Origin of the sequence: Anaerotruncus sp. 80 (assembly GCF_009936115.1) — a bacterium.
Lineage (GTDB): Bacteria > Bacillota > Clostridia > Peptostreptococcales > Anaerovoracaceae > Senimuribacter > Senimuribacter intestinalis.
On sequence record NZ_QWES01000021.1, the window covers coordinates 1 to 57,139 of the forward strand.

Here is a 57,139-nt window from a genome sequence, read left to right on the forward strand (position 1 = left end):
ATACCAGTCGGAAAACACTTCCGACTGGTCAGAAAATTTTATTTTTTTAATTGTCTACTTGACGGGTAGCAGTTCACTGCTGAGACAGCTCCTTATTTTTGCATCTGCATTCTATTGATTTTCACGCTTCGCAGGACTATAATGGTTCGGGAAGAATATTTTTGCAGGTGAGGGAGGAACCCATGGATAAGAAAAAAGGATATATTTGCATTTTTATAGCGACGATTCTATTCAGCTCTATGGAAATTGTGCTGAAAATGTCAGCGGGAGAGTTTCATCCCATTCAGATTACGATGGGAAGATTTTTTGTCGGCGGCATTGTGCTGCTGCCTTTTGCCATATCAGGACTTCGCAAGAGAAATCAGCGCATTACGGGAGCTGATATCAAATGGTTTGCAGTGCTGGGACTCATCGGTGTGCTAATCAGTATGACATGCTATCAGTTGTCGATTTTACATATTGAAGCCTCAAAGGTAGCGGTGCTGTTTAGCAGCAATCCACTTTTTGTTACTATTTTTGCAGTGATTATTTTAAAAGAAGCATTGCCAGGGCATAAGCTGATTTCAGTCATCGGGGACTTGCTGGGCGTCATCTGTATCGTGCAGCCGTGGCACCCGGGACTCAATGTGACAGGAGTAATATTTGTTCTGCTTTCTGGGATGACCTTTGCACTTTACGGTGTGCTGGGAAAGAGTGAAAGCAGAAAGCTGGGCGGTATCGCTCTGACCTGCGGCAGTTTTTTCTTTGGAAGCATTGAGATGATGACATTTGCGGCGCTCAGTCATATTGGAGGTGTCGGCGCATTTTTGGAAGGTCACGGACTTGGCAGCTTTGTCAATATTCCGTTTCTGGAAGGATATAACATGGGAAACCTGCCGTATTTTCTGTACGTGGCGCTCTTTGTTACCGGCATGGGTTACGCCTCCTATTTCATGGCAATGGAATACGTGTCTGCCCAGGAAGCATCTATGGTATTTTTCTTTAAACCGGTGCTGGCTGCTGCGGCTGCGGCTGTAGTGCTGGGAGATGAAATCCCTCCTACTATGATGGCTGGTATTGGACTAATTCTGGCAAGTTCACTGGTTTCCATGTACGGGGATCACAAAATGCAGCAGAGACAGGAACGTGAAAAATTGGAGGACGAAGGTCATGAGTATATTTCATAAAAAAGCGGCGCTGATTGTCATCGACATGCAGAAGGCATTTGTAGAGCCGGGTGCGGCGCATTGTATTGCCGGCGCAAAAGCAACAGTGCCAGCGTGCGCAAAAGTTATCGCAGAAGCAAGAGCGGCGGGCTCGCCGGTATTTTGGGTGAGACGGCAGTATCGCCCTGACGGAAGCGATGTGGAATTTACCAGAAAAGCAGCGTGGAAAGCCGGCGGCGGTACCATGGCACCAGGCTCAACGGGCATAAATAGTGAAGAACTGGCGGAAGGGCTTATGGCAGAGCCTTCGGATTATCAGATTATTAAACCACGATGGAGCGGATTTTTTCAGACAGAGCTGGATTTAATTCTGCGTCGTCTGCAGATAGAAACAGTGGTGCTCATTGGAACCACCACGCCAAACTGCGTCAGAACCACCTGCTACGACGCTATCGCGCTAGACTACGAAACTATCATTATAGAACAATGCTGTTCTTCCCAGACGGAAGAAATTCAGAGAGCAAATATGGAAGATATGGAGCACATTGGCGCAAAGATTATTTGGTAGTATGGATAATCACATTGACCGGTTTGCTAAAATTGACAAAATCCTGAGAATTTGTCAATTCTGACAATGTTTTAGGCAGATTTTATTGACAAAATTGACAGAAAACCGATTTTTTGTCAATTTTGTCAAAAAATCGGAGAAAAACCTGCGATTTACGCAAAAATAATGGGCGAACATTGACAAAATCCAAAAAAATATATGGATTTGTCAATGTCCGCCGTGGATTGACTTAGTTATTTGCGAAACACTATACTAGCAAAGAAAGGAACAGATTATGAAACTGACCCGTGAGAACCTGCTGCTGTATGCAGTGACAGACAGATCCTGGCTAGGGGAAGAAAGCCTGTATGAGCAGGTGGAGAAGGCCCTGAGGGGTGGAGCTACTTTTATTCAGCTGCGAGAGAAAAATATGGAGCGCGATGCCCTTCTCGCAGAAGCGAAAGAGATTCAGGCGCTTTGCAAGAAGTATGGCGTACCTTTTGTTATCAACGACTATGCAGACTTTGCGGCTGAGATTGACGCTGACGGTGTTCACGTAGGTCAGAAGGATTTGGAAGGGCAGAATGTGAGAGAAATCATCGGACCTGACAAAATCCTCGGCGTTTCTGCAAAGACAGTGGAACAGGCGAAAGCGGCAGAGGCGATGGGCGCAGATTATTTGGGTGTCGGGGCGGTCTTTCAGACTGGATCAAAAGAAGACGCTGCGGAAATCAGCCACGAAACGGTGGCAGAAATCTGCAAGGCGGTGAATATTCCGGTCATTGGAATCGGCGGCATTACCCGGGAAAATGTAGGAAAGCTTTCCGGCAGGGGTCTTTGCGGGGTGGCAGTCATCAGCGCCATTTTTGGGCAGAAAAATATCGAGGAAGCAGCTAGGGACTTGAAAGAAGAAGTGAAAGTGATGGTGGAAGGAAGATGAGTCTAAAAGGTGTCATTTTTGATGTGGACGGCGTACTTCTTGATACTATGCACGTGTGGACCGACGCAGGGGCAAGGTATTTGCAGTCTTTGGGCGTGAAAGCGGAAGCAGGTCTTGGTGACAAACTGTTTACGATGACCGTGGATATGGGTGCAGTCTACGTAAAGGAGCGGTATGCGCTGGCGCAGTCTGCGGAGGAAATTACGAGAGGCATTAACGGCGTAGTAGCAGGATATTATGCAGATGAAGCGGCATTTAAGCCGGGCGCGAGGCAGCTTTTGGAGAGGCTGAAGACAGAGGGAATACCCATGACGATTGCCAGCTCTACTACAGAGGACTATATCCGCATGGCATTTGACAGACTGGGCTATACGGGTTACTTTGCAGAAATTCTCAGCTGCGTCCAGTGGAAAACCAGCAAAGCGGAGCCGAAGATTTTCTTTGAAGCCATGAAAATTATGGGCACAAAGCCATCTGAAACATGGCTTTTCGAAGATGGGCTGTACTCCGTAAAAACCGCTAAAACGGCAGGGTTGAAAACCGTCGGTGTTTATGACCCGGTAAGCGAAAAAGAGCAGGCGGAGCTGTCGCAGAAGGTGGATATTTATGTAAGAACTTTGGAAGAACTTGACTTTGATAGACTTTTGGGAGTGCCTTCCCTAGAGAGGTAGCAGATGAAGAAATTTACAGCATTAACGATTGCAGGAAGCGACTGCAGCGGCGGTGCAGGCATTCAGGCGGACATTAAAACCATGACCATGAACGGGGTTTATGCCATGAGCGCTGTTACCGCGCTGACAGCACAAAATACCACCGGTGTGAGGGATGTCATGGACATAACGCCGGCGTTTTTGGCAGCGCAGCTTGACGCCATTTTCACCGATATTTATCCCGATGGAATAAAAATCGGCATGGTTTCATCAGCCGCGCTGGTGGATGTTATCGCTGAGAAGCTAACCTTATACAAGGCAAAGCATATTGTTTTGGATCCGGTGATGGTTGCGTCCAGTGGTGCAAAACTATTGTCAGACGAGGGGATTAAAGCTCTTTGCGAACAGCTGATGCCCTTGGCGGAACTGGTTACACCCAATATTCCGGAAGCAGAGTTTTTGTGCGGAAGAAAGATCAAGACGCAGAAAGATATGGAAGCAGCAGCTCAGACAATAAAGGAAAAGTTTGGATGCAACGTTTTATTAAAGGGTGGACATCAGACGGGCGAACCCAATGATTTTCTTTTAGATAAAGATGGCAGCAGGTGGTTTTACGGGGAGCGGATAGACAACCCCAACACCCATGGTACAGGCTGCACTCTGTCCAGCGCCATTGCGGCGGGGCTGGCAAAAGGGCTGGAACTTGAAGTCGCAGTTGAACAGGCAAAAAAATACATTTCCGAAGCGCTTTCCGCTATGCTGGATTTAGGGGCAGGAAGCGGACCGATGGATCACGCCTATTGGGTTTGACAAGGAGCATTAGAAAATGAAATTTAGATTGAATTTTAGTTACGGGTGCATACACGGCACTTACTGGATGATTTACGGAATCGTCAGTAGCTTTGCGTCTGTGTTTTTGCTGGGAAGAGGCTATCTGAACACAGAAATCGGCATTATTTTAGCGGTCGCCAATGTGGTGGCGGTGGTGATTCAGCCACTGGTTGCTGATTTGGCGGATCGATCAAAGAAAATTTCAACCATCGGAATCAGCCAGATTATGACCATTATGATGATGGTGATGACGGTAGGCCTCTTTGCGCTGCAGGGAAAATCCGTGGCGCTTTCTGTGGTCTTCGTCTTGCTCATCGCCTGGCATACGGCGGTGCAGCCTTTGATTAATTCGCTTAGCTTTAAGCTTTCAGAAAGCGGTATCCACATCAATTTCGGAATTGCAAGAAGCGTAGGTTCGCTGTCTTATTCGCTATTGTGTGCAGTGCTGGGGGTGCTGGTTGCGCGCTTTGGTATTGAGGTGCTGCCTATCAGTGCGGAAATTGTCATGGCAATGATGGCAATCAGTCTTCTTATGACCAAGAGGCAGTACGACAAAATAAAGAACTGCGGCAAGCGGGAGGCGGCTGAAGAGACAGCGGCAGAGAACCTAACAGAAATGGTAGAAATTGCAGAAGACATCAATCTACTGGAATTTATTAGAAGAAATAAGCTTTTTTTTATTGCCAATATCGGTGTCATCGGGCTGTATTTCAGTAACTCGGTTATGAACAATTATCTCATGCAGATTGTGACGGAAGTTGGGGGAAACAGTGCGGATATGGGAAGAATTTTGTCGTTGATGGCGTTTTTGGAAATCCCGACTCTGGTATTCTTTGATAAGCTTCGGGCAAAATTTACTTGTCAATTCATGTTGAAAGTTGCGGCAATTGGATTTACAATAAAGATACTGATGTGCCACATCGCTGCATCGGTATCCATGATATTAGCGGCGCAAGTTTTCCAGCTTATTGCCTTTGGATTATTCCTGCCTGCCATGGTGCACTTTATCGATGAAATTATGAGCAAGGGAGAGGCAGTCAAAGGACAGTCGGTTTTTACCATGATGGTGACCATTACTACCATGCTTTCCAGCCTTGCCGGCGGTGCGATTTTGGATATCAGTGGTGCGAAAATGCTGACGCTGGTGTCTTTGATTATTACAGCAGCAGGTGCGGTCATTATTTTAGCGACAGTTGATCGAATTAAAAAATAAAGGAGTTATAGAGATGAACCTCGAAATAACAGCAGCTTCATTTAAAGAGAAAGGCTATAAGGCGGTCATATTTTCTACAAAGGAAGAGGCAGCAGATTATCTGAACAGGGAAATTGACGGGACTTCCGTAGGAATTGGCGGTTCTATGACGATCGAAGAGATGGGGCTTTACGAAATTTTATCCTCCCATAACGATGTCTATTGGCATTGGCGGCCGGCAGGAGGGATGTCAGTAGAGGAATTGACCATCCATGCGGCAGGTGCAAAAATCTATCTGACTTCCGCCAATGGCGTCAGTGAAACGGGAGAAATGGTAAATATTGACGGCAAGGGCAATCGCCTTTCAGAAAGTCTTTATGGACATAAAAAAGTATACTTTATTGTCGGCGCCAACAAGATTATGCCAGACCTGCAGCAGGCCATAGACAGAGCCAGAAATATCGCTGCGCCGAAAAATGCCAAACGTCTTTCCTGTAATACGCCATGTGCATTAAAGAGTGACAAGTGCTATGATTGCAGCAGTCCGGAGCGAATCTGCAACGGCATGGTGATTTATTTTGGAAAAATGTTCTCCTGCGAGATGGAGATCATTCTAATAAATGAAGAATTGGGATATTAATAGAAGGGAGAAAGTATGAAAACCAAACAGACGATTGGACTGGTAGTTGCAGTGATTTTGTTCATTGTAACCGGTGTTGCCAGTGTTATGACGAATACGGTTTCAGATAGGATTTTTGACCGTGCAACAGAAAAAATTTTAAACGGTGATGTGGAATTTGTGCCGCCGGCAGGAGAGTATATCGCTATTGTAGATATTGTGGGAACTATTCAGGCGCAAAGCGATGATTTGTACGGCACGGAGGCCTATCGCCACTCTACCAACCTTAATTACATTGACAGTTTAATCGACGATTCCAATAACGAAGGGATTCTGCTCTATGTGGATTCCCCAGGAGGTACTGTCTATGAATCTCAGGAAATGTATGACAAGCTGATGGAGTATAAGAAAGAAACGGGAAGACCAGTCTATGCCTACATGGCGCATACCGGGGCATCCGGTGCCTATATGATTTCCATGGCAGCGGACACTATTTATGCCAACCAGAATACAGTGACCGGCTCTATCGGTGTTATTATGAGCGGCTATGATTTGAGCGGCCTTTACAAAAAGCTGGGTATCAAAAACATCGCCATCACAAGCGGTGCTAATAAGGCGGCAACCTTTAACGATGAGCAGATGAAGATTTATCAGTCCCAGGTGGACGAATATTTCAGCGAATTTGTAAAAATCGTAGCTGATGGAAGAAATATGACAGAAAAAGAAGTGCGCAAGCTGGCTGACGGCAGAACCTATACTGCAAAACAGGCGGCCCAAAATGGTTTGATTGATAAAATCGCCAGCTATGAAGAGGCAAAGGAAATGGTTTCCAATACGCTGGGTGTAGATCAGTACTACCGTCTGGATTCAGCAACAGATTTCTGGACTGCACTCTTTGCAAAGGTTGAAAACCTGCTGCCGAAATCGGACAGTCAGGTACTGAAAGAAACCGCTGAAGAATTTGAAAGCGGGGTGTTTATGTATTATGTGCAGTAATACCAACTGTCAGGTGCAGGTGTACGCAGGATTCTGGGCGCGCCTTGCAGCCTACCTCATTGATATGGTGCTGGTATGGCTGGGTCAGCTGGTGGTGCGTCTGGTACTGTTTCTCAGCTTCGGCATGCTTTTGGAAAACAATCCGCTGGACAGCAGCTTCCTGTTCCAGTACTCCTTTAGAGATGGTATTTTGTACGCAGCAGGCGCTGTCTATTTTGTACTGTGCACCTACTATGCAGGAGCAACCCTTGGGAAAAAAGCGCTGAACTTAAAGGTGGTAAGTGCAGATGCGGAAAAGCTGAGTTTTGTAGATGTACTTTACAGAGAAACTATCGGCAGATTTCTGTCCTCCTTTATTCTCGGTATCGGATATATTCTGGTGGGAATTACTAACGAGAAAAAGGGACTCCACGATATTCTCTGCGACACCAGAGTGGTCTATGAGAAGAGGATACCGACCTATATTAACGGAGATATCAATAAGCGGTATCGGCAGGTTGACTCAGTGGATGTGCCAACGCCGTCTGTGCCTCCGGCATCTTCGATACCGCCGCGCGTGCCGCCAACGCCTCCGACAGGCGATATCTACGAGCGCTACATGCACGTAGATTCGAATCAGGGGCCGAAGGAGCGTAAAGAAGACGAAAAATAAGAAATTTAAAGAGGGCAGCTGTATTGACGGGTAATCACCGTTCATGCAGCGCCCTTTTTTGTTGTGGAAGGATTGGTGTGAGGACCCGCGGCCAATGTCCACTACCCAATAACTAGGGCTGTGCGCCGACAATCCTTGTTTTTTCTGTGTATATGGCGCACTACCTCAGTAAAACGCCATCTTTGGAATATTTTCCTGTATACATGGCGTGCCCCCCCTTTGCGGCACGCCATGTTTTATGGTTATTTAGAGTGGTGATGGCGCGCTACCTCAATAAAACGCCATCTTTGACCTAAATTTAAAAAGAACCGGCGGATTTAGCAGTAGCTGCCCTTAGCTATCGTTCAAATCTTTAGAGTGCGCGCCATTTCGCCCTCTAAAAAGCAAGGAAGATGGCGGATTTCTTCAGGTGTACGCCATGTATACAAAAAAATCCGCCAAAGATGGCACGCAGTCGGACGAACCTGCTGTCCTCTCATTAAAATTATAAAAAAGCCTTGACAAACTGTTATAACTGTATATACTGTATATATACGGTAAATCATACACCGAATCAAAGGAGGCCACCTTGGATATTATTATTAGCAATGCAAGTCAGCAGCCGATTTACGAGCAAATTTATCTGCAGATTAAGAATCAGATTATCGCCGGTATGCTTGCAGAGGGAGACGCACTGCCGTCTATTCGCTCTCTGGCGAAGGATCTTAGAATCAGCGTGATTACTACAAAAAGAGCTTATGATGAGTTGGAGCAGGAGGGGTTTATCTATACCGTAGCGGGTAAGGGTTGTTTTGTAGCAGAGCAGAACACCCAACTGATTCGAGAAAATCATCTAAAGCAGATTGAAGCTAAGATGATGGAGATTTTAAAGCTGGGAAAGGTTTGTGGTCTGACTTGTGGGCAGCTTGCTGAAATGTTGATGTTGCTGGAGGAGGAGTAAAGAGATGAGCTATGAGAATGCCATTGAACTGAAATCTGTGAGCAGAAAGCTGGACGGATTTGCCCTGGAGGATATCACTTTTAATTTGCCAAAGGGCTGTATTCTGGGTCTGATTGGGGAAAATGGCGCAGGAAAAACTACTACCATCAGGCTGATTATGAATACTTTGAAGAGAGACAGCGGAATGGTGCAGGTACTGGGGATGAACAACGAGGATGCCGGCTTTGACAGGCTGAAGGAAGAGATTGGCGTAGTTCTGGATGAGGCGACCTTTCCGGGTGTGCTCAATGCCAGTGATGTAAATAGGATTATGAAAGCCACTTATCGGAAGTGGGATGAGGAAACTTATTTTGGATATCTTACCAGACTGGGTCTGCCAAAAGAGAAAGCCTTCAAGGATTTTTCCAGAGGCATGAAGATGAAGCTTTCTATTGCGGCTGCGCTTTCTCACGACCCGAAGCTTTTGGTTTTGGATGAGGCAACCAGCGGATTAGACCCAATCGTGCGAGATGAAATTCTGGAGATTTTCTATGATTTTACCAGAGAGCCGGATCACTCTATTCTGATTTCTTCGCATATATTAAGCGACCTTGAGAAACTTTGCGACTATATTGGGTTTATCCATCAGGGAAAGCTTTTGTTCTGTAAGGAAAAGGATTTGCTTTTGGAGGAATACGGGATTTTGAAGTGCAGCAAAGAACAGTTTGCCGATGTGCCGGCTGAAGCCGTGGCAGGCATGCGCACCGGTCAGTATGGGATTACGTGTCTGGTGAAAAGAGAACTGGTCAGCGATGTTTTTATGCTGGAGAAGGCTACCATCGAGGATATTATGCTGTATATGACGAAAGGAGTGCGGGGGAAATGTTAAGGGGACTTTTAATTAAGGACAGTATGGTGCTTTTTAGACAGTTAAAGCTGTTTTTCATTTTAATGATTGGATTTGCAATAATTCAAAATGAGGCAACCAATGGGTTTGCGCTAATGTATATGACTATGCTACCGATTACGGCACTGGCTTTTGATGAACAGTCGAGATGGGGCACTTATGCGCAGATGATGCCTTATAAGATTAGGGATATCGTAATTTCCAAGTATCTAATCGGCATGATCGGCGCAGCATTAGTTGCTGTCATCGAAATCGTTTCCTCGGCTGTATTCATGCTGGTAAGGGAAGGCAATCTGGAACTCCTCACGGAAAAACTTTTAGTTTTGCTGCTGGTATTCTGCTGCAGTTTGGTTCTAATGTCAATCAACCTGCCGATTATTTTTAAGATGGGTGCTGAAAGGGGCAGAATTGTCTATATTTTAATTACGGTGGGGCTGGCATTTTTAACTGTGCACAGCATTGACCTGGAATTCTGGAATTTTAACCCGAGAATCTATCTTGTTGCTGGTGTGTGCATCTCAGCTTTAGCAGTGATTGTTTCCATGGGGATTTCCATGAAGGTGTACAAAAGGAAATATCAATAGGTGGTTACTTACAGGGACTTGCGCTTGCGAGTCTCTTTTCCTTTTCTTAAAAATTCTTAAATTCTATGGGTTTTACTATATTTTTTTGTAATATCGGTATAAAATAGGAGGTGCAAAAGGGAAAGAAAGGACAGTTTATGATGCAATATAAGATTTTAGTTGTGGACGATGACCCGAATATCAGAGAGGTTTTAACCGTGCTGCTTGGCAGTGAAGGATACGTTGTCGACCAGGCCGAAAATGGAGAAATTGCACTGGAAAAGATAAAAGAACATAAGCAGGTAGACCTGGTAATATTAGACATCATGATGCCGGGTATGTCCGGTGTGGAAGTATGTGCCAAAATCAGAGAAACCTCATCGGTGCCGGTTCTATTCTTGACGGCAAAGTCTCAGGAGCAGGACAAGGTGGAGGCTTATTCTGAGGGTGGTGACGACTATCTGGTGAAACCGTTCTCACAGACGGAGCTTTTGATGAAAGTAAAATCCCTGCTTCGCAGATATAAGGAGTATTACAGCAGGTTTCCTCTTACAACGGAAGAGACCCTTGTCGGTGGAATTTCCATTGACAGCAAATCGAGAGCGGCGGTTCGAGGCGACAAAAAGATTCCGCTAACAGATAAAGAATATGATATTTTGCGCTATTTCATAGAGCACCGGGGCGAAATCGTAGAGAACAAAGACCTTTACGAAGGTGTATGGGGAGAAAAGTATCTGCCGTCTGCGGGCAATACTATTATGGTGCATGTTTTGAATCTGCGTAAAAAACTGGAAGAGGACGTAAATAAACCGAAAATCATCAAGACAGTGTGGGGAAAGGGGTACAAGGTTGAGTAAACAGAAAAAATTTGTTTCCCTTAACCTGAAAATGGCAATCGTCACTCTGATGGGAATTTTTCTGGCAATATGTATGTATTTGGTCAGCACCTGGTTTTCAAACTATATGATTAGTGTCAACTTTACCAGCGAACCGGCAATTGAGCGTAATGTCAATGCTGCTTTTGAGGACTTAGAGCAGTATATTGAGGAGCATCACGTGAAGGCGACGGATACGGATGTGCTCCGGGAGTGGGTATCTGATCAGGATTACACCTATCTTTACATATGGGACAACGAAAACGTAATGCTAGATGCAGGATGGGCGGTGACGTCTAACGAGAATACGGTAGATGAAGGAATTACAGAGGACAGCGATACACAGCTTGAGAATTATCTGCCGCAGCAGAAGGTGGCGCGAATTGAGCCGGAGTCTTTTCAGGAAGATGTAAGAAATCGAATTATTCAGTACGCAGATAAAAAGTATTATACCTATATCGATATATACAAAGAAGAAGGCTGGAGACAAATTACCGAGACTGTCAGTCTGGTTTTGAGTTTTTTGACTTTATTTCTGGTGCTGCTTTTATACCACGGGTATATAGCAAAGCGTATTATGACTCTGGCAACGGAGGTAAATATTGTCAGTGATGGAAAACTGGATCATGAAATCAAAGGCACGCGTAATGATGAAATCGGCATGCTGGCTGACGGTGTGAATGTCATGAGGGACTCCATTTTACAAAAACATCAGAGTGAAAAAGATGCGTGGGAGGCTAATAATCAGCTGATTACTTCCATGTCTCACGATATCAGAACGCCGCTGACATCCATGATAGGATATCTGGATATCATTGAAGGAAGAAAATACGAAAGCCAGGAGGACTTGGAACGATATATTGCTTCTTGCAGGGATAAGGCTTTCCAGTTAAAGGATTTATCTGACAAGCTGTTTCAGTATTTTCTGGTCTTCGGAAATAAGGGAACTGACAGGGAATTGGAAGTATTCGATGCGAGTATTTTGTTTCAGCAGCTTTTATCTGAGCACAGTGCGGAGATTATCAGCTATGGATATCAGGTAGAATTCTACTTTAATATACCAGAAGTGCAGATTAGAGCGGATATTTCTGGTTTACGCAGACTATTTGATAATATTTTTTCTAACATTATGAAGTATGCAGACAAGAATGAAGTAGTCTGCATTTATGCAGAGACGGAAGCTGAGAATGTCAAGATTTTGGCGATTAACGGCATGCCTGAGGAAGCGAAGAAAGTGGAAAGCACGCGAATCGGGCTGAAGACCTGCGAAAAAATCTGCAGCGACCTTGGCGGCGATTTTTCTTACGATGAACAGGAACGTATCTTTACGGTGAGAATTCTGATTCCGACTTTGCCGGCAGAAGAGCTGGAGCAGGAAGAAAATACGCAGGCAGACATGGAAAAAGAACAGCAACCTTCAAAAGAAGTGCTGATTGGAGAGTAAAACTGTAACGAAAAAGAGACTGAACTCAGGTACATATCAGGGCGCATGCCTTGTGAGTCAGTCTCTTTTATTGTACTTTATATTGCTACACTTGATTTACATAGTTCTTATCAAAGTTGATGACGACAAAATAGTTTTCGTCGATGGCTTTGATCGCATCTGTAAATGCCTGGTGTATTTCTTTGTTGGAAAGCTTGCAGCTTGGATTTACAACGATATCAAAGATGATGTTGGTGTGAGTCGGTCCAGGAACTACACGCAGGTCGTGGACGTTGGATATGCCGTCCAGGCTGTCTGTTACTTTTGTTGTTACTTCGTTCATTAAGGCTACTATCGGATCATCGACTTTGATTGGATCCATGTGAGCAGTAAGTACGATGTGAAGCTTTTTAGATAGCTGCCGCTCGATATTGTCCACCATGTCATGGCTTTCCATCAAATCGCCGTTTGCGTCCACCTCAATATGGATGGAAGCAAAAACTTTACCGGGACCGTAATTGTGAACGACCAAATCGTGAATGCCCAGCACGCCGTCAAAGTCTGAAGCCATTTCGCTGATAGCGGCAACCAAATCCGGGTCAGGGGCTTCCCCTAAGAGTGGGCTGGATGTTTCTTTTATGAGTCCAATACCGGACCAGATGATGAACAACGCCACAAGGACGCCCATGTATCCATCAATTTGGATATTTGCCATCTTGCCGATGATGATGCTGAAAAGCACTGCAGTGGTCGAAATTACATCGTTGCGGCTGTCTGTTCCGGTAGCAGTTAAAGCGACAGAATTGATTTTCTTACCGATTTTGATGTTGAACATTGCCTGCCAGACCTTCAAAAGAATTGCAAGGAGCAGCACGATGACCATAGACCAGCTGAACTCCAGCGGCTCCGGGTGCAGAATTTTGTCTATGGAGGATTTAATCAGTTCCACACCGACTACAACGATGAGAACCGACACAATCATGCCGGTGATGTATTCGATTCGGGCGTGCCCGTAAGGATGTTCATCATCCTCGGGCAAAGCAGAGAGTTTGAACCCCGCCAAAGTGATGACGGAGGAAGAGGCATCTGCCAGATTGTTGATACCGTCTGCGATGATGGCGATACTTCCGGAAATCAGCCCTACCAGAATTTTTGCAATGCAGAGGATGGCATTGGAAATAATGCCGACTACGCTGGCAAGCTTGCCATACCCTTCTCGAACTTGCGGCTCTTTCGTATTTTCGTGATTTTTCACGAAACGTTTGCACATAAAATCGGTCATTTTTAGTTGGCTTCCTCCTGGGCAATAGCGGCTTCCACTGCTTTTACCAGCTGGTCAGGACAGGACGTTGCTTTAAATCCGCAGCGAATGCCAGAAAGTGTTTCTTTCAGTTGGTCGACGGACATGCCGGAAACCAGCTTGCTGATTCCCTGTAGATTACCGTTACAGCCGCCGTGAAAAACAGCCTGTTTCAGAACTCCGTTTTCGACCTCCACATCAATATAACCGGCGCAGGTGCCTTGGGTTTTGTATCTGTAAATCATAGTAAAAAATCTCCTTTCTATATTTTATCGCAAGTATCACCAGTATAACACAATTAGGAAAAAATATGAAGAAAAAATAATTGAACATTGACGCCCTGCTGGTGTATAATTGACGTATCATTCAAGGAGGAGGTTCAGCATGGGAGAAAAAGAAATACCTAGAATTAGTGGAACGCTTAGAGCAAAATATTTACAGATACCGGAAGTCATCTGGCAGGCCAAGGGCATTGTAATCATGGGGAGAAGACTCAAATCGGTTCTGTTTTCTACAGACATAGCTATTATCAGAAACTGTAATGCGGACGCGATTCTTGCCGTTTATCCTTTTACGCCGCAGCAGATTATTTCTGATGCAATTATCAATGCATCATCGGTGCCGGTTCTTGCAGGAATCGGCGGGGGCACAACCCAGGGCTTTCGTGCTGCTATTATGGCAAAGGACGCTGAAGCGCAGGGGGCATATGGCGTAGTTGTCAATGCACCTATGACTAATGATAATGTAGCAATGATAAAAAAAGTAATTGATATTCCAATTGTAGCAACGGTAGTCAGTGATTCAACCGATATTGATGCTAGACTAAGAGCAGGAGTGGATATTCTCAACGTATCTGCTGCAGCGAAGACGCCGCAGCTGGTGCGCCACATTCGCAAGGATTTTCCGAAGGTGCCGATTATCGCAACAGGCGGACCGACGGATGAAACGATTCTGGAAACCATTCAGGCAGGGGCAAATACAATCAGCTATACGCCGCCGACTTCAGCGGAGATTTTTGCTGAAATGATGGTGAAATATCGCAAAATGGCAGAGGAACATCCCGAAGAGCATAAGTGCCCGGAAGGAGATTTAGAATTTTCTGAGCTGCTGGAACTGCTGTAGCTGCTGCAACTGCTGCAGCTTTTGGGGGGCGAACTCGTGGGCTGTCCGGACGGGCGTTGGCTGGACGTGCCGGGGCTTGCTGTGCATAGAATCTGTGTTTTTCTCGAAAATATGCAGTTTTTTCCGACAGGTTGTGCATATTTTTGAAGAAAGTAAGAAATATATGCAGATTTATAGGTGGACCGCCGGAAAGTTGACCGGATATTGACTATGAATCTGCATATTTTAAATGGTTTTCACAAATATATGCACGTGCATGTGCATATATTTGGAGCTTTTGGTGAATATATGCACTAGGAGAAAACTACGACAGCCTGAGAAAAAAGAAAAAAAGTCATTGACAAGCTATTGCAAAAGTGTTATTATATCAAATGTGCCAATGAGCACTGAACTGAATAATGTGCATCCATAGCTCAGCTGGTAGAGCACCTGACTCTTAATCAGGGTGTCCAGGGTTCGAGCCCCTGTGGGTGTACCAATCAAACCTTGAAACTTCAAAGTTTCAAGGTTTTTCTTTTATCTTAAAAAAGTAAGAATCTGAGACGGTTAACTATTGGTTAACTATTTAGGTTTAACGAGGGCGGCAATCTGCTACAATTTTTCTCTTTCATCCAGTTCGTAGGAGGAGAATATGGGTGTTATTCGTGTTGAAAAAAATCGTAATTATACTGTGATGTCCAATTATCATTTGAGGGATAAAAGAATGTCACTCAAGGCAAAAGGCTTGCTGTCTTATATGCTATCATGCAGCGATGAGTGGAATTTTACCGTTCGAGGTTTAGAAGTAGTTCTGAAAGAGGGGCGAGACTGTATTCGTGCTGCGCTGGAAGAACTTCAAACCCTGGGGTACTTGGTGAGAGTTCAGCAGAGAACGGAAAAAGGCAATTTTGACAAAATCGACTATGTTGTATATGAGCATCCGAGAGATATAGCTGAGCAAGAGGAAAAGCGTGAAGGCATTGAAAAACCAGAATTGTCACCGTGTACGGAAAACCCGTCAACGGTAAAATCGAAAGCGGAGGATCCTTCACAAAGAAATACTAAATCATCAAGAATTACTAAAAAGAATAATTATCAAAAACATAATCTATCCGTAGAGGTCGCAACGGATCTGATTAAAGAGCAGATAGACTATACTAAGGCTGTTGAAGTATATGATATGGCTTTAATTGACAACCTCGTCGATATTATGACCGAGTTGAAATGTTTAAGTGCCTGCCAGGAAATGATTCGGATTGGGAAAGTGGAGTATCCATCGGATTTGATTTCTAGAAAACTGGAAAAAGTGAGGTGGATGCATATCGAGTATGTGGTGGATTGCTTTAAGCAGCATACAGATAAAATAAAAAACATTAAGTCATACTTGCAGCAGTCCTTGTTAAACGCCCCTGACACAATTGACGCATATTATACGGCGGAGGTGCAACATGACTTCTATGGGCGGGGGTAGTTTGCAGCTGTTTCGCCGTTTGGCGAAGACAGCAAAAACGGAGGGGTCGAGGCAGACCCCTCGGGATTTTCCGTTAGGAAAATCAAGGGGGATTCCAAAGGGGTGTGAAAGGCTTTGTCAGAAGCCTGAGAACCCCCGTTGGCATGATAAAGGCGCGCAGCGACTGGTACTTTGGAACAAAGTATATCATGCTACACTTTCTCGGGAGGGAGGCGGAGCAAATGGCACATATGCGTAAATGTTCTATGGCAGAAGCTGTGCATCTTTGCAAACATTATGAGCGCAATTCGAATATTCAAAGCTATGGGAACAGCGATGTGGATATGTCGAAAAGCTGCGAGAATTATAATTTAGCTCCCGAACGAGAAAGCCAAACGGACTATATACAGGGAAAGTTATCGGAAATCGCTCATGCGAAAAGAAAAGACCTGATAGTTATGGCTGACTTAATTATTTCGCAGCCGGTAGACTTGCCGGAGGAATATCGGGAACCCTTTTTTCAAGAAGCATATTATTTCTGTGTAGCTCGATATGGCGGAATATTGGGGGAAGAGTCTGTAATTAGTGCGTATGTGCATATGGACGAATCAACTCCGCATATGCATTTTGCGTTTCTGCCTGTTACAGAAAACGCTAACGGGGAGCTACGATTTTGTGCTAAAGAGAAAATATGCAGGAGAGATTTGAAAACCTTACATGGCGATATGCAGAAGTGGTTTGATGAAAAAGGAATCCCAGCAAGAGTGCAAAATGGAAACACTAAATTTGATTCGAACGGCAGGGCATTATCTGTAAAAGAGTTGAAACGGGAAGAATACAAGAACCATGACCGATGGCATGAGCATAAGCACGGGGCAAAGAACATGCAGAAGAATTATGGGAGGTGGTAGATGTGTATTTTTCGGTTGTAGACACTTTAGAAAGCTTTGTTTGGAAATTGGTTGCGGCTGGAACACTGATTTTTTCATGGATATTAGCCATAACACTATTTTCTAAGATATATAGGCTTCATAAAGATGGAATAGATTGGGCATTTTCAAAAGAACATTCTAGCGGTATTATCTTTGGAAAGAAATTTGGACAGATGTACATATCCTCGCTAGAAGCGAGGGAGGGACATATTTGCATACTTGGACCTAGTGGTAGTGGTAAAACAAGTGGCTTGCTTATTCCTACCTTGCGGAATTGGCGGGGAACCAGCTTTTCGATTGATATCGCAGGCGATATTGAGAAAAATGTCCACCAGGCTAAAAAGCTTATTTATCAGCCGGAAAACTTAAATTCAACGCCATATAATGTGTTTTATGCGATTGATATAATGGAGCAGGACGCTGACAAGTATGAGGCAATAGAAAAGCTTGCATATTTATTGATGCCGGAGCTGCCGCCCAGGGAAAGCAGTGCCAGTGCAAAGTTTTACAATCAAGAGGGGCGAAAAATTCTAACGGCAGCATTACTTGCAGGATATGGACAAGGGAAAGATTTCATTGAAATATGCAAATGGGTGATGACGTCCAGTTATCAGCAATTATTCCATGAGATTGACCAGTCCGGAAATGAACTGGCGATTCAGTATATCAATAGTTTTTCGGGGGCTTTATCGGAAAATACCAGTGGGTGTAAACAGGCTGCAGATTTTGCTATAAAGCTTTTTGCAACGAATGAATATGTTATGAACTCAATTCGCAGACCAAAGCGTGGCGAAGCAAGTTTTGATCCTGGGAAAATTGAGATTTACAATGTGTTCTTTGTTGTGAGTGATGCAAAATTAGATGTGTATGCGCCTTTAGTGCATTTAGTTGTTGCGCAGGTGCTGGAATACTTTTCGGTGCGTTCTGATGAAATGAAGCAAAGCATTTTACTTTGTATTGATGAAGCTGCAAGCTTCGGAAAACTGGAATTAACGGCTGCGCTGCGGAAATTACGAAAGCGCAGAATTAGAATTATAACGGCAACCCAATCGTTGAATGATTGGATAATGATATATGGTGAGGCTGAAACGAAAGCAATGCTTGGCAATTATGCCTATAAAGTTATCCTTGGTGCAAATGATTATGAAACGGCAGAGTTTTGGGCAAAATCCATAGGTCACAAAAAAAGTACACGCAGAAGTTTCCAAGAGGGGGATAAAGGTGGAAAGGTAATACATACAGAGATTAAAGAATTTGCTTATGAACCGGAGGAGCTGGGACGATTACGAAATAAATTGATTCTACTTTATCCGGGTGGGTACATGATGTTAAGAAAAAATTATTATTTTAAGTAAGTGTAGAAAGCAAGCGGTAGTTGACGAAGATGCCGCTTGCTTTTTATTTGTTTATTTCAGGGTTTTTTGTGCGACCGGCAATGTAATCTAAGCTTATTTCTAAAGCTTCGGCTATGGCGATTGCTGCTTTTAGTGATATGCCTCTTTGATCTCTCTCGATTTTTGACAGATCAGATTGGTCTATATGCGCTAGTGCAGAAAGCTGCACTTGAGTCAGTTCTTTCTGTTGCCGTATTGTTCGTAATTGTTGTCCGAACATGTGATGGATACCTCTGCTTTTTACTCTGTGATATGTGTTTGCTGTATAGAATCATGGACTAGTGTTAAACTAATCATAGAGATTATATAATATTTTTTGTAATTACGCAAGTGCGTACACGCAGTAGCGATACCGACTATACAATAATGTTGAGGTGAAAGCTATGGGCGTAAAAGATGCAGTTGTTGAAAGATTCTTGAACTTATGTAAAGAACAGAATATTAAGCTAAATGAATTGGCTAATCGTTCAGGGGTTACGCCATCGACGGTATATAGTTTGATGGATAGCAGCCGTAGAGATGTATCAATTATAACCATAAAGAAATTGTGTGACGGACTTGATATTTCTCTGGGAGAGTTTTTTCAGAGTACTGAATTTGATGAATTGGAGCAGGAGATAAAATAAGAACCCTGATTTTGCTGACTGAAAACCAAGGTTCTTTTTTGTTATAATTGAGGGATTTTTGTAGTGTTAATGAGGTTGCGCAGCATTGCCCGTTCTGCAGCATTCCCCTTTTCTTTCTCGGAAGCAGCACAGAATAAAAGCAAACTGTAATAGTTGATTTTAGATTCAATCCAAGTTTCCCAGTTATCAAGAATGGGCTTGTAAATTGAAGAGATTTTCAGTTTATCAGGACAAGATACGGCGTTTTCAAGAAGTGTTAATAGCTCAGTTTTTAATTTTAACAATTCGTCTGAATCTTCGCCATATGTGTGCGAATATATTTCTGCCCTATTTTCAATGGCAGAAATTAGTGAATCTAAATTCTTCAAGATTTTGTACTTTTGAGGACTCTCGGAAAGATTTTTGTTACTTTTTTTCGAAAAGTCCTCCGCAAACTTCACAAATGGTTTACCAGCTCTGAAAGAATTCTCTTGGATTGACATGTGAAATGTGCTTGAAACGTACTTGAATATTGTAGTTAGAGCCTCACTAAGACCGTCGCAGTATAGAGTTTCAACAAAAATGTTGTTCTGTGGGTATGGGGAGAAGAATTTTGCCTGGAACGCTTCGAGGAGAGTATCGGCAGGAATTTTTTTCGGATTTAACTCTTTCTCGTCAATCAAAAGCTGGGTGATTACTTGATATGTAGAATTAGGCACTTCAATTCGAGCCTTTTTCTTTGTAGCTGAAAAATATGGTTTTGGTTCGCCTTTTATTTGCAATGTGAAAAACCTATCGAACATAGATAACCTCCTGATTATTCATCATACTGTCTTACGATTTTAGCTCCAAAAGGGAATGTTGATTGTGTACCGTCTTCGGGAATTGAGAAAAAACCCGGAAGTGGAGCTGCATCGTATTCTTTGAAATTTTTGATTTTACCATTTTCCTTAATTAATGGTACACGCTTGGCGAGAATTTCTCGGAAGAGTGGATATTCTGTTATACACCTCTCCAGTATTGCATTTTCTTCTGTCTCTGACAAATGATAAATCTCTTTTTTTGAAGTGAAGTAAAAGTGAGGAATTCCGCCAAATTTTGCACTGTTTTTCGTCTCAATTACTCCCACGAAATTTGAATTCTTTTCATTATCCCATTCTATTCGTATCCAATCACTGGGCAATAAAGCATAAGCGTTTTGCAAGTCTACTTTTATCATGTGGATATTTGGCGTATCGGCATTATTTAATGATATTCCATCATTTAGGAACTGATATATATTATCGCATTGAAGTAATACCGCATTTCGTTCACCCTCATACATAGAACCAAAATCAGGGCGTTCTTGAAGTGTTTTTTCGAATAGACTTTCTACTGCATCGCTGAGAGCCTTTTTGACTTGTGGTCTTAAGCCATACATTGACCTGACAAGGTCATTAATCATTGTGGAATAGCTTGCACCATTAAGTCCACGCTTATGTGAATCTAGCAGTATTTCTGTGTCATTATCGAAATCAATGGATATCTTTCGGCGCTTTTTCTCATCGGTTGCCATAATATACCTCCAAAGTATTGACATTTTTTTAAAAATATTATAATATCTAATCGTAATACGAAGTTGTAATACGAAATTTCAATATTATTATATCACAGTTGATGTGGAGAAGCAAGTAAAAGAGGAGGGATTAAGTTGGTACGAATGCGAACCGCTGCACAAGCTTATCAAGAATTAAAACAGGTTGACCCAAAATCTTGTATTACTGAACGGCAAATTCGAGAGCTAATGAAGAGCGGAAAGATTCCAGTCGTTAAAGTAGGTAATAGAATACAGGTTAATTTAGATATTTTAATAGACTATTTTGCGAATCCTGCTATATATGAAAAGTAAGGATATGAAATAGAATTTCAATGAAAGAAGATTGATTATATGATTGGAAAAAAATAAAGCATCTTATGCTAGGAGGGCACAAGATGCTTCAAAGGCGAGCTGTCTGCGACAACTCATAAATGCAATTCCATTGTAGCAGATTTTACCGCCTTTGACAATAATTTTAACTGTGCGGAGGCGTAAAATGAAAAAAACTAATTTTATCGATAGGCATGGGAATAAGAGATATCGGTTGCAGCGGAAAGTAGGCATGAAGTTGAATTCAAACAATGAGTGGGTGAATGATGTTCGTAGTTTTTACGGAAGTTGCAAGCGGGAGGCTGAGGAAAAGTATGTTGCATTCGTGGCAAGAAAAGAAGAAAACAAAATGAATTCTCAGTATACATGTCTGGGACAAGCAATAGATGCCTGGACAGAAACTGTCTTCAAAAAAAGTGACTTGGCAAACTCGACGAAGAAGAAGTATTTAAGTGCATATGAGCGGCTATTGAAGAACTCTTATCTTGCGGGACAACGGATTAGTGAGGTATCTGCTCTTGACGTGCAAAAGTTGTATAATTCTATAACCGAGTGCTATAGTTCACGAAGAGCATTACATAATTTTCTTTCGCGGTTTTATAAATATGCAGAAGTTAATAGCTTCGCAACAGATATAACCAGAAGTTTAGTTGTCCAAAGAGATGCGACTAAGAAGGAAGACTTTGATATTGAGGTTTGGAGTGATGATGAATTGAAAGCGCTAATTGGTAGTCTTGAAGGAAATCTGCTTCGGCTTCTAGTGGTTCTTGCAGTAAATACGGGGGCAAGGTTCTCGGAATTATTAGCCCTTACATATGATGACATAATGGGGGATATGTTGTCTATTAATAAACAGTTATATGAATTTTCGGCAGTAGATTCAGAAGACCCGGCAGTGTTGCATATAGAACCAGTAAAAACAGAGACTAGCAATAGACTGATACCGCTGGCTGATGAGGTGGTTTCCGAAATCGAAAAACATAAAAAGTTACAGGAAGCCCACAAAAAAATTTTCAAGTACGAGAATAACGGTTTGTTATTTAGTACGAAAAATGGTACAATGCTATACAAGAGAAATGTGAGGAGGTCTTTGCAGCGTCATTGCAAAAAAGAAGGCATACCTTTCCACAAATTCCATGCATTTCGACATACTTTCGGCACCAATTTAAGTAGGCAGGGTGTTCCACTGGAAGAAATCTCAAAGTTAATGGGGCACAGTAGTACAGAAATTTCAAGCAAGTACTATATTTATGTTGATGCGCTACGCCGTAAAAAGGCGGTTGAAAAAATTGTGTCGTATAGCTTAAAAGGGTAACTAATAGTTAACTATTAAGTTATGCAAAAAAAAGAAAAGTTATTTCAAATTAATAGAGAAAGAGAAAAAGGATAAAAAGACATATCGTTTTCAATTCCTGGAGTTTTGAGGATAAAAGCCTTGGCATCGTTGAAAAATAGCGGAAAAAGTTTGACGCTAGAGAAGAATCAGGGTGTCCAGGGTTCGAGCCCCTGTGGGTGTACCAATACAGAAAAACAGATACCATTTGGTGTCTGTTTTTTCTTTGCCTGCAATCAAATCGCAGGGGCTCGAGATGCAAAGGATTACTACAGAGGAAGGAAAAGTCAGGAAGGTATGGCATGCGTATAAATAAAAAAAATGATGATTTGGCAGTGATTGTCTAGTATAATGGAAACAAAACGGCAGAATTTTGTCGGGGTATGTGCCGCCCGATATTGTGGACAAAGCGTCTAAACTGGCGTATTTTACAATAAAAGGCCCCGGGAGTATAGATGGCGGTCACTTGAAAGTAAAAGATATGTTACCACTTAAGTCAGATTTGTACTCCAAAATTCTTTGCCGAGCAAGCCGATAGGAAATTCCAGCGCATCATCGCAAGGCGTTAGACAAGATTTGCTAATTCGAAGTAAAATAACAGGAGAAATTTGCATGTTAAAAAAAGTAAACCAAATTACAACCATAGTAATTTATTCATTTCTCGGAGTCTTTGCCGGAAAGACAATCTTTACCTTTTGGCACTACAAAACCCGCCCGGAGCTTTATACTATGCGGTCAGCTCCATGGTACACAGAAATTTTACTTCACGGCGGACTTGTGGGCGTTGTGGTGATTATCGCTGTTTTGACGAAGAGTTTTGTCCGATGGAAGATGAAACAGGATAGAAGTTAAGGAAAAGGAGGCATACCATGTCATTTACAGAAATTTGCATTTATCAGGTGAAGCCGCAAAAGGTTGAGGAGTTTGAGGAACTCATGGCGAAGGCAGAGGACTTTCTGAAGAAGCAGGAGGGACTGCTTTTTCTTAGATTTGTAAAAAGAAATCACCGTATAGATATGGAACAAATCAGAGAGGGTTTGCCGCCCCTTGAAATCAAACGGGTTGTAAAAAGTGTAAAGTATATGCTTTACTGGGAATTTGACACCAGGGAGAACTATGGAACAGCACAGAAAAAGCTCTACGAGAGCTATTGGAAATCTATTGAGAAATGCCTGATTGCACCTCATGATAAATATTTGGGCGAGACCGTATTTTGATGTTCGGAAGGAAATGGAAATTACAGTGAATATTTACTATGGCGGTATGTATCGGACCAACCGGAGGCGCTTGAAAAAGACGCAGGGTTTATACGGGAATAATAATTTAATGCTTCTTGCACCATTTTGCGAAAAAAATAAGCAAATGGTGCAGTTTTTTCTTTGAAATTAGCTAAATCTGCACCATTTGTGTCAGAATTAAGGGCAATGGTGCGCGACAAGGGGATTGCAGAATTGATGATTTCCAGCATATTACAGGGGCTTCCAAAAATGTGATTGGATAGACAGTGAACTTCAGCCGTATAGACGTGAAATTGCTTCACTATGGAGTACGGCAAGTGATTTTCGCACCATGAGAGCGGATTTTTTGAAAAATGGTGCAGCTATGACCGTTTTGCTCTCAAGAAAGTGCACCAAGAGAGAAGTTTTGAGGGAAAATGATGCAGAGGCGACGGTGGACGTGACAACAGCGGCAAAATCATATATAATAGTGCTAATAGAAACTGCGCGAACAGAGAGGAAGGCTATATGATTTATTTGAACAACATCGAAAAGACGATTCACAAACCGGCGGCGAGGGATTTGGACCCAGTCAGCGACCAGCGGGCGAAGGAGCTGACTGCGAAGCTGCTTCACTGCAAAAGACCAGAAAATATATATCTGACAAACGGAGGAAGTGCTGCCATAGAGACGGCGTTGCGCGCCTTTGTTCCAAGAGGTGGACATGTGATTGTCGGCGCTTTTGAGAAGGCGGATACATTGCAGGTGCTTTCCGATTTGGAGTGCAGAATCAGCAGACTGAAGGCAGACCATTGCGGCAGACTGCAGTATAGCACCCTGGGAGATTTGATTGAAGAGGATACCTGTGCGGTGGTTTGTGCCCATGGATGCAGCCTGACGGGGAATGTGGCTGACCTGGAAAGGATTTCTTCTATTGCAAGAGGGCACAAAGTCCTTGTCATTTCAGATGGCAGACTGACGGCAGGCGCAATCGATGTAAACCTTGAAAATCTAGGCGTAGATGTTTACTGCATTACCAGTGAGAAAATGCTTATGGGACCTTCTGGTGTCGGCGGAATCTGTCTTAGAGACGGAGTGGATGAAACAGCGCTGCAGGCGCTGACGAGCCAAATAGAAGGTCCACAGCAAAGAGCGCTGAAAACCTTTGCTGAATCAATAGAATTTATTTTGGAAACGGGCATTTACGGCATCGCAATGCTGCCCCATAGACTGGCGAAGAGATTTTTTGAATCTGCTAAAGCTATGAATCCTGTCAAAGTCCACGGTGACTACGGTCCGGGAGATAGACTGCCGACTATTTGCATTACGGCAGAGGGATTCACGGCGGAGGAAATTCGTGACTATATGAAAGAAAAAGACATTTTAATTGGCGTGGAAAACGGCGTGGCGCAGTTTTCCTTTGGTTATTTCAACACGCGGCCGCAGGTCAAAGAAACTGTGCTGCGGCTTTTGGAAATGCTGGAGATTGACGATCCATACCTGCTGCCGTAAATTACGCGGAATACAACTAAAATCCAGAAAGGAGAACCTTATGATGAACCCAAGACCGATTATTTTTGATACTGATCCGGGCATTGATGATGCAGCAGCAATTGTCATTGCCATCAGAAATCCAAGTTTAGATGTACGACTTTTGAGCACTGTAGGCGCTAATGTGGAAGTCGAGAAAACTACTGCCAACGCCCTGAAACTGACCGAGTTTTTAGATGTGGATATTCCTGTTGCCAAGGGCTGCGGGCAGCCTTTAATGCGGACGCTGGAACCGTGTCCGGAAATTCATGGGCTCACCGGAATGGACGGTTTTGATTTTCCACCGTTACAGAGAAAACCGTTGGAAAAGCACGCAGTAGAAGCTATGCGCGAGATGATTATGGCAAGCGAGGAAAAGGTTACGCTGGTGGTAATCGGCACCCACACCAATATCGCCATTTTGTTCAGACTGTATCCGGAGGTAAAAACAAAGATTGCCGAAATTGTCACCATGGGCGGAGGTCTTAGCGGAGGAAATACCAATTCTACGGCTGAATTTAATATTTATAATGATCCCCATGCGGCAGCTATTGTTTTTGAATCTGGTGTGCCTATTACCATGCTGGGGCTTAATGTGACAAGACTTGCCCTGCTTCATAGACCGGCGGCAGAGCGCATTGATAAAAGCGGTCCTGCGGGGCACATGTTGTTTTCCCTCTTTGAACATTATAGAGGTGGTAGCCTTGATACGGGACTGATTGTTCACGACGCCTGCACCATTGCATATCTTTTGCACCCGGAGTTTTTCAAAACAGAAATGATGTCTATTGAAGTTGCCACAGAAGGGGTGGCGGCAGGTACGACGGTTTCTGATTTTCGTGCCGTGCGCAATGGAGAAAAAGCAGCAAATATCAACGTCTGCACTGAGGTGGACGCAGAAAAATTTGAAAACTGGTTTGTAGAGGAGTTTTGTAGATGAAAATATTGAATTTTGGCTCTTTAAATCTGGACTATGTTTATCATGTAGAACACATGGTGACTCCTGGTGAAACTCTGGCGTCTACAAGACTTGAAACCTTTTGCGGTGGCAAGGGTCTAAATCAGTCCATCGCTCTTGCAAAAGCAGGGGCAGAGGTTTATCATGCAGGGTGCATTGGAGAGGATGGGGCTATGCTCTTGCAGGCGTTGGAGGAAGCCGGTGTGGAGACTTCATATATCAAAACCCTGCCGGGCAAAACTGGTCATGCCATCATTCAGGTGGACAAAAGCGGTCAGAACTGTATTCTACTCTATGGCGGAGCAAACCGGTTATTGACCGAGCATTACATAAACCAGGTTTTGGAATCTTTTGGAGAGGGAGACGTTTTATTGCTACAAAACGAAGTCAATCTCCTACATGTTATCATTGACAAAGCCTATGAGCGGGGCATGAAAATCATACTCAATCCGTCGCCTTTCGATGATAACTTAAAGTTTTGTGATTTCAGCAAAATTTCCATGTTTTTGCTCAACGAAGTGGAGGGAGAACAGATTACAGGAAAAAAAGAGCCTGCAGCAATTTTGCAGGAACTGGCGCGGCTGTATTCACAGGCAAAGGTGGTTTTGACCTTGGGCGGAGATGGAGCATGCTATCGCGATGAAAGTGTAGAGTGTAGACAGCCTATTTATCCGGTGGAAGTGGTGGATACGACTGCAGCAGGAGATACTTTTACGGGATATTTTATTGCGGCAATGATGGAGGGCAAAAGGGTTTCAGAATGCCTCGACCTTGCATCAAAGGCGGCTTCTATTGCCGTGGGCAGAGAGGGCGCAGCGCCTTCGATTCCCCTAAGAGATGAGGTGTCAGCGCAGCTTTTATAGCAGACCTAAAGTTTTCAGGACGAAAAGCCAGCCTGTTAGGGTAAATGCAAGGAAAAAAGTAGTCAGCATAATGGTGCTGCTGGTTAGGGTACCTTCGTGATCCATGTTTTTTGCCATGATGTAGCTGCTGACCGTGGTAGAAGAACAGCACATGATGAGGATGGAAACTAGTTTATTCCCCGTAAATCCCATGAAGACGGCAATGGGCACGAAGATAAGACCTAGTCCGATTAATTTGATAAATGCGGCGAGACCCGCAGATTTAGCGCTTTTCAGCGCTTTTTTTATGTCAAAGGCGGCGCCCATGGAAAGTAATCCCAGTGGCGTAGCAAGACGACCAATATTTTCCAGTGTTCTGTCTAAAATTTGTGGCATCGGTAGATTTAAAAGTGCCCAGAATAAACCTAGCAGCACGCCCCAAAGGATGGGATTTTTCAGAATGCCGATTCCGGCGGATGCCAGCCGTTTTTTGTCTAGTGTACCGTGAGCTGGTTGGAAGAAAGACAAAACCACCACTGCCATGATATTGTAAAGGGGAACTGAGCCGATGATCATCAGCGGAGCCATGCCGCTGCTTCCGTACAGATTTTGAATGAGTGCGATGCCGAGAATCGCCGCACTGCTGCGATAGGCGGCTTGAATGAATTCGCCGCGCGTGGATTTGTCTGGCAGAAGAAAGGCAATTGCGGCGGTCAACGCGATGGAGAGAGCTGTTGCGATAAAGCAAAAAAGCACAAACCTGCCGTCCCACAGGCTGTAAAAATCTTCCCTGCATAAATCATAGAAGACCAGCACCGGCAAAGCAATTTGAAAGACGAAGCTGTTCAGCTTTGCAACAAATACTTCATCGAATATCTTAAATTTTGTAAAAACCATGCCCAGCACCAGCAGTAGAAACAGAGGAATAGTCGCGTTGAGACAAAAAAGTAAATTCGCCAGCATAGCAGTTGCCCTTTCTAAAAAGATTACTCCTCATTTTACGCCACTTATCAGCAAAGTGCAAGATTTTCCAATTATAATTTTTTTATGGGTGCACACACTAAGCCTGACAAATAAAAGGAGGGTGAAAACCATGGAAAAGAATAACCAGAAAAACAACAAGCAGAACAACAAGAATAACCAGAAGAACCAGAAGAATTCTGATCAGAGAAACAACGCAGAAAAGAACGAATATTAATTCTGTGCAAGCGGAAAGAGTCGGATTGATCATCTCTCAAATGAAAGAGCCTGTGAATCCGGCTCTTTTTGTATGGTTTTGTGGGGAAAAAGTTGAAAAAATCGCCTATATCGTTTGCTATCGCTGGAATTTTAGTGTATAATATTATGAAGTCTATCAGGAGGAGAAGCGATGAATGCAATCGGAAAATTCGGGAATTTTATGATGAATCATCAAGTGACAATCGAGATTTTGATGGTGCTGGGTTTGGCCGTGCTTGCCGCAGTGCTGCTGATGCGGGCGACGCTGCATGCAAAGAAGAAACGACAGCTGCTTTCCGAACTCAATGATACGGTCAGCGAGATCAGCGCGGCGGTCAGCAGTCTGAAAGAAAAGAAATCCGAAGTCATATACATAGATAACAGAACAGCAGACAAAGGCACCTGCGAGGCAATTTCTCTGACAGAGAAAGCACCTTCGACAGAGCAGATTTTGACCAGGGCAGCGGAAGCAGCAGAGATGGCTGAGACGGCTGCAACTTTGGACGAGCAACAGGCACCTAAGAAGTATTTTAGTAGAGATTGCTGTGTTTCAAAAAAAGGAAAAACGTACACCATAGAAGAATTAGAAGAACAAATCAAAGAATAAAGAATAGAGTTTGGTAGGAGGCAGCGATGTATTGTAAAGAATGTGGAAAACTGCTGGGCACTGACGACAAGTTCTGCAGCAAGTGCGGCACCAGAGTCGAAGAAGGCGAAGATGCGTTCGTGCCTGCCTTTAAGCAGACCGATGCACAGGCAGCGAAAACAGAAGAAGTGATGATCAGGAGAAGTGTTGCACCAGAACGCTTTGACTGGGATCTGGATGGGTACCCGACAGACAATAAAAAGACCGAGGATATCGACTTCAACTGGGATTCAGTATTAGAAGAAAAACAGCGCAATCTTTTTGCTAGAGAACTTGCGCAGAGTCAGCAGCGGGCGGAAGCAGCAGAGGAAGCGGCAGAAGCGCCGGAAAAAGAGTCTGAAGAAACAGCAGAGCCGGAATCTGTCAAAACCACAGGTGATGAAGCCGTTGAACCGGAGCGGCTGTTTGCGGAGATGGGCACCTTTGAAGCACAGGAGCCGACCCGTGTAATGGACAGAGGCGCGGGCAAGGCAGACGGAATAGATAAGTTCTATACTTTCAATCAAAAGAATGCAGCTTTTCAGGCGCTTTTAGATCAGGAATATGAGCGGATTCAGAGTGGGCAGGATTTTGTTCCCAGCTTTATCGCAGAGCAGGAGGCAGAGACGGCACGTGAAGAGCAGTCGAAAACTACCCAAGAAAGCAGACATGAGGAATTTGACTGGACACTGCCTGGCGACAAAGCGTTTACCGAAGCAGTTACCGAAAAAATAGAAGAATCAAAAGAGGAATTGTGGTGGGAGAGCGATTCTGTGGAACCGGAAGCCGAGACTGAGCAGGAGGGAACGGAAGTCTTCCCTATAGAGGATCAGTCTCAGGAGGATTCCTACATTGGAGTTGAGCTGGCGAGCACGCCGGAAGGATATCTTGAACTTGATCAGCCGCAGGTAGTACCGCAGCCGGAGGTTGAGACGGGCTTTGCAGAGGCAGAGACATTTCACACCGATGAAGTGCCGACCCTGGAAGAACTTGCGCAGGAAGAAGGTGACGCTGCATCGCAGCTTCCCCCCAGCAGGACTGCGGAAAAGAAAGCAGAAGAAGACCGATCAAGGCTTACTTTTTACGATGTCTTTGGCGCTGATGACGACGATGATGCTGCTGCGGAAGCGCCAAAAAAGAAAGGAAAGGTCCTAAAAGTAATTGGAATTTTCCTTTGCATTTTTATCGTACTGGATTTGATAGCGATAGGAGTTCTGCATTTTGCACCGGACTCGGCAGCTGGCAAGATGATTGACAACGGCTATCACCAGATTCTTGGTATTTTTGCGGGAGAAACCCAGGAAGAGGAGCCGCCGCAAGAACCGGTACCAACGGCTAGTGAAATTGCACAGCTTATCGAAGCGAAGAAAGGGCTGGGGACTAATATTGCAGTTTGCGAAGAGGACCAGAATTTGTTGTTTGAAGATGGGAACGACTATGGTTTTGAGGGCTTCAGCAATGCGTATACCTTTGCCGATAAGCCATGGTACACAGATGATGAAGGAAATTCTGTAACCTATGGAGGTGAAATCATAGGCACAGTAGTCCAGTTCTACTCCGCTTGGGTAGACAAAATAAATGGAAAGAACGAAGACGTTTTGGATTTTGTAGATGAGACTTCTGCACTTTATTCTGAGATACAGGAGCTGAACGAAAGCGAAGATGTTTCATACGGAATCAATAAGCTGGCTATTGGAGATATCCGTGCCGGTGGAGCGGGATTTTACGTTTATGTTTCTGTAGTCAAAGTTGACAGCAGTACAAGCGAAGAATTTACAGAAAAGCAGATTGTCTACATGGAGCCGGTCAATAAGACTATGCAGATTGTAGAAATCAAAACAATTTAGGAGGACTAATTTTGAACAAGAAAAGCGCAAAAGGGCAGCGACGGCTTAGCGTAATCATCATGTTTATCGTAATTATTTTAGCCTTATTCTTATTACTGATAAACTTTATTACGGACTGGCTGTGGTTTAAAGAAATGGGATATGTGAGTGTATTCCTGAAACAACTGACGACCGAACTCGAAGTGGGTATTCCGATTTTTGTGATTTTAACACTAATCATGAATTTCTATCTGAGAATGCTGAAAAAAGGCTATTTTAATAAGATTGCATCTCACGAAGCAACTGATATGAAGAAGCTGGGACGTTATACGACACTGATCTCGGCGGCGTTCGGGCTGTTCTCCGCATTCTATGCAGTAAGCAGTTTGTGGTTTGAGATTTTGCAGTTTGCTAACGCAACGGGGTTCGATATCAAAGACCCGTTATTCCATATTGACATTTCGTTCTATATTTTCCAGCTGAATTTCTTAAAACAGCTCAACGAAATGTTTATCGGCATGGTGCTTCTGATTATTGTAGTTACCGTGATTTACTACTCTATCCTGCTGTCCGTGCATACGCCGGATATGTTTAAGGAAGAGGAGACTCCGCAACAGGAGCCTGAATTTGACAGTGAAGAACGCTATGACGGCGGAGACAACCCATTCTCCGGCATGGGCGGCAACAGTCCGTTTGACAAAGTTTTTGAAGCTTTTACCGGAAAGAAGGCACAGCCGAGAGCGGCAAAACCAAAGAAACAGTTTGACGACAACAATTTTAAGCAACTTCTGCACATTGCCTCCGGTCAGCTGACCTTCTTGGGCGTAGTATTCTTCCTGATGGTTGGAATCAACTTCTTCCTGAAGCAGTTCGACTTGCTCCACACCCATACAGGTGCAGTATACGGCGCTGGATTTACCGATGTAAATATTACCCTTTGGGTCTACAGAGCTCTTTGCGTACTAGCGGTGCTGGGTGCAATTACTGTAATCATTCACATCAAAAAGAAGCAGTTCAGAAAAATTTTCACGATTCCAGTGATTATGATTCTGATTGGTGCGCTGGGAACCGGAGCAAGCTATCTGGTGCAGAACTTCATTGTGTCGCCGGACGAGATTAACAAGGAATCCAAATATCTGGAAAGAAATATTGAGTATACTCAGTATGCTTACCAGCTTGACAATGTTTCCGTAAAATCATTCGATGCAGACAATTCTCTGACCAGCGAGGATATTGCAGGAAACTCTGAAACTATTGAAAATATTCGTATTAACGACTATGAACCTGTAAACACTTTCTATAATCAGACGCAGAGTATCAGACAGTACTACAAATTCAACGATGTTGACGTAGACAGATATATGGTAAACGGGGAATATACCCAGACCTATCTGTCCACTAGAGAAATTGACAAAGAAAAGATTCAGGATACTTGGCTCAACAGACACTTGAAATACACCCACGGTTACGGTATCGCGCTGTCCAGAGTAGACGCGGTGACCCAGAGCGGTCAGCCGGATGTTCTGATTAAGAATATTCCGCCGCAGTCCTCTATCGAGGAAATCTCTGTGGATCGCCCTGAAATCTATTTCGGCGAAATGACCAACGATTACATTCTGGTCAACACCAGTGAAGAAGAATTTGACTATCCTGACGGAAGCGCCAACCAGTACAACAAGTACGAGGGAGAAGCCGGCATCAAGCTGAATATGCTCAACCGTGTGATGTTTGCCATCAAGGAGCAGAGCATGAAACTTTTGGTTTCTTCCAATATTAAGAGTGATTCCAGAATCATCATCAACAGAAACGTGATGGATCGCGTACGGAAAATCATGCCGTATCTGAGTTACGAGGAAGATCCGTATGCAGTGATTGCGGACGGCAAGGTTTACTGGATGCTGGATGCTTACACTACCAGCTCCTACTATCCGTATTCTGAGCCATATTCTGGTAAGAATGGAGATATCAACTATATCAGAAATTCTGTAAAAGTAGTCATCGACGCATATAACGGCGATGTAAACTTCTACATTGTAGATGACACCGATCCGATTGCAAAGACGTTCCAGAAGATTTATCCGGCGCTGTTTAAGGATTTGAATGAAATGCCGGAAAGCCTGGTAGCTCATATCAGATATCCGAATACACTCTTTGCTATTCAGGCAGGCGTATACAGCCGTTACCACATGGAAGACGTAAAGGTATTCTACCAGAATGAAGACGTTTGGGATATCGCTGATGAAATCTATGGACAGGATCAGCAGAAGATGTCGCCGAATTACTATATCGCAAAACTGCCGGGCGAGAACAGCGCTGAGTTCTTTAACTCTCTGCCATTCACGCCGAAGTCAAAGCAGAACATGACTGCTTTGATGGTGGCAAGAAACGATGGCGAACATTACGGTGAACTGGTGCTGTACAGCTTCCCGAAGAGCAAGACTGTATACGGTCCGATGCAGATTGAAGCGCAGATTAACCAGAATCCTGAAATTTCCAGTGACTTTACGCTGTGGAGTTCCAGAGGCACGACATATAAGAGAGGAAACCTCTTCGTCATTCCGATTGAGTCTTCACTGCTTTATCTGGAGCCGGTTTATCTGGAGGCTGAAAACTCCGCAATTCCGGAAGTAAAACGTGTTATTGTTGCTTATGATGACAAGATTGCTTACGAGGAAACCTTAGCGGAAGCTTTGGAAGCATTGTTTGGAGAGGGAACCGGTACAAAGGCACCTGTGGATAACAATGGCGATGACAACCAGAATGGAGGTCAGAGCAGCTCCGAAAAAACTACAGCTGACTGGATTAAACAGGCATCTGAAAGCTATGATAAAGCGCAGAATGCGCTGAAAAATGGAGACTGGGCAAAGTATGGGGAGTATATGAAGTCTCTGGAAGAAGCTTTGAACAAGTTAGCATAATTAAGAGTGAATTTGGGAGATTGGGGCATTCGCGCGCGGATGTCCCATAACCTGTTATTCTATATAATTTTTTAGATAATCTGGCTTATAAAGGAGGACGATATGCTGGACTACGATTTAGATAAAATGCTGTTTACGATTCCTGCAGCAAACCATTCAGCGCAGGAAATTACAAAGATATTAAAGGAACATCCGGAAGTCCAATTCGTTTCCCTGGTGGGAATTGATATCGGCGGCCACGATACCGACGAAAAGATCCCCGTAAATTTGTTCCTTGAAGACATAGATAAGATGCTGGCAGGCGGTGTGCAGACTGATGGATCCAGTGTAGCACTTCCGGGTATTGCAGTGCTCAATAATGCAAAGATTGATATCATTCCGGATCTTTCTGTGAACTGGTATGTGGATTATAATTTTAGTCACTTAGGATACCGCACAGGACTCCCTATCGGAACTCTTAGAATTCCATCCTTTTTGGTACACAACGACAATTTTGAGGTTGGATCCAGAGTTGTGCTTCGCGATGCGCTCAATCACTTTAAGAAAAAGCTGATGGAAGAACTTGCGGCATATCCTTACGTATTTGAGTATATCAATGGCATTGACAGTGTAGATGACATTGAAGATTTGGTGCTGACCAGTGCCACTGAACTGGAATTTTGGGTAAAAACCCCAGATGACAAAGGGGATAGAGAGCAGCTGTTTACAGCGCAGGTTTTGAAAGAACAGTATTGGAAGCGTACTTACGGAGAGGTGAGAACCGCCCTGGAAGAGACGCTGATGCTATTAGATAAATATGGCTTTGAAGTAGAGATGGGACACAAGGAAGTCGGCGGCGTCAAGGCAAAAATGGGTCACAGCGGGCATTACGACCACGTCATGGAGCAGCTTGAAATCGACTGGAAGTATGCAGATGCAATGCAGGCTGCAGACAATGAGAATCAGGTGAAGTACGTGGTGAGAGACATCTTTACTAAACACGGTCTTGATGTAACCTTTATGGCGAAGCCTTTTGAGGGCGTTGCGGGAAGTGGTGAGCATACCCATCTGGGTCTTGCAGCCAAGCTGAAAAATGGTAAGATGGTCAGCATGTTTGCGCCGGCAGATTTCAGTAAGGATTTTATGAATCCACTGGGTTACGGCGCGCTGATGGGAATTTTGAAGAACTATGAGGTAATCAATCCTTTCGTAAGTTCATCAAATGACTCCCTTAACCGTCTGAAGCCAGGCTACGAAGCGCCGGTTTGTATCGTTACCTCCCTGGGCAGAGCTGTGACAGAGCCATCCAGAAACAGAACCGTTTTGGTGGGTTTAATCAGAGACCCGAAAAATCCGATGGCAACTCGATTTGAGCTTCGTGCGCCAAATCCGAAGAGCAACACCTATCTGGTGATTGCAGCTTCCTATATGGCAATCTTAGATGGTGTGCATGCGGTTCTTGCTGCAGGAAAAACGCCAAAAGAGCTGGAGGCTTCCATCTCCAAAAAACACGGGCAGGATGATTTTTATCTGGAAACAGAGCGGGAATATCGCAGTGAGTATAACGTGTTTGAAGATTTTACAGAGGAAGAACGTGACCACCTCTTTGGTCATGCGCCTGCAACGGTTTGGGAAAACCTTCGTGCATTTGATGAACACCCGGAAAGACTGGCAGTGTTTAAGGAAGGAAATGTCATGCCGGACATTGTTCTGGAGTCTTACCGTGAGCAGACCTTGTCACAGTGGAAAACAGAGCTGCATGACCGAATTATTCCGGATACGATGAATTTTATCAGGAGCTGCAAGCAGGTACATAATCTTGACGATTTTTCCGATTATGATATCAAAAACTGGATTGAAATTGATCGGATCAGACATGAGATCGCCAAGGACACTATCACAGAAAAGTGTCTGCTGACAAGAGCAAAGAATGCGCTGGACGAGGGTGACTACGATCTGGCATCAGATTTACAGCTGGAAATTCAGCAGAAAGTAAACCTGCTGAGCAGCCTGTATATTAGATATAAGAAAAATTTGCTATAGTAAATGGTAAAAGGAGTGTAACCATGTTAGATATTAAACGAATCAGAGAAGATTTTGAAGGCGTAAAAGCCAGAGTAGAGTTTAGAGGCAAAGGAGACTTCGGTATTGATAACGTAAAGAAACTCGATGAGCAGAGAAGAGAGCTTTTGGCAGAAGTGGAAGCGATGAAAAATAAGCAGAATACCGTTTCCAGAGAAATTCCAAAGCTGAAAAAAGCAGGAGAAGATACTACTGCGATCATGGCAGAGATGAAGGAACTGTCCGGTAAGATCAAGGAACTGGACGGACAGCTTTCTGTCTTGGAAGAAGAACTGAAAAATGCGCTGCTCAGCATTCCGAATACACCGTACAAAGACGTACAGTTTGGCGAAGACGACAGTGATAATGTAGAGGTTAGAAAGTTTGGCGAGCCGACAACCTTCGATTTTGAACCAAAAGCCCACTGGGATGTAGGTGAAGATCTGGACATTCTGGACTTTGAGAGAGCTGCAAAAATTTCCGGCGCTAGATTTACAGTATATAAGGGACTTGGGGCAAGACTGGAGCGAGCAGTGATCAATTTTATGCTGGATCTGCACACCATCGACCAAGATTACACCGAAATTCTGCCGCCGTTTATGGTGAACAGAGCTGCAATGACTGGAACAGGTCAGCTGCCGAAATTTGAAGAAGATATGTTCTACATTCCGCAGAAAGACTTTTTCTTGATTCCAACTGCTGAGGTTCCTGTAACCAATCTCCGGGGCGGCGAAATCATGGACGAAAAGGAACTGCCGGTCTACTATACTGCGTATACTCCTTGTTTTAGAGCAGAAGCAGGCTCTGCGGGAAGAGATACCAGAGGTCTTATCAGACAGCACCAGTTTAACAAGGTGGAGCTGGTAAAATTCGTAGACCCGGAAACTTCCTATGATGAACTGGAAAAACTCACTGCTGATGCAGAGGAGGTGCTGAAAATCCTTAACATTCCATATAGAGTGGTGAGACTCAGCTCCGGTGATTTGGGCTTCTCCAGCGCCATGACTTACGATATTGAAGTCTGGATGCCAAGCTACGGTAGATATGTAGAGATTTCTTCCTGTAGTAACTTTGAGGATTTCCAGGCTAGAAGAGCAGGGATTCGTTTCAGAAGAGAAAAAGGAAAGCCTGAATTTGTGCACACTCTCAACGGCTCCGGTCTTGCAGTAGGTAGAACTGTAGCTGCAATTTTGGAAAACTATCAGCAGGCTGACGGCAGCGTAGTGATTCCGGAAGCGCTCAGAAAGTATATGGGCGGTGCAGAGAAAATCACAAAATAAGGAAGAAAAGAGATAAAGATGTTTAAACTACCCAAATATATTGAACCGGATTTTTCCCAAGAAAAGTTCGTAAACGCACCTAATGCCAAACTGGTGGCAGCGCCTGTGGATAAAGCCGCACCGGCGGGATTTCATGCTACATCTATTTACCCGGAATATTTTAAGGTCGGTGGTAACTGGTATTTGGCAGAGGACAGCCGTATGGACAGCGTGCCGGTCTTTGAAAATGGTCAAATTTTTGTAAGAGAATTTAGAAACCTGAAGCAGGGAGACCAGGTTGTTGTAGGGCGCAGTGAGGACTGTGAAGAGGGCATTTATGTTCACGCTGACTGTTTTGAAAGAGAAGAAGCGGGCAGAGCCCAGACCTTTGCATTCCGCCAGAGCAGAAGCAGGGAGACGGGTTTCAGCTATGACTATGAACAGCTTGTGGAACTTTTAAAATATGAAAAAGCACATAATGGCTATATCGTTTGGGTGCTGGGTCCTGCCTGCTCCTTTGATGCGAAAGCCAGAGAGTGCTATGAAAAACTCATCGAGTCTGGCTATGTGCAGGCGATTCTGGCAGGAAATGCACTGGCAACTCACGACCTTGAAGGTGCTTACCTTGGAACTGCTCTGGGTACTGATATTAAAACCCAGGCGCCGTATGTCAATGGACATTATAATCACCTGGATACAATCAACTGTATCAACACCCACGGTTCTATCCCGGCTTTTATTGAAAAAGAAGGCATTAAAAACGGAATTATTTATTCCTGTGTAAAGAACGATGTTCCGTTTGTTTTGAACGGTTCTATCCGTGATGACGGACCGCTGCCGGAAGTATATGAACATACTTATGTAGGGCAGGATACGATTCGATCCCATGTCAGAAAAGCGACTACAGTAATCGGCATGGCGACAGTTCTGCACACCATTGCTACAGGTAACATGACGCCTACCTACAGAGTGCTTGCAGATGGAACGATCAGACCAGTATATTTTTATATGGTAGATACTTCTGAATTTGCAGCAAATAAGCTGGGAGATCGAGGAAGTCTTGCAGCAAAGGGCATTGTAACCAACGTGCAGGATTTTCTGAACAATGTTTGTCAGGGTCTGAACCTGTAAAAGTGAAACGAGCTTAGAGATAAAGCGATTTTGGCGGGCGGTTATCGCCCGCTTTTTCTAGGAAATGATGTAGTAATTGGGAAAGGGAATTTAGCAATGAAAACGACTGCCGGAAAGATTTTTGGCAAAATAGTGAATCGAATGACGATTACCGGATTTTTGATTCTGATACAGCTAGTCTGGTTTGGCATAGCGCTGATGGCGCTGACGGAGTACAGCACCTGGGTTTCTTTGGGATTTAGTGTTGCTTCGATTTTGATGGCACTGTTCATTACCTGGAGAGATGATAATCCAGCATATAAGACGGCATGGATTCTCCTAATATGTCTGCTGCCTGTGCTGGGTGCGGCGATGTATGCGTTTTTTGGAAATAAGCGACCTGCCAGATGGCTAAAATGGAGAATTAATCCGCAGGAGGAGCTGCACAGAAAGGATTTGCAGCCAGAGGACGATTTGACGGATCTGGCACCCGGCAGACTTTTGGATACAGTGGATTACATAGCTGCAAAAGGCGGCTTTCCGGCATGGAAAGGAACGCAGAGCAAATATTATGCCTTAGGTGATGACGTTTACGAGGATATGCTTTTCGACCTGCGCAGTGCACAGAAGTTTATCTTTATGGAATATTTTATCATTTCACGAGGCGAAATGTGGGATGGCATTTTTGAAATCCTTAAAGAAAAAGCTGCTGCCGGGATAGACGTGCGCCTGATTTACGATGATGTAGGCAGCATGAATTTGCTCCCGAAGGGTTTTGAGAAAAAATTGCGCCTGGCAGGAATTAAGGTACTTAGTTTCAATACAATGAGACCGTTCCTGTCGCTGGTATACAACAACCGAGACCACCGAAAGATTACCGTCATTGACGGGCAGGTGGCTTATTCCGGCGGCTACAATATTGCTGATGAATATATCAATAAAATTGAGCGTTTTGGACACTGGAAAGATTCCGGAATTCGGCTTGCGGGACATGCTGTATGGAATTTTACAGTGATGTTCCTCAACATGTGGAACGCATTTTTGCCTACGGAAGAGGATTATAGCAGGTTCAGACCTCACGCCGGGCATCCGGCACCTTTTGGCGGGGAGGGTATCGTGCAGCCTTACGGAGACTCGCCGCTGGATGACGAACCAGTAGGGGAAAATGTCTACCTGGAAATTCTCAATCAAGCGGAAGATTATGTGTATATTTTCACGCCATATTTGATTATCGACAATGAAATGAAGACAGCGCTGGTGCTTGCGGCAAAGCGGGGTATCGATGTGAGGATTGTAACGCCAGCTATTCCTGACAAGAAAATTGTATTCCGGCTGACTCGATCTTACTATGAGCCGCTCATCAAAGCAGGTGTCAAAATTTATCAGTACACGCCGGGCTTTATCCATGCGAAGAGCTTTGTCAGTGATGATAAAGTCGCTGTGGTGGGAACGATTAATATGGATTACCGAAGCCTGTTTCTTCATTTTGAGTGCGGCACGCTTCTGGCAGGCTGTCAGGCCGTGCTGGACGTGAAGAAGGACTGTTTGGAGACCTTTAGGGTGTCACGCGAGATTCATCATGAGGATTGCAAGCGCAGCTTTTGGGGACTTCTCTACGACGCGGTACTGCGAATGCTGAGCCCACTGATGTAATGACCTGGCAGGTCACTGGCGATGAGAGTGGCTGTATTGGTCGATGTGCATAATTTCTTGATTTTTTTCTAAAATATGCATGATTAAAGTGATAAGTGTGCATATTTTGAGGAAAAGCTTTGAAAATATGCATGTTTATCTGAATTGTAAAGGATTTATGAAGATGTTTTGGCGTCATTTATGCATAAATTCGTTGATTTTAACGAAAATATGCACGGCACTTATAGAAAATGTGCATATTTTCGATGAAAAGTTCGAAAATATGTAATTCGTCTGCATGACAAAGGGAGTGTCATAATGGAAAAGATTGATAAGTTTTACGAAGTGAAAAGCCTATTCCAGTGTCCCAGATGCGGAAAGAAAATCCGCTTTCATGGGGGTGGTTTGGTATGCAAGAAAGAGCACCGTTTTGATATTTCGGCAAAGGGCTATGTGAACCTTTTGCAGGAAAATAAAGTGTTAAAAGGCTATGATAAGGAGTTTTTTGCCAGTCGCTATCGGTTTTTACAAGCAGGATATTACAGCCATATTATGGAAGAAGTTGTGGGAACAGTGGAACGCCTGGTGCAGGAAAGGGCGGCGCAGAAGCAGACGGAGGATGAAAATTTTGTCGTGCTGGATGCTGGCTGCGGAGAAGGATATTATGCCGCGCAGCTTTCTGAAAGGCTAGGGAGCAGTGGGCAGATTCTGGCATTTGATATTTCAACAGAGGCAATCAAGCAGGCGGCAAGAAGTCCGCAGCCTGTAAAATGGATGGTAGCTGATATCACCAATATCCCGATGAAGGACCAGAGTGTGGACTGTATTTTGGATGTTTTTACACCGGCTAACTACAAAGAGTTTGTGCGGATTTTGAAACCGGGCGGTGTGCTGGTGAAGGTCGTGCCAGGTGCTTCTCATATGTCGCAGCTGCGCAAGGCGGCAGCACCGCTTCTTCGAAATAAATCCTATTCCAATGAGGAAGTACTGGATTATTTTGAAAAAAATTTTGCGATGATAGGCAGAACGCTTGTCAGCAAAACTTTGGACATTGGAAAGGAACACCTTGCAGACCTTGTGCGAATGACACCGCTACTCTTCGATGTGGACAAGAGTAGACTGGACGTAAGCGGCATTAGGGAGATTACCGTGGAGGCAGAAGTACTGGTGGGAGAATCGCGTTAAAATTGTAAAGACGTTGTAAAGCAAATGATTGATAAGTTGAAGGGTTTGACGTACCTAAAACAGTGACAGCTGCTGGCCGTCATCGACAGGCTGCAGGAGGCTTTGGGGCAGACGGTGTCCCATGGTCAGACCATACTTTGCATTGATTTTTGAGAGCTTTTGATAAAAGCTCTTTTTGTATGCCTTATCTAAGCCGCCTCTGCCGTAAAAGGTCAAAAATGCGTCCATTTTTTCGGGAAACTCCGTGTGAAAAAATTCGAGGAAATGGTCTCTGGTTTTTCCTTTGAGATTCAAAAGACCAGGCAGGACGTAGTCCACCTTTGCGTCTGCGCCGCCTGCAAAAAGACTTTCCAGATTTTCATCACTGTCGCTAAGGAGCGGAATGATGGGCATGGTATGAAGACCGGTATGAACCTTTGTGGGTGCAAAAGCTTTGAGCATTGCAAAACGGCGGACAGAGGACACACCGCCCGGTTCCAGTTTTTTACGAAGCTGTTCATCAGTCGTGGTGATGGTTGCTGCTACGTTGACATAGGTGATACGGGAAAGCTGCTCCAGCAGATCAAAGTCACGCAAGATCAAATCTGATTTAGTGGAGATGATGCAGGGAGTTTTGTGCTGGATTAAGAGTTTCAGGATTTCGGGCATAAGCTGCATATCAGCTTCAATCGGCTGATAGCTGTCAGTAATTCCGCCGATGTTGACTACTTCGCGCTTCCACTGGGGCTTTGCAAGCTCTGCAGCAAGGCGGTCTGCTACATTTTGTTTGATATAAATGGTGTCAAAAAAACGATTGTCCTCCATATAGTCATGGGTGTATAGGGCATAACAGTATCGGCAGCGGTGCGCACATCCGCGGTAAATATTCAGGTCCCAATGAAAGGGCAGATATCTGCTGTTAATCCGGTTCATTGCAGATTTACAGGTAATGGGTTTGTAGTATGCCATGGGATTTCCTTTCTGTCTTGGTGGGCGTGTTGCAGATAAAATAAGTATAGCACAAAAGAGATGGGTTGAACATGGAGAAGACAAAAATTATAGCAGCAACAAAAGTTGGTATGATGACCTTGCGGGAAGAGCCTTGGAGCAGCTGGGAATTGAAAATGACTTGATACCATTGCAGACGCGACAAACCCATGAAAGAACAGGTTATAAGTTGCATACGCCAACTTTACGTCTTTATTTTTCTTTTCTTGCGTTGGCGTTTTTTGAGGGAAGGGCGCAATACTTGCAAAAAAATCCTCTCAAGTTGGCGGATTGAAATATCTGCTTGCATCGGCACGGATATTGTTTGTGCTTGTCGTAGAAAAATGTTTCTTAGAAGACCGCGTCGCTTTAATGGGGATGTTTCATGCCTTTGCTGTGTCTTCGCAGGGGTTGGTTCTTGCCAAGCGGTGCGGGCAATGATAAAATGAAATCAAATAGTGAAAATAAACCAAAATGAAAATAAACCAAACATACGGAGATGAACATGGACAGGAAACAGAGCATCGCAGATTTTTTGCAGGCACATGGGCAGACGGAGCCAGTGTCTTTTCACATGCCGGGGCACAAAGGTGCGGCAATTTATAGGGAAAATGGGTATGGGGAATTTCTTGACCATTTTATGGACTGGGATATTACAGAAATACCAGGGGCAGACAATCTGTTTCAGGCGGAGAGTATTATAGCGGAAACGATGAATCGGTATAAGACGATGTATGCTTCTAAAGAAAGTTATCTGCTTATCAACGGCAGCAGCGCAGGGCTGATTGCGGCTATTATGACTGTGGTACCAAGGGATGGCAAGCTGATCATGGCAAGAAACTGTCATAAATCGGTATTTAACGGTTTGATGATGGCAGGTGGGCAGCCGGTCTATGCGCATCCTGAATTGATAGAAGAATATGAGATTTCCGGAGAGATTACCCCGGAGGAGATCGAAAGGTGTTTGGTACAGCATCCTGACAGCAGCGCAGTGCTTTTGCCGAGTCCTAATTATTATGGGATCTGCAGTGATATAGCTGCCATCGCCGAAGTTGTACATCGTGCGGGAAAGATTCTGATTGTCGATCAGGCACATGGTGCGCATTTGAAGTTCTTCGATGCTTTTGCCGGTACGAAAAAAGCGGCAGAAAATCTGGGGGCAGACATCGTGATTAACAGTACCCATAAGACGCTGACGTCTTTTACCCAGAGTGCTGTGGCAAACCTTTGCTCAGACCGAATTGACAAGTATGATTTTGAGGATAAGCTGCAGCTTATTGAAAGCACCAGCCCGTCCTATCTTTTAATGGCGTCGCTGGATATTAATGCTGACCTTCTCGAAAGGAGAGGTGAAACATTGATTCGTCAGTGGAAAGAGGATTTACAGTATTTTTATGGAAGGGCTGCCGACATTAATGGGCTGCGGATCATGCGGCATCCGCTGCTTGACGATACAAAGATAAATCTGGACATGCGTGCCTACGGAATTTCCGGATTGGAACTTGAGGAACTGCTCATGGAGCAGGGGATTTTTGCAGAACTGGTTACTGGTAATATTGTGATGTGCATGACTGGAATCGGAAATAGGCGATGTGACTATGAGCGACTGCTTGATGCTCTTCGGAAAATTGCTACAGCGCATTCTTTGGTGCCGGAAAGGGCATGTGAACAGGCGGCGCGTGATGTAAACGGAGCGTGGGATTTTCAGAACCTTGCGCAGCGTCCAGTACCCAAGGAGAAGGAGCGAATTGCGCTGGAAATGGCGGCGGGTAGGGTGTGTGCATCGTCAGTGATTCCATATCCGCCGGGGATTCCGATTCTTTGTCCGGGGGAAGTGATGGACAAATCGGTAATAGACTATGTAAAAGCGCTGCGAGAGGCAGGCGAAAAGGTAATCGGTATAGATGATTTGGGCAGAGTCACAGTAGGAAAGGAGTAACGGATGACAAAGGTTACACTGATCGGAAACAGAATGGGAAACTTTGAATTTTTGAAAATTCAGTAGGAGTGGAGCAGCTATGCAGATTAACAGTTTGGAAAAATTTGCCAATCTTTACGGCAGAATTGATGCGATTTTGATTGTAAATAAAGAAAATATCATCGAATACTCTGCGATGGTGACTGAGGACAAAGAGTATCTGCGCACCGATGATATTTTAGGTAAAAATCTTTTTGCGGTATATCCTGAACTGAATGAGGGCAACAGCACCCATGCAAAGGTCATGGCGACGGGACTTCCGGTACTGAATCAGAAACAGACCCTGACGGAGCCGTCCGGCAGACGTCACACTACGATGACCAGCACATTCCCCATAGAAAATAACGGTGAACTGATCGGCAGCATTGACCTTTCTGTAGAGTTGCCTGACGATACGGACGATATTTCAAAGAAAAGGAAACTCTATACGGCGGATGATATCGTGACGCAGAATCCGGATATGGAATATATGAAGGAAAAGCTTTTGAAAATCGCGAAAAACGATTCGCCGGTCATGGTGATTGGAGAGTCAGGAACGGGAAAAGAACTCATTGTCGAGGCAATTCACAGTCATGGAAGGCGGAAAAAGAGACCGTTTATTTCCCTTAACTGCGCGGCTGTTCCCGATGCACTCATCGAAAGTACGCTTTTTGGAACCGTAAAGGGTAGCTTTACCGGTGCGGAAAACAAGAAAGGGCTCTTCGAGCTTGCCGATGGCGGTACCTTGTTTCTGGATGAGGTTAATTCCATGAGTCTTGAATTGCAGGCGAAACTTTTGAAGGCGGTAGAAGAACAGCGATATATGAAAGTAGGTGCGGAATCTTACACGGAGGTAGACACACGACTGATTTCTGCCATGAACGTTAGTCCGAAGGAGGCAATCAGCAATGGAAAAATGCGGCAGGATTTATTTTATCGTCTCAGTGTGGTGCAGCTTTTGGTGCCGCCGCTTCGCAAACGAAGGGAAGATGTCTCGCTGCTGAGTTCTCATTTTATTGGGCAGTATAATAAGCAGATGGGAAAGTCTGTGAAGGAAGTTAGTCCTTTTGCAGAAAAGGTGCTGCAGGATTACAGCTGGCCGGGCAATGTGCGGGAACTTAGGAATGTGATGGAGTCCGCATTTAATCTGGTCGAAGGCGATGTCATCGGACTGACCGATTTGCCGGATTATTTGATTTCGGGAAGCGGCATGCTGGGCGAAAGCGGCAGTGCGGAGCCTTCCGGCAGTCTGGCAGAAATGATGAACCGTTATGAAAAAGAAATTCTGGAAAAAACTTTAAGGAATGCTTCCTCTTTGAATCAGGCGGCTACAAGCCTGCAGATTACCAGACAGGCACTGAAGTATAAAATTGAAAAGCTACAGATTGATTATCAGACGCTGCTGAACAGGGTGTGGTAAAAAATTTTACCTTTCTGTTGTAAATTTTTTTTCATAGACCATCGGAGTAGTTGAAAAATAGTTGAAATGAAAAGGTTTCTGTTCTGGCACAGTTATTGCTAAAATTGTATGGCAGTAAATGAAAAGGAGTGAATATAATGCAAGTAAAAAATGAATTTGCAAAGAATAAAAGTTCATGGTGTGGTCTGAACCGGCCAGAAATGAAAGAGGAAAATGCCGATGTGGTAATTTTTGGTATTCCATATGACGGAGGCGTTAGTTATCGTGGCGGCGCAGCAGAGGCGCCGCAGATGCTGCGCGCAAATACCCTTCATTCTACTCCATGCACAGAGCGCCTTGCGTGGTTTGATACTCTGAATGTAGTAGACGGTGGAGACTTTGAGGGCAGCGACAGAGAGGAAGTCTTTGCAGAGGTACAGAAATACGTAGCGGATTTGGTACGTAAAGGCGTTCGCTTTACCATGGTTGGCGGTGACCATTCTGTGACCATTCCGGTGGAGAGAGGCATTAACGATGCAGTCGATGAAGAATTTGGTATTATTCACATAGATGCACATATGGATTTGTGCGAGGCGCTGGAAGGCGACTTGCTCTCTCATGGCAGCACTGAGCGCAGAGCGCTGGAACTTTCTCACGTAAAATCGCTGGAAAATTTGTACTTTATTGGAATCCGTTCTATCGAGCCGGATGAGTTTGAGCTTTACAAGGAAGGTAATATACAGGTGAAAACCGCTTATGATTGCTACCATGAGGGCATTGAAGCGGTGGCTGCTGACTGCATTGAAAAGATGAAAAAGTTCAATCAGGTTTATTTGACTTTCGATATTGATGCACTGGATCCGGCTTATGCTGCGGGTACAGGAACGCCGCAGTTTGGTGGGCTGACTTCCCGTATGGCGCTGACTCTGCTGGAAAAGCTGTTCCGTGGACTGAACATTATGGCTTTTGATGTTGTGGAGATCGCACCGGCGCTGGACCCGTCTCTTGCCGCAATGTTCGCAGGGCGGAAGCTGATTACGGAAGGCTGGGGCTACTGGGCGGAAGGGCTTGGAAAGCTGGAAAGGAAATAGAAAGAGAAACTGCTGCGTGAGGAAATTTGCGCAGCAGTTTTTTTGAGGAGGATATGCTAGTGTTGAATTTGTCAACGTTTCTGAGATTTTTGTGTCTGTACTGTACTGTGCCGTGGGGTGCTACGGGGGATTAAGTACTGAACGCCAATTAGGCATGATTTTTTTGAAATTTTTGCGTTAGCACTGGCAAATCCGCCAATTTCAAGGAAAAATTATGGAATTCTTGCGGCGAAGTGAAGTGAGAACGGCTCAACCCTTCAAAATCAACAGGGTTTTGCGCGTGCATTCATTAAAAAATCCCTTGATTTGGCGTTCGCCGCCGCTTTCTTAAAATAACTTCCTTGAGTTGGCGTATTACAAGGAGCGGTCGCAAGAATTTGAAAAAATTTGTGCGAAGTTGGCGGCGCAGACGTTGCAGATAGTGCGTGGAGGGAGGGTGGCAGGCTATAACGAAGGGGAACAAAGCGATAAGCAACAAGAGATTGGCAGACTTCGGGCTAATTCCCATGCTTGACTATTGATGCGAAAGCATCTATTGAGTTTTATATGATGATTATGATATAATAAAAATGATAGAAATTGTTCGTCTGGTGTGAAGATTGTGGAGTAGAGAGGAGCGATATATAAAATGTATTATGGTGATGGATTTAGTGCATTTGGAGTTATGTTTATAGTCGTGTTTGTAATCGTAATTGGAACCTTTATTGTCACGGCAGTAAAGGGTGTCAGTACATGGAATAAGAACAATCAGTCGCCGAGGTTGACGGTGCCTGCGAAAGTGGTTTCGAGGAGGACGGCGATTTCTCGTCATAATCATGCAACAGGCGGTGAAGCCTGTGGGACTGTAACTACTTCATCTACGAGGTATTATGTGACATTTCAGGTCGAAAGCGGAGACCGTATGGAGTTATCCGTAAATGGACCAGAATACGGCATGTTGGCTGAGGGAGACGTAGGGGAACTGACTTTTCAGGGAACCAGATATCTGTCCTTTGAACGATGGAGGGAAGAAAGATAAGAACATGATATTATAGAACTGTTTTTTATTTATACATGTCCTGTAGTGTGACAAGCATAACTTCACCTTGTTTTGCAAAGTCTTGCAGCCCTTGGGTGAATCCGCTCTTCGAGAAAATAGGGTAATGATATTTAGACCCTTGGCAAAGACTTTCGCGTAAAGAAAAAGATATTCACGGCACACCGGCTTAAAAATAAGACCCATGTAATCAGAAAATATTTACTGATTACAGAATCGTAAATACGGTCAATATGACCCGCACTGATGGCTGATATGTTTTGCAGTACAACAATACCAAAAACGAAAGAAGTTTCTCATATATTGCTTTCGATAAAGCTTCTAAATTTTCCTGGGAAGAAGCATTGAGAGCGGAGAAAAAGATGGCCGGTTTATCTTTGCAAAATTGGTTAATCAATGCGGTCTTGCCAACACGGCGACGCCCATAAATTATGATACATTCAAAATTGTTTTTACTATATTGTTTATTTAAATTCTGAAGTTCATAATCTCTGCAGTAAAATATGTGAAGTTCTCTTTGCTATTAAACTCTAAAGTTTTAAACTTATAAGTTTGTTCTAAACGGCTGGAAGATGAAAGTCAATAGAGGGTTGGAAAGAAGCTACGCAAGTTTTTAGGCGGCGGTTTTTTCTTGTGGGAGTGGAATTAGCGGGGCTGAGGGCTTGACAAACTGATGCCACAGTATTACAATGAAGAAAACTGATACTGTGGTATTATAGATTGGAGAGGTTTATGAGTAAGGATATTACGATTTATCATGGATCACAGCAGATTGTTGAAATTCCTACGTATGGCATTGGAAAGTCATACAATGATTATGGGCAGGGATTTTATTGCACTGAGAATATGGAACTGGCAAAGGAGTGGGCATGCCCTATAAAAAGGGACGGTTATTCTAATCAGTACATCCTTCATACTGATGAGATGCAAGTGATGCATTTGACAAAGGGGAACTTTAACATATTGAATTGGCTGGCAATTCTTTTGAAGAACCGCAAGTTTGATATCAACAGTAATATAGCAAGAAGTGCGAGGGAGTATCTGCTGGAGTATTTTTTGCCCGATACCAAGGGTGTTGATATCATGGTGGGGTATCGAGCAGACGATTCTTATTTTTCTTTTGCGGAAGATTTTATTAACAATACCATTTCGGTACGAGATTTGGGTGTTGCTATGGAACTGGGAACTCTTGGCGAGCAGGTTGTGCTGCTTTCTCCTGCAGCATTTAGCAAAATTGAGTTTGTGCAATATGAAATTGCCGACTATCGGAAATACTATTACAAGCGCGCTCAAAGAGACAGCTTGGCGAGACAGAATTATCAACAGAGAAAGAAAAATCCTGCGATGCTTCGAGAAGATTTGTTTATACTTGATATTATTAGAGAGGATATGAAAAATGATGACCCCCGTTTACAATGCCACATATCTGAGTAAGGCTGCGAAATCAGTCGGAAATATGCTTCATGACGCTGTAATAGAGTTTGGTTACAAAGGAGACGAATTTCTCCATATGTTTATTCAGTCAGGAATTGCGGAAGAGATTGAAAGCGGAAATCCGAAATATATTGCGGGCAAAAGCGGCATAGAACTTTTTTCAGAAGTTATGGAACGGACTGTGGGAAAGCAGATTGACGCAGACGTTATTGAAACCTATGAAAAATCTGATGTGTATTGGATTGGCTGGGCACTGACTCATTATCAGTGGTATTCGGGACGTAGCTTCAAGGATATTTTAGAGACGGTATCCTTCGATGCCCTGCGGGGGCTTTACGGCACACTTCACGAGACCGATGTACGGAAATTTTATGAAGTACTGGATGCTCATTTTGCACAGACAGGCAGTAAACTGAAGATTGTTCGTAAAGATTGCGGCCTTACGCAAGAAGAACTTTCTGGGTTGTCCGGTGTTTCAATCAATACCATTCGTGCCTATGAGCGGAAAAGCAAGGACATCAATAAGGCTCAGGCGGAAATTGTCGTTCGCCTGTCCGGGGCACTGAAATGCGAGATGATGGATATTTTGGGGTAGGCGGAGCTGATTGTTTTTACTATTAAAGAAATATAGAGTAAAGAACTACAGAAAACTATTGTAGTTCTATTTTTTTTGGAAAATAGCAAAGGTGAGTGTTTGGCGAAGGGAGTACAAGAAAAATTTAGATGATTAACATTACGGATTGTTATATTTGGAAAATAAAAGCGGTCGCTTTGTGATTCCCTACAGCAGAATTTATTACTTTGAAAAACAGAAAAGGCAGGTGCTGGTACGTGGAACCGGCGGACAGGTGCTTTGCAGCTTTTACGGAAAGTTTGAAGAAATGGAAGCGCTACCGCAAAATTTTCTCCGCTGTCATAACAGCATGATTGTCAACATGGGCAGAGTCAGCGCCATAGAAAAAAGTAACTTCCTATTAATAGATGGAAGTTTTGTATCAATCAGTCGTACATATTTGCAGGAAAGCAGACTGGGTTTTGCCAGATATTGCATGCCGGATGTGCGGTAAAGTAAATATCTCGTTTTGAGTCTCAAGAATTTATTTATTACAAAATAAATTCATAAATTTATAGTGATTTTCTTAATAGAGTATTGTATAATGAACTTAAAATAGGGGGATTAGTTGGATTGAGGTAATTTATGTCTAATATAACAATAGAGGCAGCTCGTTTAATGGAGAGCTTACCTGAAAGCGAACAAAACTTTGTACTTGAGTTCATCAAGAAACTGGTTCTAGCGTGGGATCCGGACTATACAAAGCTCACTGCATCTGAAGCGGAAGCGTTAAAGGAAGCGGAGCAGAGCGGCTTTATTGATGAAACAGATATCGATTGGTCGCAGATTGGAATTTAACGATCATATATTTATTAACGTACATTTAACCCGCCTTGTGCATTTGCAGGCGGGTGTTTTTATGGTGTGTATAGCCTCCTCCATAGACGACTCATAAAGACGGCTGATAAAGTCGGTCCATGAGAATGGTCGCCGCATCACGCCTCCCCCCCCATCTGGCGGAATGAACCAATCCCTTGCCGCATATGTTGTTACGTACATAATTTATCCAGAACATGTAGGAAAATTCTGTGAAATGCGGTTTTCTTGTAAAAATGTAATGATTTTTGCGAAACGTTGTAGTATAATGTACCATGTATGATTATAAGGAAGCTATTTTTAGAAAGGAAGGTTTCAAATTATGAGCGCAAATGCAAAGCATTTACACAGCATTGACGCCGGTCACTATAAGAACACTGCCGGCTGTGAAACCGAAGTTATGCCGATTCCTGACATTGTGAAGATTTCAATGTCTCAGCACATCGGCGCACCTTGTAAACCCTTGGTAGCCAAGGGAGATGCAGTCAAGGTGGGACAACTTATCGGTGATACGGATGCCTTCGTAAGTGCACCTATCCATTCCAGCGTGTCCGGAACCGTAGTGGGTATCGAGACCCAGCGTTCGGCCGTTGGCGGTAATGACACGTTAGTTGTAATTGAGACTGACAAAAAACAAGAAATGAGTGAGGACATTAAAGTTCCTGAAGTAGATGATTTGGCAGGATTTGTAAAAGCAGTCAGAGCAAGCGGCCTTGTAGGTCTTGGCGGCGCCTCTTTCCCGACTCACATCAAGTACAATCCAAAGAATATTGACGATGTACATACTTTAATTCTGAATGCGGCAGAGTGCGAACCGTTTATCACTTCTGACCACAGAGGTATGTTAGAAGATACGCAAGATATCATCGACGGTATGAAGCTGATCATGAAGTACCTGAATCTGGACGAAGCTTATGTAGGTATTGAGTCCAACAAGCCTGATGCAATTGCAAAACTCGACCAGATGTTTGCAGAGCAGGGGCTTTCCAACATGCACACCTTCACTCTTCAGGACAGATATCCAAAGGGTGCAGAACGTGTACTGGTATACGAAATTACAGGCAAAGAAATGAAAGCGGGCGTTCTGCCGGCTGACCTTGGAATTATTCTTTCCAATGTTACATCTGTTGCCTTTGTCGGACAGTATTTCAGAACTGGCGTGCCTCTCATCAACAAGAGAATGACTATTGACGGCGATGCAGTAGCGCAGCCGAAAAATATCATCGCGCCAATCGGCACACAGATTCACGATGTAATCGAATTTTGTGGCGGATATAAATCTGAGCCGAAGAAGATTATCATGGGCGGACCGATGATGGGAAGAGCTATTTTCTCCGACGAAATGCCAATCGTGAAGAATAACAATGCAATCTTGGCATTCTCCAAAGAAAAGTCATATATTCCGGAGGAAACCGCTTGTATCAATTGCGGCAGATGCCATAAGGCATGTCCGTTCAATCTTCTGCCAACTGCTTTAGCAGAAGCTTACGAGCGCAGAGATGCACAGAGACTTTCAGATCTTCAGGTAATGCAGTGCATGGAATGCGGAAGTTGTTCCTATGTATGTCCTGCGAGAAGACCTCTGGGCTTCATGAATAAGCTTGGAAAAGGCGTTGTAAAGGAGGCTGGAATTAAATAATGGATAAGACATACTATAATAATCTGGCAGTATCCTCCGCACCGCATTTAGTGAGCAAGATGGATACAAGCAAAACCATGCTGATGGTAATCCTTGCTTTAGTGCCTTCGTTTTTGGTAAGTATCTACGTATTTGGCATGCGTGTAATCCTGTTAACTCTGGTTTGCGTAGTTGCCAGCGTAGGCTTTGAATGGCTCTACAACAAAGCCATGAAAAAGAGACAGACTGCGGGAGACTTATCTGCCGCTCTGACGGGCGTTCTGATTGCATTCAACGTGCCTTCAAACTTCCCGTACTGGATGGCAATCATTGGATGCTTTGTTGCAATTATCATCGTAAAACAGCTTTACGGCGGTATTGGCAGAAACATCGTAAACCCTGCTATCACAGCAAGAATTGTGCTGTTCATTTCCTTTGCAACAGAAATGACCACATGGCCGACTCCAAGAATGGCGGAAGCAGATGCAGTAACTAGTGCAACGCCGCTTGGCGTGCTTGCGGAAGGCAGTGCTGCCGATCTTCCGTCCAACGCTGAAATGTTCCTCGGATTCATCGGTGGTTCTATGGGCGAAGTTTCCGCATTGGCGCTGCTGGCTGGCGGGCTGTTCCTGATTTGGAAAAAAGTCATCAGTCCAATTATTCCGGCATGCTTTATCGGTACTGTATTTGTTATCGCATTCCTGTACTACAGCTTTTCAGGGGATGTGGATGCAAGTGCCCTGGACATGGCAATTTTCCATGTTTGCGCAGGCGGCGTAATGCTGGGTGCGTTCTTCATGGCAACTGATTATGTGACTTCCCCGATTATGTCTCTGGGTAAAGTCATCATGGGCGTTGGCTGCGGTATCATCACCATGGTTGTAAGACTTTGGGGTGCATATCCGGAAGGCGTATCCTTCTCCATCTTACTGATGAATATTATGACGCCGCTGATTGATCAGCTGTGCATCAAATTAACATATGGAGGTGCAAAGAAAAATGAAAAATAACAATACTTTCAAAGAATATGTTGCACCTATCGTTGTTTTAGTAGCGATTTGTTTAGTAATCACTGCAGCTCTTGCTGCAACTTACGGTGTTGCGAAGCCAATCATCGATAAGAATGCAATTGAATCTGCAAACGAGGCGAGAGCAGAGCTTCTGCCGGCAGCAGATTCTTTCACTGCCTATGACGGCGAGTTGGCTGTTGCGGATCCTGACAAGGTATATGCAACGGAGTGCTACATCGCAGACAATGGAAGTGGTATGGTGATTACTGTAAATACTAAGTCCTTCGGCGGCGTGCTGACTGAGATGATTGGCATTGATGCGGACGGCAAGATTACCGGCGTTAAGGTAACTGCCCACGCGGATACACCGGGTCTTGGAACCAAAGCCCACGATCACGATGGACATCTGTATCAGTATGAAGGAAAATCTTCTGATGAGATTACTTCCACATCTGCAAAAGATGAAGCTGCCATCAATCACATTTCCGGCGCGACTATTTCTTCTAATGCGGTACACTATGGCGTATACTGTGCATTAGAACAGTATAAGATTGTAGGAGGTGCTAAATAATGGAAAAGAAACCAAGCAAGTTAAGCATCCTTACCAAAGGTATCATTAAGGAAAACCCTGTACTTGTATTGCTGCTGGGTACTTGTCCGACACTGGCAACTACTTCTTCTGCAATTAACGGTATCGGAATGGGCGTATCTGCTATGGCGGTACTGATTTGTTCCAATATCGTAATCTCTATTCTTCGAAATATCATTCCTGACAAAGTTCGTATCCCGTGCTACATTGTAGTAATTGCAGGATTTGTAACGGTTGTTCAATTATTGCTGCAGGCATTTGTACCTTCCCTGTACGCTTCACTGGGTCTGTTTATTCCATTGATTGTAGTAAACTGTATCATTTTGGGAAGAGCAGAAATGTTTGCAAGCAAAAATAACCCGTTTGATTCCGCACTGGACGGTATCGGTATGGGTATTGGATTTACCCTGGCGCTGGGCGTTATGGGTCTGATTAGAGAATTCTTCGGTTCAGGTACACTGTTCGGACAGGAAGTTCTGACGAATATCGTTCCAGGCATGGGAATTTTCAATCTGGCTCCGGGCGGATTCTTCGTATTCGGTGTGCTCATTGCCGCTGTAAACTACTTTACAAAGGGCAAGGCGCTGAAGAAGAAAGAATTTGGCTGTGAAGGTTGCGCTATGGCTGCAATGTGCGGCGGCGCAAGAAAAGAAAAAGATTGTCAGAAAGGAGCTGAAGAAGTATGTTAGAAGCAATTACTATCATCATGAGTATGATTCTTGTAAACAACTATGTATTGGCGCAGTTCCTTGGTATTTGTCCATTCCTGGGCGTATCCAAAAAACTGGATTCCGCGGTAGGTATGGGTATCGCCGTTATCTTTGTAATGGTGCTTGCGACAATCGCGACCTGGCCAATTCAGCAGGTTTTAAACAAATTTGATATTGGATATTTGCAGACTGTAGTCTTCATCCTGGTTATCGCTGCGCTGGTACAGCTGGTTGAAATGATGCTGAAGAAATTCATCCCATCCCTGCACAAGGCGCTGGGCGTATTCCTTCCGTTAATTACCACCAACTGCGCGGTACTGGGTGTCTGCATCAACAATATCGATTCCGGTTACGGATACTTACTGTCCATCTGCAACGCATTCGGCGCCGGCGTAGGTTTCTTATTGGCAATGATTCTCTTTGCCGGTGTCAGAAGCAAGCTGGAAAACGAAGATGGCGTGCCGATGGCATTCAGAGGTGTTCCTCTTACATTAATTACTGCTGCTATGCTGTCCCTGGGCTTCATGGGCTTCAGCGGACTGTTCCAGTAAGATAGGAGGCGAATGAAATGTTAACACCAGTTTTAATTGTAGTTGCGATTGGTCTTGTCTGCGCAGTCATTCTGACCATCGCTTCCAAAGTGTTCTTCGTACCTGTTGATGAAACGTTTGCACTGCTTCGTGCGGAGCTTCCGGGCGCCAACTGCGGTGCCTGCGGATATAACGGTTGCGACGATTATGCCAATGCTCTGGCTGAGGATCATTCACTCAGCTGTTCCATGTGCCCTGTAGGCGGCGCAGATGTTGCCGCAAAGCTTGCGGAAGTGTTGGGCGTTGAAGCAGGTTCTGCTGACAAACAGGTGGCAGTTGTGATGTGCAACGGTACTAAGGATGCAGCAAAGACCATCATGGAATATACAGGTGTACAGACCTGTTCTGCTGCAAAGCAGTTTTTCGGCGGACTTTCCGCTTGCCCTTATGGCTGTATCGGTCTTGGGGACTGTGCTGCAGCATGCGACTTTGACGCGATTCACGTGTGCGACGGCGTAGCGGTTGTCAACAGAGATAACTGCGTAGCTTGCGGCGCATGTGCAAAGGTTTGCCCGAACTCCGTTATCAAAATTCAGAGCGCTAAGAACCTGGTTGTGGTTCAGTGCAAATCTGAAGCAAAAGGCGCAGATACCAGAAAGGCCTGCACTAACGGATGTATCGGCTGCAAGAAGTGCGAAAAGACTTGTAAGTTCGAGGCAATCACAGTGGAAAACAACGTGGCAAGAATCGACCCTGACAAGTGCAAGAACTGCGGACTTTGCGCAAAAGAATGTCCGACAGGCGCAATCAACAATATGCGCGTAAAGAAAGCGCCGGCAAAATCAGCTGAACCGAAAGCAGAAAAGCCGGAGGCTTAAAAAAGATTTTAATTTGCGACCTCGCCCTGTGGCGAGGTCGTTTTTCAAAGGAGATGAGATGCTTAGGGACATCAGCATTCAGGATTTCAGGTGCGTTTTCATCAAGCGTCAGCGATGAAATAATGGTTGACTTTTTGAAACAATTGTGTATAATTTATTTACAAATATGGAATTAAATGTAAGTAATAGGATCGAAAGGGGACCGATGAAAAGCAGTAAAGACTATGTCCAGTGGGAATTAGAAAATCAGAAGAAATTGTGTAGTGAATACCGAAAGGCATTAAAAGGTCTGCCTGAGGGCAGAATGTTTATGTCAAATCGTGGTGATAAACAGTACTATTATGATGCCGAGAGCCATGACTATATCGGTAGAGTTGACAATAAAGAAGTAGCTGGCAAGCAGCAGCGTTATTTTCTGGAGAAATCTATTTCGATTATGGAGAATAACATCAAAGCCGCCGATAAATATCTGAAAAATTTTAAGGATTACATGCCGGAAGCTGTGATGGACAGCCTTCCAGGAGCATATAAGTTTTCCACTTTAGAAGGACTTCCTAAAATAGTAGCTTTTGCAGATGGGGAAAACTGGGGCAATCAGCATTATGATAGAAGTATGAAATATCCGGAACACTTGATTCATAAAACGATGAAAGGCGATATGGTTCGCTCGAAATCTGAACTGATTGTGGCGGATATTCTATATCAAAGAAGAATTCCATACCACTACGAGGAGCCGATGCTCCTTGGAGGTAAGGAAATCGTTCCTGATTTTAAAATTGCAGTACGAAGCGAGAATCGTTTTAAATATTTGGAGCATTGCGGCATGTTGGGTGATCCGGGTTATTGTAATAGTTTGGTCTGGAAAATGCAGCAGTATATGCGCTATGGATATGTGCCATGGAAAGACGTGATATTTACCTTTGATAACATGGACGGCAGTATAGACACCATGACAATTAACAGAATCATTGATTTCTTTTTCGTTTAGATGGCGGGGAAACAGTGGGCTTGTGCATATCTCCAGAAAAACAACATAAAATATGCACAAATCTTCTAGAGACTGTGCATATTTTTAATGATTTTTCTTCTCATATGCATTTTCAACGATAAAAAAGCGTGAAATGGCGTGATAACTGATGGGTTGCAGTGCGAAACGTGCATAAATAATACAATAATCCCGAAAATATGCAGACTGGTGTGCATATTTTCGGGATTTTCTTTAAAAATATGTATTTTGTTGCGGCAACAGCCTCCATGTAAGGGTTGGCGCTGAACTGCCTGCACCTTAATACGGACACACGCACTTAGTTTTTATCAGAACATCGCTAATTTCACGGGCGGTATCTTTTAGCTGAAGGATAATCGCATCGACATCCTTTGTGAAAAGACGAGATTTTGGTGCTGTAATGCCAATATTGGCATTGATTTGTCCAGTATGATTGAAGAGAGGCACGCTGAGACAGAATAGACCGTATTCGTTTTCCTCGTCATCACAAGAAAAGCCGTTTTTTAAGATTTTAGCCTGCTCTTTTTTAAAGTCGTCGTAAGTGATAATGGTGTTATGTGTCAGTTTTTTCAAATGTGCATTTGAAAAGTACTCTGTTAGCTGTTCATCGCTCCAGGATGACAGAAACAGTTTTCCGGCAGAGCAACAGTTTAGCGTAGGAAATGGAAGAAGATTGGAAGTCAGTGCTGATTCTTCTCCCCGGCAGGAAGCCAGCGACAGGCAATGCTCCTGAAAGAGCACAGTTAGACCTGCACTCTCGCCGATAGAGGCAGAGAGTGACTGTAAAAAGGGCTGTGCGATAGAGGGGATAGAAAGCCGGGTCTTTACTGCTTCACTGTAATAAAT

The 57,139-nt window shown here is 44.0% G+C and carries 60 protein-coding genes and 1 tRNA gene (1 of these 61 cut by a window edge); 51 read left to right on the top strand and 10 right to left on the bottom strand.

Annotated elements, in window-relative coordinates; all coding sequences use genetic code 11:
• Window positions 1-182: 182 nt before the first annotated feature.
• From D1155_RS11230 to D1155_RS11295, 14 genes are all read left to right on the top strand, one after another.
• The gene (locus D1155_RS11230; protein WP_160202504.1) at window positions 183-1,166 is read left to right on the top strand and encodes a DMT family transporter; all 984 of its coding nucleotides are present in this window, start codon (window positions 183-185) and stop codon (window positions 1,164-1,166) included.
• Window positions 1,150-1,713 (top strand): cysteine hydrolase, encoded by a 564-nt coding sequence (locus D1155_RS11235; RefSeq protein ID WP_160202505.1) that lies wholly within the window; start codon window positions 1,150-1,152, stop codon window positions 1,711-1,713. The genes D1155_RS11230 and D1155_RS11235 overlap by 17 nt, the downstream gene beginning before the upstream one ends.
• Before the next feature lie 274 nt (window positions 1,714-1,987).
• Window positions 1,988-2,632 (top strand): thiamine phosphate synthase, encoded by a 645-nt coding sequence (gene thiE / locus D1155_RS11240; RefSeq protein ID WP_160202506.1) that lies wholly within the window; start codon window positions 1,988-1,990, stop codon window positions 2,630-2,632.
• Entirely contained in the window at window positions 2,629-3,303 is a 675-nt protein-coding gene (locus D1155_RS11245) for an HAD family phosphatase (RefSeq protein ID WP_160202507.1), read from the top strand. The genes thiE and D1155_RS11245 overlap by 4 nt, the downstream gene beginning before the upstream one ends.
• Before the next feature lie 3 nt (window positions 3,304-3,306).
• Window positions 3,307-4,092 carry a bifunctional hydroxymethylpyrimidine kinase/phosphomethylpyrimidine kinase gene (gene thiD, locus D1155_RS11250; RefSeq protein WP_160202508.1) on the top strand — a complete coding sequence of 262 codons (786 nt, stop codon included), beginning with the start codon at window positions 3,307-3,309 and terminating at the stop codon, window positions 4,090-4,092.
• A 16-nt stretch (window positions 4,093-4,108) separates the two neighbouring features.
• A complete protein-coding gene (locus tag D1155_RS11255; protein ID WP_160202509.1) occupies window positions 4,109-5,326 on the top strand; it encodes an MFS transporter in 1,218 nt (405 codons plus the stop codon).
• Window positions 5,327-5,339: 13 nt separating this feature from the next.
• The gene (locus D1155_RS11260) at window positions 5,340-5,945 is read left to right on the top strand and encodes a lactate utilization protein (RefSeq protein ID WP_160202510.1); all 606 of its coding nucleotides are present in this window, start codon (window positions 5,340-5,342) and stop codon (window positions 5,943-5,945) included.
• Window positions 5,946-5,960: 15 nt separating this feature from the next.
• Entirely contained in the window at window positions 5,961-6,920 is a 960-nt protein-coding gene (gene sppA / locus D1155_RS11265) for a signal peptide peptidase SppA (RefSeq protein ID WP_160202511.1), read from the top strand.
• Entirely contained in the window at window positions 6,910-7,572 is a 663-nt protein-coding gene (locus D1155_RS11270) for an RDD family protein (protein ID WP_160202512.1), read from the top strand. Before sppA ends, D1155_RS11270 begins: the two co-directional genes overlap by 11 nt.
• A 568-nt stretch (window positions 7,573-8,140) precedes the next feature.
• Window positions 8,141-8,512: a GntR family transcriptional regulator gene (locus D1155_RS11275; protein ID WP_160202513.1), complete on the top strand. Its 372-nt coding sequence runs from the start codon at window positions 8,141-8,143 to the stop codon at window positions 8,510-8,512.
• 4 nt (window positions 8,513-8,516) lie between these two features.
• Window positions 8,517-9,380, top strand: a complete 864-nt coding sequence (locus D1155_RS11280; RefSeq protein ID WP_160202514.1) for an ABC transporter ATP-binding protein — start codon at window positions 8,517-8,519, stop codon at window positions 9,378-9,380.
• Window positions 9,374-9,982: an ABC-2 transporter permease gene (locus D1155_RS11285; protein WP_160202515.1), complete on the top strand. Its 609-nt coding sequence runs from the start codon at window positions 9,374-9,376 to the stop codon at window positions 9,980-9,982. The genes D1155_RS11280 and D1155_RS11285 overlap by 7 nt, the downstream gene beginning before the upstream one ends.
• A 137-nt stretch (window positions 9,983-10,119) precedes the next feature.
• Window positions 10,120-10,818: a response regulator transcription factor gene (locus D1155_RS11290; protein WP_160202516.1), complete on the top strand. Its 699-nt coding sequence runs from the start codon at window positions 10,120-10,122 to the stop codon at window positions 10,816-10,818.
• Window positions 10,811-12,280, top strand: coding sequence for a HAMP domain-containing sensor histidine kinase (locus tag D1155_RS11295; RefSeq protein WP_160202517.1), 1,470 nt, complete (start codon window positions 10,811-10,813; stop codon window positions 12,278-12,280). The genes D1155_RS11290 and D1155_RS11295 overlap by 8 nt, the downstream gene beginning before the upstream one ends.
• Window positions 12,281-12,365: 85 nt before the next feature.
• On the opposite strand, the gene D1155_RS11300 is transcribed toward D1155_RS11295, so the two are convergent.
• Window positions 12,366-13,541: a cation diffusion facilitator family transporter gene (locus D1155_RS11300; RefSeq protein WP_160202518.1), complete on the bottom strand. Its 1,176-nt coding sequence runs from the start codon at window positions 13,539-13,541 to the stop codon at window positions 12,366-12,368.
• Between the two features lie 2 nt (window positions 13,542-13,543).
• The gene (locus D1155_RS11305) at window positions 13,544-13,804 is read right to left on the bottom strand and encodes a TIGR03905 family TSCPD domain-containing protein (protein WP_160202519.1); all 261 of its coding nucleotides are present in this window, start codon (window positions 13,802-13,804) and stop codon (window positions 13,544-13,546) included.
• 139 nt (window positions 13,805-13,943) lie between these two features.
• On the opposite strand from D1155_RS11305, the gene D1155_RS11310 reads away from it, so the two are divergent.
• The 5 genes from D1155_RS11310 to D1155_RS11330 all read left to right on the top strand — a co-directional run bounded on the left by D1155_RS11310 (window position 13,944) and on the right by D1155_RS11330 (window position 18,397).
• On the top strand, window positions 13,944-14,681 hold the full coding sequence (locus D1155_RS11310) for a hydrolase (RefSeq protein WP_243151081.1): 738 nt from the start codon (window positions 13,944-13,946) through the stop codon (window positions 14,679-14,681).
• A gap of 402 nt (window positions 14,682-15,083) precedes the next feature.
• Window positions 15,084-15,159 (top strand) — tRNA-Lys (locus D1155_RS11315).
• Between the two features lie 153 nt (window positions 15,160-15,312).
• Window positions 15,313-16,131 carry a DUF6017 domain-containing protein gene (locus D1155_RS11320; protein WP_160202520.1) on the top strand — a complete coding sequence of 273 codons (819 nt, stop codon included), beginning with the start codon at window positions 15,313-15,315 and terminating at the stop codon, window positions 16,129-16,131.
• 104 nt (window positions 16,132-16,235) lie between these two features.
• Window positions 16,236-17,021, top strand: coding sequence for a plasmid recombination protein (locus D1155_RS11325; RefSeq protein ID WP_160202521.1), 786 nt, complete (start codon window positions 16,236-16,238; stop codon window positions 17,019-17,021).
• A 2-nt stretch (window positions 17,022-17,023) separates the two neighbouring features.
• The gene (locus tag D1155_RS11330; protein WP_160202522.1) at window positions 17,024-18,397 is read left to right on the top strand and encodes a type IV secretory system conjugative DNA transfer family protein; all 1,374 of its coding nucleotides are present in this window, start codon (window positions 17,024-17,026) and stop codon (window positions 18,395-18,397) included.
• A 43-nt stretch (window positions 18,398-18,440) separates the two neighbouring features.
• Here the strand turns inward: D1155_RS11330 and D1155_RS11335 are convergent, their stop codons facing one another.
• Window positions 18,441-18,656 (bottom strand): helix-turn-helix transcriptional regulator, encoded by a 216-nt coding sequence (locus tag D1155_RS11335; RefSeq protein WP_160202523.1) that lies wholly within the window; start codon window positions 18,654-18,656, stop codon window positions 18,441-18,443.
• Window positions 18,657-18,819: 163 nt separating this feature from the next.
• Here D1155_RS11335 and D1155_RS11340 point away from each other — a divergent pair, with 163 nt between their 5' ends.
• A complete protein-coding gene (locus D1155_RS11340; protein ID WP_160202524.1) occupies window positions 18,820-19,062 on the top strand; it encodes a helix-turn-helix transcriptional regulator in 243 nt (80 codons plus the stop codon).
• Between the two features lie 41 nt (window positions 19,063-19,103).
• Here the strand turns inward: D1155_RS11340 and D1155_RS11345 are convergent, their stop codons facing one another.
• The gene (locus D1155_RS11345) at window positions 19,104-19,844 is read right to left on the bottom strand and encodes a hypothetical protein (RefSeq protein ID WP_160202525.1); all 741 of its coding nucleotides are present in this window, start codon (window positions 19,842-19,844) and stop codon (window positions 19,104-19,106) included.
• 14 nt (window positions 19,845-19,858) lie between these two features.
• Window positions 19,859-20,596, bottom strand: a complete 738-nt coding sequence (locus D1155_RS11350) for a hypothetical protein (RefSeq protein WP_160202526.1) — start codon at window positions 20,594-20,596, stop codon at window positions 19,859-19,861.
• 135 nt (window positions 20,597-20,731) lie between these two features.
• Between D1155_RS11350 and D1155_RS11355 the strand changes: the two genes are divergently transcribed.
• From D1155_RS11355 to D1155_RS11370, 4 genes are all read left to right on the top strand, one after another.
• Entirely contained in the window at window positions 20,732-20,929 is a 198-nt protein-coding gene (locus D1155_RS11355; RefSeq protein ID WP_160202527.1) for a helix-turn-helix domain-containing protein, read from the top strand.
• A 184-nt stretch (window positions 20,930-21,113) separates the two neighbouring features.
• Window positions 21,114-22,262 carry a site-specific integrase gene (locus D1155_RS11360; protein WP_160202528.1) on the top strand — a complete coding sequence of 383 codons (1,149 nt, stop codon included), beginning with the start codon at window positions 21,114-21,116 and terminating at the stop codon, window positions 22,260-22,262.
• Between the two features lie 630 nt (window positions 22,263-22,892).
• The gene (locus D1155_RS11365) at window positions 22,893-23,132 is read left to right on the top strand and encodes a hypothetical protein (protein WP_160202529.1); all 240 of its coding nucleotides are present in this window, start codon (window positions 22,893-22,895) and stop codon (window positions 23,130-23,132) included.
• A gap of 17 nt (window positions 23,133-23,149) precedes the next feature.
• Window positions 23,150-23,497 (top strand): hypothetical protein, encoded by a 348-nt coding sequence (locus D1155_RS11370; protein ID WP_160202530.1) that lies wholly within the window; start codon window positions 23,150-23,152, stop codon window positions 23,495-23,497.
• A 20-nt stretch (window positions 23,498-23,517) separates the two neighbouring features.
• Here the strand turns inward: D1155_RS11370 and D1155_RS11375 are convergent, their stop codons facing one another.
• On the bottom strand, window positions 23,518-23,748 hold the full coding sequence (locus tag D1155_RS11375) for a hypothetical protein (RefSeq protein WP_160202531.1): 231 nt from the start codon (window positions 23,746-23,748) through the stop codon (window positions 23,518-23,520).
• 101 nt (window positions 23,749-23,849) lie between these two features.
• Here D1155_RS11375 and D1155_RS15670 point away from each other — a divergent pair, with 101 nt between their 5' ends.
• The 4 genes from D1155_RS15670 to D1155_RS11390 are packed head-to-tail and all read left to right on the top strand — an operon-like array spanning window position 23,850 to window position 26,848.
• Entirely contained in the window at window positions 23,850-24,029 is a 180-nt protein-coding gene (locus D1155_RS15670; RefSeq protein ID WP_207709528.1) for a hypothetical protein, read from the top strand.
• On the top strand, window positions 24,026-25,009 hold the full coding sequence (locus D1155_RS11380; protein WP_160202532.1) for an aminotransferase class V-fold PLP-dependent enzyme: 984 nt from the start codon (window positions 24,026-24,028) through the stop codon (window positions 25,007-25,009). Before D1155_RS15670 ends, D1155_RS11380 begins: the two co-directional genes overlap by 4 nt.
• 40 nt (window positions 25,010-25,049) lie before the next feature.
• Complete coding sequence (gene rihC / locus D1155_RS11385; protein ID WP_201759590.1) at window positions 25,050-25,967, top strand: ribonucleoside hydrolase RihC; 918 nt, start codon at window positions 25,050-25,052, stop codon at window positions 25,965-25,967.
• Window positions 25,964-26,848 carry a ribokinase gene (locus tag D1155_RS11390; protein WP_160202533.1) on the top strand — a complete coding sequence of 295 codons (885 nt, stop codon included), beginning with the start codon at window positions 25,964-25,966 and terminating at the stop codon, window positions 26,846-26,848. The genes rihC and D1155_RS11390 overlap by 4 nt, the downstream gene beginning before the upstream one ends.
• Here D1155_RS11390 and D1155_RS11395 read toward each other — a convergent pair.
• The gene (locus tag D1155_RS11395) at window positions 26,843-27,790 is read right to left on the bottom strand and encodes an AEC family transporter (RefSeq protein WP_347560993.1); all 948 of its coding nucleotides are present in this window, start codon (window positions 27,788-27,790) and stop codon (window positions 26,843-26,845) included. The two genes, D1155_RS11390 and D1155_RS11395, sit on opposite strands and share 6 nt — an antisense overlap.
• Before the next feature lie 406 nt (window positions 27,791-28,196).
• On the opposite strand from D1155_RS11395, the gene D1155_RS11400 reads away from it, so the two are divergent.
• The 8 genes from D1155_RS11400 to D1155_RS11435 all read left to right on the top strand — a co-directional run bounded on the left by D1155_RS11400 (window position 28,197) and on the right by D1155_RS11435 (window position 40,640).
• On the top strand, window positions 28,197-28,652 hold the full coding sequence (locus D1155_RS11400; protein WP_160202534.1) for a hypothetical protein: 456 nt from the start codon (window positions 28,197-28,199) through the stop codon (window positions 28,650-28,652).
• Between the two features lie 26 nt (window positions 28,653-28,678).
• Window positions 28,679-30,517 (top strand): zinc ribbon domain-containing protein, encoded by a 1,839-nt coding sequence (locus tag D1155_RS11405; RefSeq protein ID WP_160202535.1) that lies wholly within the window; start codon window positions 28,679-28,681, stop codon window positions 30,515-30,517.
• An 11-nt stretch (window positions 30,518-30,528) separates the two neighbouring features.
• Window positions 30,529-33,414, top strand: a complete 2,886-nt coding sequence (locus D1155_RS11410; protein ID WP_243151082.1) for a UPF0182 family protein — start codon at window positions 30,529-30,531, stop codon at window positions 33,412-33,414.
• Window positions 33,415-33,516: 102 nt separating this feature from the next.
• Window positions 33,517-35,436, top strand: a complete 1,920-nt coding sequence (locus D1155_RS11415) for a glutamine synthetase (protein WP_160202536.1) — start codon at window positions 33,517-33,519, stop codon at window positions 35,434-35,436.
• A gap of 23 nt (window positions 35,437-35,459) precedes the next feature.
• Window positions 35,460-36,734, top strand: a complete 1,275-nt coding sequence (gene serS / locus D1155_RS11420; RefSeq protein WP_160202537.1) for a serine--tRNA ligase — start codon at window positions 35,460-35,462, stop codon at window positions 36,732-36,734.
• Between the two features lie 18 nt (window positions 36,735-36,752).
• Complete coding sequence (locus tag D1155_RS11425; protein WP_160202538.1) at window positions 36,753-37,844, top strand: hypothetical protein; 1,092 nt, start codon at window positions 36,753-36,755, stop codon at window positions 37,842-37,844.
• A gap of 96 nt (window positions 37,845-37,940) precedes the next feature.
• Window positions 37,941-39,476: a cardiolipin synthase gene (gene cls / locus D1155_RS11430; RefSeq protein ID WP_160202539.1), complete on the top strand. Its 1,536-nt coding sequence runs from the start codon at window positions 37,941-37,943 to the stop codon at window positions 39,474-39,476.
• Window positions 39,477-39,773: 297 nt separating this feature from the next.
• A complete protein-coding gene (locus tag D1155_RS11435; RefSeq protein ID WP_160202540.1) occupies window positions 39,774-40,640 on the top strand; it encodes a methyltransferase domain-containing protein in 867 nt (288 codons plus the stop codon).
• Window positions 40,641-40,694: 54 nt separating this feature from the next.
• Here the strand turns inward: D1155_RS11435 and D1155_RS11440 are convergent, their stop codons facing one another.
• Window positions 40,695-41,588 carry a radical SAM protein gene (locus D1155_RS11440; RefSeq protein WP_160202541.1) on the bottom strand — a complete coding sequence of 298 codons (894 nt, stop codon included), beginning with the start codon at window positions 41,586-41,588 and terminating at the stop codon, window positions 40,695-40,697.
• A gap of 523 nt (window positions 41,589-42,111) precedes the next feature.
• Between D1155_RS11440 and D1155_RS11450 the strand changes: the two genes are divergently transcribed.
• From D1155_RS11450 to D1155_RS11465, 4 genes are all read left to right on the top strand, one after another.
• Window positions 42,112-43,545, top strand: coding sequence for a hypothetical protein (locus D1155_RS11450; protein ID WP_160202543.1), 1,434 nt, complete (start codon window positions 42,112-42,114; stop codon window positions 43,543-43,545).
• Window positions 43,546-43,624: 79 nt separating this feature from the next.
• Window positions 43,625-44,983, top strand: a complete 1,359-nt coding sequence (locus D1155_RS11455) for a sigma 54-interacting transcriptional regulator (RefSeq protein WP_160202544.1) — start codon at window positions 43,625-43,627, stop codon at window positions 44,981-44,983.
• Between the two features lie 137 nt (window positions 44,984-45,120).
• Window positions 45,121-46,053 carry an agmatinase gene (gene speB, locus D1155_RS11460; RefSeq protein WP_160202545.1) on the top strand — a complete coding sequence of 311 codons (933 nt, stop codon included), beginning with the start codon at window positions 45,121-45,123 and terminating at the stop codon, window positions 46,051-46,053.
• A gap of 628 nt (window positions 46,054-46,681) precedes the next feature.
• The gene (locus tag D1155_RS11465; protein ID WP_160202546.1) at window positions 46,682-47,071 is read left to right on the top strand and encodes a DUF2500 domain-containing protein; all 390 of its coding nucleotides are present in this window, start codon (window positions 46,682-46,684) and stop codon (window positions 47,069-47,071) included.
• A 226-nt stretch (window positions 47,072-47,297) separates the two neighbouring features.
• On the opposite strand, the gene D1155_RS11470 is transcribed toward D1155_RS11465, so the two are convergent.
• A complete protein-coding gene (locus tag D1155_RS11470) occupies window positions 47,298-47,594 on the bottom strand; it encodes an ATP-binding protein (RefSeq protein WP_160202567.1) in 297 nt (98 codons plus the stop codon).
• Window positions 47,595-47,821: 227 nt separating this feature from the next.
• Here D1155_RS11470 and D1155_RS11475 point away from each other — a divergent pair, with 227 nt between their 5' ends.
• The 11 genes from D1155_RS11475 to D1155_RS11525 all read left to right on the top strand — a co-directional run bounded on the left by D1155_RS11475 (window position 47,822) and on the right by D1155_RS11525 (window position 56,275).
• Window positions 47,822-48,523, top strand: a complete 702-nt coding sequence (locus D1155_RS11475) for a DUF3990 domain-containing protein (protein WP_201759591.1) — start codon at window positions 47,822-47,824, stop codon at window positions 48,521-48,523.
• Window positions 48,524-48,599: 76 nt separating this feature from the next.
• Entirely contained in the window at window positions 48,600-49,118 is a 519-nt protein-coding gene (locus D1155_RS11480) for a helix-turn-helix transcriptional regulator (RefSeq protein ID WP_160202547.1), read from the top strand.
• A gap of 154 nt (window positions 49,119-49,272) precedes the next feature.
• Window positions 49,273-49,590: a LytTR family DNA-binding domain-containing protein gene (locus D1155_RS11485; RefSeq protein WP_160202548.1), complete on the top strand. Its 318-nt coding sequence runs from the start codon at window positions 49,273-49,275 to the stop codon at window positions 49,588-49,590.
• A 131-nt stretch (window positions 49,591-49,721) separates the two neighbouring features.
• The gene (locus D1155_RS11490) at window positions 49,722-49,934 is read left to right on the top strand and encodes a hypothetical protein (RefSeq protein ID WP_160202549.1); all 213 of its coding nucleotides are present in this window, start codon (window positions 49,722-49,724) and stop codon (window positions 49,932-49,934) included.
• Between the two features lie 340 nt (window positions 49,935-50,274).
• Window positions 50,275-51,591, top strand: coding sequence for an electron transport complex subunit RsxC (gene rsxC / locus D1155_RS11495; protein ID WP_160202550.1), 1,317 nt, complete (start codon window positions 50,275-50,277; stop codon window positions 51,589-51,591).
• Window positions 51,591-52,580 carry an RnfABCDGE type electron transport complex subunit D gene (locus D1155_RS11500; protein WP_160202551.1) on the top strand — a complete coding sequence of 330 codons (990 nt, stop codon included), beginning with the start codon at window positions 51,591-51,593 and terminating at the stop codon, window positions 52,578-52,580. The genes rsxC and D1155_RS11500 overlap by 1 nt, the downstream gene beginning before the upstream one ends.
• A complete protein-coding gene (locus D1155_RS11505) occupies window positions 52,570-53,151 on the top strand; it encodes an FMN-binding protein (RefSeq protein ID WP_160202552.1) in 582 nt (193 codons plus the stop codon). The genes D1155_RS11500 and D1155_RS11505 overlap by 11 nt, the downstream gene beginning before the upstream one ends.
• Window positions 53,151-53,858, top strand: coding sequence for an electron transport complex subunit E (locus D1155_RS11510; RefSeq protein ID WP_160202553.1), 708 nt, complete (start codon window positions 53,151-53,153; stop codon window positions 53,856-53,858). The genes D1155_RS11505 and D1155_RS11510 overlap by 1 nt, the downstream gene beginning before the upstream one ends.
• Window positions 53,852-54,430: an RnfABCDGE type electron transport complex subunit A gene (locus tag D1155_RS11515; protein ID WP_160202554.1), complete on the top strand. Its 579-nt coding sequence runs from the start codon at window positions 53,852-53,854 to the stop codon at window positions 54,428-54,430. Before D1155_RS11510 ends, D1155_RS11515 begins: the two co-directional genes overlap by 7 nt.
• 17 nt (window positions 54,431-54,447) lie before the next feature.
• Window positions 54,448-55,287, top strand: coding sequence for an RnfABCDGE type electron transport complex subunit B (locus D1155_RS11520; protein WP_160202555.1), 840 nt, complete (start codon window positions 54,448-54,450; stop codon window positions 55,285-55,287).
• 205 nt (window positions 55,288-55,492) lie between these two features.
• Window positions 55,493-56,275: a hypothetical protein gene (locus D1155_RS11525; protein ID WP_160202556.1), complete on the top strand. Its 783-nt coding sequence runs from the start codon at window positions 55,493-55,495 to the stop codon at window positions 56,273-56,275.
• 297 nt (window positions 56,276-56,572) lie between these two features.
• On the opposite strand, the gene D1155_RS11530 is transcribed toward D1155_RS11525, so the two are convergent.
• Window positions 56,573-57,139, bottom strand: the 3' portion of a protein-coding gene (locus tag D1155_RS11530) for an IclR family transcriptional regulator (protein WP_160202557.1). It continues 234 nt past the right edge of the window; only the last 567 of its 801 coding nucleotides appear in the window; its start codon lies beyond the right edge, outside the window; the stop codon is at window positions 56,573-56,575.

What these genes read in the sequence shown, in the direction of transcription:
- D1155_RS11390 (WP_160202533.1), top strand. Translation starts at nt 25,964, where the DNA reads ATGAAAATATTGAATTTTGGCTCTTTAAATCTGGACTATGTTTATCAT.
- thiD (WP_160202508.1), top strand. Translation starts at nt 3,307, where the DNA reads ATGAAGAAATTTACAGCATTAACGATTGCAGGAAGCGACTGCAGCGGC.
- D1155_RS11400 (WP_160202534.1), top strand. Translation starts at nt 28,197, where the DNA reads ATGAATGCAATCGGAAAATTCGGGAATTTTATGATGAATCATCAAGTG.
- D1155_RS11360 (WP_160202528.1), top strand. Translation starts at nt 21,114, where the DNA reads ATGAAAAAAACTAATTTTATCGATAGGCATGGGAATAAGAGATATCGG.
- D1155_RS11340 (WP_160202524.1), top strand. Translation starts at nt 18,820, where the DNA reads ATGGGCGTAAAAGATGCAGTTGTTGAAAGATTCTTGAACTTATGTAAA.
- D1155_RS11480 (WP_160202547.1), top strand. Translation starts at nt 48,600, where the DNA reads ATGTTTATTCAGTCAGGAATTGCGGAAGAGATTGAAAGCGGAAATCCG.
- thiE (WP_160202506.1), top strand. Translation starts at nt 1,988, where the DNA reads ATGAAACTGACCCGTGAGAACCTGCTGCTGTATGCAGTGACAGACAGA.
- D1155_RS15670 (WP_207709528.1), top strand. Translation starts at nt 23,850, where the DNA reads ATGAGAGCGGATTTTTTGAAAAATGGTGCAGCTATGACCGTTTTGCTC.
- D1155_RS11320 (WP_160202520.1), top strand. Translation starts at nt 15,313, where the DNA reads ATGGGTGTTATTCGTGTTGAAAAAAATCGTAATTATACTGTGATGTCC.
- D1155_RS11515 (WP_160202554.1), top strand. Translation starts at nt 53,852, where the DNA reads ATGTTAGAAGCAATTACTATCATCATGAGTATGATTCTTGTAAACAAC.
- D1155_RS11245 (WP_160202507.1), top strand. Translation starts at nt 2,629, where the DNA reads ATGAGTCTAAAAGGTGTCATTTTTGATGTGGACGGCGTACTTCTTGAT.
- D1155_RS11525 (WP_160202556.1), top strand. Translation starts at nt 55,493, where the DNA reads ATGAAAAGCAGTAAAGACTATGTCCAGTGGGAATTAGAAAATCAGAAG.
- D1155_RS11405 (WP_160202535.1), top strand. Translation starts at nt 28,679, where the DNA reads ATGTATTGTAAAGAATGTGGAAAACTGCTGGGCACTGACGACAAGTTC.
- D1155_RS11450 (WP_160202543.1), top strand. Translation starts at nt 42,112, where the DNA reads ATGGACAGGAAACAGAGCATCGCAGATTTTTTGCAGGCACATGGGCAG.
- D1155_RS11235 (WP_160202505.1), top strand. Translation starts at nt 1,150, where the DNA reads ATGAGTATATTTCATAAAAAAGCGGCGCTGATTGTCATCGACATGCAG.
- rihC (WP_201759590.1), top strand. Translation starts at nt 25,050, where the DNA reads ATGATGAACCCAAGACCGATTATTTTTGATACTGATCCGGGCATTGAT.
- D1155_RS11345 (WP_160202525.1), bottom strand. Translation starts at nt 19,844, where the DNA reads ATGTTCGATAGGTTTTTCACATTGCAAATAAAAGGCGAACCAAAACCA.
- D1155_RS11380 (WP_160202532.1), top strand. Translation starts at nt 24,026, where the DNA reads ATGATTTATTTGAACAACATCGAAAAGACGATTCACAAACCGGCGGCG.
- cls (WP_160202539.1), top strand. Translation starts at nt 37,941, where the DNA reads ATGAAAACGACTGCCGGAAAGATTTTTGGCAAAATAGTGAATCGAATG.
- D1155_RS11395 (WP_347560993.1), bottom strand. Translation starts at nt 27,790, where the DNA reads ATGCTGGCGAATTTACTTTTTTGTCTCAACGCGACTATTCCTCTGTTT.
- D1155_RS11350 (WP_160202526.1), bottom strand. Translation starts at nt 20,596, where the DNA reads ATGGCAACCGATGAGAAAAAGCGCCGAAAGATATCCATTGATTTCGAT.
- D1155_RS11510 (WP_160202553.1), top strand. Translation starts at nt 53,151, where the DNA reads ATGGAAAAGAAACCAAGCAAGTTAAGCATCCTTACCAAAGGTATCATT.
- D1155_RS11375 (WP_160202531.1), bottom strand. Translation starts at nt 23,748, where the DNA reads ATGCTGGAAATCATCAATTCTGCAATCCCCTTGTCGCGCACCATTGCC.
- D1155_RS11425 (WP_160202538.1), top strand. Translation starts at nt 36,753, where the DNA reads ATGTTTAAACTACCCAAATATATTGAACCGGATTTTTCCCAAGAAAAG.
- D1155_RS11285 (WP_160202515.1), top strand. Translation starts at nt 9,374, where the DNA reads ATGTTAAGGGGACTTTTAATTAAGGACAGTATGGTGCTTTTTAGACAG.
- D1155_RS11280 (WP_160202514.1), top strand. Translation starts at nt 8,517, where the DNA reads ATGAGCTATGAGAATGCCATTGAACTGAAATCTGTGAGCAGAAAGCTG.
- D1155_RS11490 (WP_160202549.1), top strand. Translation starts at nt 49,722, where the DNA reads ATGTCTAATATAACAATAGAGGCAGCTCGTTTAATGGAGAGCTTACCT.
- D1155_RS11435 (WP_160202540.1), top strand. Translation starts at nt 39,774, where the DNA reads ATGGAAAAGATTGATAAGTTTTACGAAGTGAAAAGCCTATTCCAGTGT.
- D1155_RS11520 (WP_160202555.1), top strand. Translation starts at nt 54,448, where the DNA reads ATGTTAACACCAGTTTTAATTGTAGTTGCGATTGGTCTTGTCTGCGCA.
- D1155_RS11230 (WP_160202504.1), top strand. Translation starts at nt 183, where the DNA reads ATGGATAAGAAAAAAGGATATATTTGCATTTTTATAGCGACGATTCTA.
- D1155_RS11475 (WP_201759591.1), top strand. Translation starts at nt 47,822, where the DNA reads ATGAGTAAGGATATTACGATTTATCATGGATCACAGCAGATTGTTGAA.
- sppA (WP_160202511.1), top strand. Translation starts at nt 5,961, where the DNA reads ATGAAAACCAAACAGACGATTGGACTGGTAGTTGCAGTGATTTTGTTC.
- D1155_RS11505 (WP_160202552.1), top strand. Translation starts at nt 52,570, where the DNA reads ATGAAAAATAACAATACTTTCAAAGAATATGTTGCACCTATCGTTGTT.
- D1155_RS11300 (WP_160202518.1), bottom strand. Translation starts at nt 13,541, where the DNA reads ATGACCGATTTTATGTGCAAACGTTTCGTGAAAAATCACGAAAATACG.
- speB (WP_160202545.1), top strand. Translation starts at nt 45,121, where the DNA reads ATGCAAGTAAAAAATGAATTTGCAAAGAATAAAAGTTCATGGTGTGGT.
- rsxC (WP_160202550.1), top strand. Translation starts at nt 50,275, where the DNA reads ATGAGCGCAAATGCAAAGCATTTACACAGCATTGACGCCGGTCACTAT.
- D1155_RS11335 (WP_160202523.1), bottom strand. Translation starts at nt 18,656, where the DNA reads ATGTTCGGACAACAATTACGAACAATACGGCAACAGAAAGAACTGACT.
- D1155_RS11500 (WP_160202551.1), top strand. Translation starts at nt 51,591, where the DNA reads ATGGATAAGACATACTATAATAATCTGGCAGTATCCTCCGCACCGCAT.
- D1155_RS11270 (WP_160202512.1), top strand. Translation starts at nt 6,910, where the DNA reads ATGTGCAGTAATACCAACTGTCAGGTGCAGGTGTACGCAGGATTCTGG.
- D1155_RS11260 (WP_160202510.1), top strand. Translation starts at nt 5,340, where the DNA reads ATGAACCTCGAAATAACAGCAGCTTCATTTAAAGAGAAAGGCTATAAG.
- D1155_RS11290 (WP_160202516.1), top strand. Translation starts at nt 10,120, where the DNA reads ATGATGCAATATAAGATTTTAGTTGTGGACGATGACCCGAATATCAGA.
- D1155_RS11440 (WP_160202541.1), bottom strand. Translation starts at nt 41,588, where the DNA reads ATGGCATACTACAAACCCATTACCTGTAAATCTGCAATGAACCGGATT.
- D1155_RS11255 (WP_160202509.1), top strand. Translation starts at nt 4,109, where the DNA reads ATGAAATTTAGATTGAATTTTAGTTACGGGTGCATACACGGCACTTAC.
- D1155_RS11415 (WP_160202536.1), top strand. Translation starts at nt 33,517, where the DNA reads ATGCTGGACTACGATTTAGATAAAATGCTGTTTACGATTCCTGCAGCA.
- D1155_RS11455 (WP_160202544.1), top strand. Translation starts at nt 43,625, where the DNA reads ATGCAGATTAACAGTTTGGAAAAATTTGCCAATCTTTACGGCAGAATT.
- serS (WP_160202537.1), top strand. Translation starts at nt 35,460, where the DNA reads ATGTTAGATATTAAACGAATCAGAGAAGATTTTGAAGGCGTAAAAGCC.
- D1155_RS11370 (WP_160202530.1), top strand. Translation starts at nt 23,150, where the DNA reads ATGTCATTTACAGAAATTTGCATTTATCAGGTGAAGCCGCAAAAGGTT.
- D1155_RS11310 (WP_243151081.1), top strand. Translation starts at nt 13,944, where the DNA reads ATGGGAGAAAAAGAAATACCTAGAATTAGTGGAACGCTTAGAGCAAAA.
- D1155_RS11305 (WP_160202519.1), bottom strand. Translation starts at nt 13,804, where the DNA reads ATGATTTACAGATACAAAACCCAAGGCACCTGCGCCGGTTATATTGAT.
- D1155_RS11365 (WP_160202529.1), top strand. Translation starts at nt 22,893, where the DNA reads ATGTTAAAAAAAGTAAACCAAATTACAACCATAGTAATTTATTCATTT.
- D1155_RS11465 (WP_160202546.1), top strand. Translation starts at nt 46,682, where the DNA reads ATGTATTATGGTGATGGATTTAGTGCATTTGGAGTTATGTTTATAGTC.